Raw genomic sequence first — 57,127 nt, forward strand, 5'->3', positions numbered from 1 at the left:
CTCGTATCCATCATCTTTTTGCCATGATTGATCACGATGATCCGGTTACAGAGTTGCTCAATATCGTCCATATCATGAGTCGTCAATAGAATGGTCTTCTTCTGGAACTGATTCACTTCTTTCAAAAAGGCTCTGATGCGTGTCTTCGCGACCACATCCAACCCAATCGTAGGCTCGTCTAAAAACAGGACAGGCGGATCATGCAACAAAGCCGCCGCTAAATCAGCTCTCATCCTTTGCCCTAATGACAACTTACGTACTGGCGTATCAAGGAATTCATGTAGATCCAGCAGTTCTTGATACGCCTCCATCGATCGCCGATATGCCTTGTCCTCAATCTTATACATTGCTTGCAAAATTTCGAAGGAATCTCTGACTGGCAGATCCCACCACAGCTGTGTTCGCTGCCCAAACACCACACCGATTTGTGAGGCTACTTGAATTCTTTCCCGCTGCGGACTATATCCGCCTATTCGTATTTCCCCATGACTGGGATGAAGAATTCCTGCGAGCATTTTAATTGTCGTCGATTTCCCCGCACCATTCGGCCCGATATATCCGACGAACTCGCCTCTGTCTATGGAAAAGGAGATATCGTGGACGGCTTTGACTTCCTTTCGTTCACGAGAAAAGAGTGTTCGTAGAGAAGCAAAGCGCCCCTCTTTCGCTTTTGTCAGGAAAAATGATTTTTCAATGTGCTTTGCTTCAATCATGTTACCCCTCCTTAGCTCCCTGTACTGTGGTAGTGTCGAATCCCGACATTCCACAGCATACGAGAGAAATAAAAAGCAATCGCTGCGGCCACAGGGGTGAGTAACGGATAAAACCATTCTCCCCCTTTGCCCAATAGCGTCAGCATCGGCAAATAATTCATATACGCAATCGGAATCGCTGAGAAAAACAGCCATTTGAGCCAGTTTGGATATAGCCCGATCGGATAATTGGAAGCATTGGCTGGCGCATAAATGGTAAAGGTCAGCAGGTCTTTCATCTGGTGCGTCCAAAAGGCAACTCCAGCCGTAGCCAGTCCAATCGAAAAATAAATTACTCCGCCAGACAAAATGGCAACCGGTGAAAATAGCGCCAACCCCACGATCGATTTCCCTTCCGCCGCAAGACCCGACAATGAGATGACCAAAACAGATACCCCTTGTACCAACCCTCCCACTCTCGACAAGTCAAGATTGCGTGTCAATAACAGCAGCAATGGTGAAACGGGACGGATGAGCAATTGATCGAGCTCCCCATGTACGATGTACTTCTCGAAGTCGTTGATTTCCGGGGCGAACAGTCGATACAAAGAGACAGATGCAGAGGAAATCCCGTAAAGCAACCCAACCTCGTAAATATTCCACCCAACTACATCGTTAAATCGGTACAAAATCGCAGATAAAATAATAAAATCAAGCACCATAATCATTCCGGTCGTGGCAGCACTCGTGACGAAATTCATCTTGTACTGCATTTGCGAGCGTATGCTGGCCGCGATCAATTTGCGATAGAGGGCAAACATGCGGTTATCCTCCTTGAATTTCTAGCTTTCTTCTTGCCATGTTCGTCACCAACAAAGCAACTGCAGTTAAAACGAGTGCCCAACCGACCTGTACAAGCATGCCATAAGGAGGTGCCAGCTCTAGCAAGGTCATGACTGGATAGAAAATCATCGCGGAAAAAGGCAAATAAGGTGCGACATTTCCAAATAAGCCCTGGCATCAAATCCAGCGGGATCATTTGTCCGCCCAACCCGAAAATCAAAGACAAAAGGATTAGGTGTACCCAGCGAATTTCTGTGGTCCAGAAGGAGGAAATGCCTGCGAGGTAAAAGAGTAGCATCCCTACGTAAGTTCCAAGCAGTAGCGAGAGGATAAACCAACAGTACGTGAGCGGATTGGAGGGAAAAAAGAAGCCTACCGCTAATCCAAGCAGCAAGCCAATCGGAACACTTCGATAAAAAGCGTTGTAAGCAAGTCTTCCAAACTCCTGACTGAGCATGTACCAGAGATAATGAACAGGCTTGATCATATCTAGACTGACAGCCCCGCTTCTTACTCCTATTTGCACATTCAGACCCGGGGACATAAATGTTGTCATCCAGAGAACGCTTTGGCAAATCGCGATGTAATACCCCATCGTCTTGACATCGTATGGACCATAGACTTGTTTTCCAGATAGGACACCTGTCCAAATGGCAATAAAAACAAGCCCAAAAATCGAGCTTGCGACATTGTTGATAACATGCGATAAACGATACTGAATATTTCGACGATAGCTCTTGCGAATAATCCGCCAATAGACCATAGAACCCTCCTCTTGGAAAAGTCAGGATTAATAGAATAGCAGGGACCGTACACGAATGCAAGAAAAAAAGAAAGAGCCCTTTCCATTGGAAGGGCTCTCCCTGATAAATCCATTTGCTGTCACGCTGGTCACCCATTCACGCCAGCCAAATGGAACTTATCCTCTTGTTTATGGATCAATAGCTTCATGTGGAAGCTACAATCACCTCTACATCGTTGGCATGCAAAGCCTCAGCCATTTCCTTTTCAGGCAGCTTATCGGTCACGATAATATCGATCTGGTCAAAACCGGCAACGCGATACAGCATGCTTTTTCCGAACTTGGTATGGTCGGTGAGTATGATCACTTGATCAGCACGCTTAATCATTTCTTTGATCAGAAAGCCGTGATCTTCCTGCGTGGACATGAGCCCTTCCTTGGTAAGACCGCATGCACCAACCAGTACTTTATCCACATGAAAATCAGCGAGGTTTTGAATCACGCGTGTACCAAGTACGCACTGATCCTCTGCATTTACGTCTCCGCCTAAAAGTTTGACAAAAACCCCTTCTTTTCGGGACATACTGGAGGCAGTGGCTAAAGAATTCGTGATGATGACATGATCGCGGGTCTGCAAGGATTCCACCGTGAGTTGAACGGTTGTGGACGCGTCGAGCAGCAAATAATCACCATCTTTGATCAAACGGGCCGCCGCCGCTGCAATGCTGCGTTTACCTGTCAAATCAAGCTGCATTCGTTCCTGATGGGAGTAGTTCTTTTTGTTGAGGCTGGGCAATACTGCTCCACCCCTGGTTCGCAAGATTTCTCCCTGCTCCTCCAGCTTTACGATATCCCGCCTCGCTGTGTCACGGGAAACCCCAAACTGCTCAACTACCTCTTGCACACTGATTCGCTGGTGCTTCTGTAAATACGCAAGAATTGCAGCCAGCCTCTCCTCTTGAAACACGAAGCCTCAACCCCATCCTTATCTTGCCTTCAGTATAAGTGATTTAAGTAAAAATTGCAAGTAATATTAAGCGTTCATAAGTAATCGTAAGTAATTTAAACAAACAAAAAAAGCAAGGCGATTTCTCACCTTGCTTTCTTAGCAGCGAATATTACTTCGCTACTTTCACGCCTTTGTAGTGACCGCAGCTTGGGCAAACACGATGCGCACGCTTGTATTCGCTGCAATTATCGCATTTGATCATGCCTGGAATCTCTAATTTGAAGTGCGTACGACGCATTCTTTTACGGGTTTTGGAAGTTCTCCGTTGAGGTACTGCCATCTTCCTTACACCTCCTTCAACTGACAAATGCTAAGAAGCTCTATTGGGTGGACAGTATAGGCAAAAAGCTTATGCCATCCTTCAAAAATGAGACGCTGCCACGAATGGTCGGCGAATCATCTTGAATACAGTAAGAATACTTATTTGCTGTCTTTGAAAAAGTCAGCCAACCCAGCCAATCGCGGGTCAACACGCTCATTCTTGCAGCTGCATGCCACTTCATTCCGGTTTACACCGCAAGTCGGGCACAGACCTTTGCAATCCTCCTCGCAAAGCGGGAAGGTCGGCATTGCCAGTAAGAAATCCTCTTGCAGCAGCGAGTTCAGCTCGATTTCATCGCCTTCTAAGGGAAGAATATCACTGTCCTCGTCATCTTGCAGGATCGGATCATCCGCAAGCGCAAATGTCTCAGAGAAATCTACTGTTGCCTGATCGACAAAAGGATTCAAGCATCTTGCACAGACAAAATTCACATCTGCCTTCATGCTTCCTTTTACGTAATAGAGATTGCCCAGCTGTACGGCTTCACCACTCGCATTCACAGGAGTAATCCCGCGAACCTCATGATGGCGCTTCTTCAGCTCATCTGCATCCAGGGTTACCTGGAATGGCAACGGCTCTCCTTTTCGGTGCTCTAACTCTGCTAACTTAATGTTCATAGCATTTCACCTCATGCACAACAAAGATGATTATAGACCCTGCCCAAAGCTTTGTCAACCATTTTTGCTTGACAGCTAGTTTGCTCAGGTAGATTTCGGTTTTTGTCCATTCAAGTACGTAATCGCTTCTTCTACCGTCTTGACTGGAACCACTTTCATTGAAGTTCCAATCCGCTTGGCAGTCGCTAACGCCTCCTCGTAATTGGAGTTCGTATCTGGCGTATCCTTCGGAGCAAAGAAGATCTCTGCGCCCGCTTTGTCCGCTGCGATTACCTTTTGATTAATGCCACCGATTCTGCCTACTTTTCCGTCTAACGAAATCGTGCCTGTTCCTGCAATTTTATAGCCTTTTGTCAAATCCGTCGCCGTATTTAACTGGTCATAAATCTCCAGTGTCATCATTAATCCCGCAGAAGGACCACCAATCCCTTGAGAGGCAATGGTTACTTCTTTTGGAATGATGATTTCCTGTTTGTTGTCAGGGCGTACACCAATTCCAACTGACTTGGATTCAGGTAGTGGTTCCAAGGTTAACATCGTTTTAGCCTCTTGTCCATCTCTTGTGTACGTAATTTCGACTTGATCGCCTGCTTTTTTTGTAGAGAGGGCTGTCAGCAAATCTTTTGCCTCAGACGTGCGAACCCCGTCAACATACGTAATGACATCACCAATTTGCAATGCTTTATAGGCAGGGAACCCTTCCAGAGTACCCATCACCCACACACCCTGCTTCTCGATTTTCACTTCGAAACCGGCAAGACGGAATGCGACGGCCTCCGCAATTTTTTGTGAATTATCCATGATCGCTTGTTCTCTACGGATAAAATCTTCGCTGTTCTCGCCCTTGCTGACAACCAGCTCCTTGGGCATCAACTCAACATCCTGCGCCATTTTTGCATACCAATACCACGGCAAATTCGCTTCGCCCATTCGGACCGTCGTGAGCATGAAGGAGCCGGTCTCGTCTTTCTTGCCTCCTTCCACTTTAATCATCGGACCCAGCTCAATCGCTGAACCTGGACGACTTACGTAATAATTCGTCGGTACAAAAAAAGAAATACCCAACAAGACAAAAACCAAGGCAAGTATCCAGCTAAAGCCTCTGGTTCCTGTAGATCTGCGTCTGTTGGCATAAAGCTGATCCTCACTCATTCTTGTGCCTCCCAATTTGCAATTAGTTCCTGAATGCGTTCGATATGTTCAGTACCCGCACGTTCGCCTAGCTCGATAATTTCATCGACACCCGTGTACGCGATACTGCTATAGTGTCCAACATCCGGCCTGATTACGATGTCTGCCGCAATGATTCGATGTCGTAGAATTTCCCTTTCCATCACATCAATTGTCTGGGCGATTACATCAAAAATACTTTTGACCTCCATCCGCGTATCGAATTGGGCGACATCTACCGCAATAACAATATCAGCACCCATTTCACGCAGCACCGTCACGGGCACACGATCAATGACTCCTCCGTCGACTAAAAGCCGCCCCCCTACTTTTTCAGGTACGAAGATGCCTGGAATGGATATGCTTGCCCTCACTGCTTGATCAATCGGACCTTCCCGAAATACGACTCGCTCACCTGATTCGATATCCGTCGCCACAATGGCAAGCGGCTTGTTCAGCTCTTCCAAGCGCTTTCCATGCGTTAACAGGCGAATCAATTGCTTGATCTTTTCCCCCGTAACAAAACCCATGCCGGGTACGGTCAAATCGAGCCAATGCTTGCGTTTTAAATTAAGAGCAAGCTTTCCCATCATGTGCGGTTCAATTCCGTTGGCATAGACTGCTCCAATCAGACTGCCCATACTAGAGCCAGCCAGCATGTCAATCTGAATACCATGTGCTTCTAGCGCATTCAATACACCAATATGCGCAAAGCCGCGAGCGCCCCCAGAACCCAGGGCTACTCCCACGATTGGTTTACGCTTTGTCTGCATGGAAAAACCCCTCCCCATAACCAGCCTATGTGGTAAATCGCTGTTCCTTTCACACTTGGGAGATATTCGTTGACCAAGCTTACGCATAGTTCTCCCGCCTGCCACGTAGACATGTACTACTACTTTTCTTCGATTCAGGAGGAATCCATGTCACGCCACTCACCCGTACTTACTCTGTTGCTTGCTCTCTCGACAGTTTCTATTGTTATTTCGTTGGTTGCTTACTCGCAGATTTCTTTTGAAGCTGCCGTACGCGGTCTGAAAATATGGTGGGAGGTGGTTTTCCCCTCTACCCTTCCCTTTATTGTGCTGTCTGAGGTGTTAATGGGTCTGGGCGTCGTTCATTTCGTCGGCGTGTTACTGGAGCCATTAATGCGCCCACTGTTTAACGTTCCGGGCACTGGTGGATTCGTATTAGCTATGGGCTTCTCGTCCGGCTATCCGGTATCCGCAAAACTGACAACACGCCTGCGTCTGCAAGGCAATGTGACAAAGGCTGAGGGTGAACGTCTCGTCTCTTTTACAACGACGGGAGATCCCTTATTCGTCATGGGAGCGGTAGCAATCGGCTTTTTTCACAGTGAGCAAATGGGTATCATTCTAGCCTTGACTCATTATTTGTCAGCTGTTCTCATGGGTGTGATCTATCGTTTTCATGCGCCATTTGCCATTACTTCCGCTCCATTGGAGAAAAATTCACTGCCTCTTCCTATTCGAGCCTTGCAAGCGATGCATCGGGCACGTATCCGCGATGGACGTCCGTTCGGAAAATTAATGGGAGAAGCCGTGCAATCCGCTCTGAATACATTGCTCATGATCGGTGGCTTCATCATTGTTTTTTCGGTATTAATCCAACTATTCTCCACGATTCATCTGACACAAATCATCAGTACGCTTCTCTCGATTATTCTCGGCCCGTTTGGTTTTCCACCAGCCTTTTCCCAAGCAATCGTGGCTGGTTTGTTCGAAGTAACCCTCGGCGCACAGGCAGCGAGCATTGTGCCGGATGGTGTTTCCTTGGTCTGGAAAGCGGCCATTGCCAGCGCTATATTGTCCTGGGGCGGTTTGAGTGTTCACGCACAGGTCGCGAGTATCTTGAGTGAAACGGATATTCGTGTCGCTCCCTACCTGATTGCCAGATCGCTTCATGCTTTGCTAGCTGCAATTTTGACCTTTGTCTTTTGGGGTCCACTTGCCACAGTCAGCTCCTGGTTCGTGGAGAAAGCAGTCCCTGTAATTACGCATGCGAAATCTGAGATCCCAGAGACAAGTTGGTGGGAGACCCTACTACTATCAGGGGGAATCGCGATTGGCGTCGGTGCGATTCTTTTGTGTACCAGCCTGACTCTTCTGCACATGAACCGTAGTAAGACGAGATAATCTACTCAGCCATTTTTCGCTTTAGTGCCTCTTCTACGATCGGCGGCACCAAATCGGCGACACTCGCCTTGTATTTCGCAACTTCCTTCACAATACTTGAGCTCAAGTACGAATATTGATTGTTCGTCATCATGAAAAACGTTTCGATATTTTCGTCGAGCTTTTTATTAATGGAGGCGACTTGCATCTCATATTCAAAATCAGAAACAGCACGAAGGCCACGAATGATCACCTGTGCGCCCTTTTTGTTCATATAGTCAATCAACAATCCGTCAAAAGAGTCCACTTCTACATTTTGCATGTCAGCCGTTGCCTGACGAAGCAATTCGACGCGCTCGTCTACGCTGAACAATGAGTTTTTCTTTGAATTGATCAAGACAGCAACAATGACCTTATCAAAAACGTTGGCACCCCGCGCAATAATGTCGAGATGCCCATAAGTAACAGGGTCGAAGCTTCCTGAACATACAGCAATTGCCATAGCGAGTTATCCTCCCTTAAGCTTGTGGCTCCAAATCGTAATAATACACAGTAACGGCTGTATCTCCGTACTTAGCCGCTCGATCCTTCACACAATGACCAATCGAATCCGGAAAAGAGTCTGCGATATCATGCTCAGCCACGATCCATGCTCCGTCCGCCAGCATTCCCAGCTCCTGCAACAACTCAATTTCTTCGACAATTTTTTGTTGGGCGTACGGCGGGTCCAAGAAGACGAGATCAAATTTTTGACTACGCGTACTCAGTGTGCGTATGGCGCGATCCGCATCCATCCGATATAGCTCTGCATAATCGTCCAACCTGCAAGTGCTGACGTTTTGTTTTACCACAGCAAACGCTTTGAGATCTCGCTCCACGAAAACAGCTCGATCCGCTCCCCTGCTCAATGCCTCGATCCCAAGACCACCTGTTCCTGCGTATAGGTCCAATGCCCACCCGCCATCGAAATACGGGCCAATCATATTAAAAATCGATTCTTTGACTTTATCGGTTGTCGGTCTTGTTCCTTTGCCTGGAACTGCTGCCAACCGTCTTCCTCTGTGTTCTCCAGAGATGACTCGCATACTCATTTCACCTGTCTGCTTTCCTTATGTATGTTGTAAGAGGTTGTTCAAAAAGTCGTCTTTTGATCACGCAGCATTCCTGAAAGCTTATTCAACATCGAAAGAGGCGTTCAGCTTCTCACCACTTTCTCGGTGCTGAAAAGACGACTTTTTGAACATATATCGTCGGAGCGATTTTTCTACGACCGAGAATGATATCATACTAACACAACTGCATACACCCGTAAAATTAGCAACTGGAAAAATTTATGGATAAAACAGGTATACAACCCATCTCGATTGGAAAAGATGTTGAATAGCGACGCAACGGTGTCGCTGACAACCGCGGAGAAGACTTACGTTTCCCCATAAGCTCTTCCTCCGGTTTCTCCTCTCCCATAATTGAAAGGCTGTTCACTTTGGCGCACGACGTGTCTGATAGGAGCATTTCGTGCCATCGCTCCCTTCATGGGAGGAGTTGAACGGCTGCCCCTCGTCATTTGGCGATGGGGTATTTTTTTGTGTGCAGCGCATACTACATGTACCTGCAACAACCTCTACATGTAGATTGCCTTTAAGGAGTGAGTCGTTCATGGCAGAAAAACAACCGTCTGTACAAAAGCTGAAGGCGTCCAACGCCCAGTCCATTGCGGACCGCACTGGCAAAGACGTGGAGCTGGCGCGAGACATGCAATCGCGTGCAGATCAATCCGATATTGTCAAACATGGACAGTAGTTACACGAGAGGCCAGCCGCATCGAATCGGCTGGCTTTTTACTTTTCCACCTTCAATTTCCTCGGCACTTCTTCTATGCGACTACAGATACTATAGAAAAATAGCTGTGAAGGAGGTATCCGAATGCATACGGTGTGGAAGGGCTCGATCAGCTTCGGCCTCGTCAATATACCTGTTCGCATGTTTACCGCAACAGAAGAGCGCGATATTCGCTTTCGCCAACTGCATAAAGAGTGTCATACCCCGATCAAGTACACGAAAATGTGTCCCCACTGCCAGCGCGAAGTCGATACGAGCGAAATCGTCCGTGGCTTCGAATACGAAAAAGGACATTTTGTCATGGTCGACGATGATGATCTGGAAGCTATTACGCCAGAAACGCGCAGAGCCATTGAAATTATCGACTTCGTAGACTTGTCAGAGATCGACCCGGTTTATTTTCATAAAAGCTATTTCTTATCGCCCCAGGACACGGGAGAAAAAGCATACGCCTTGCTGCGCTCCGCCATGGAACAGACAGGCAAGATTGGCGTTGCACAGGTAACAATGCGCAATCGGCAAAGCTTGGCAGTTATCCGACTTTATGGGCATTGCATCATGCTGGAGACGATCTTCTATCCAGATGAAGTACGTCCGGTTAGTCAAGTTCCTGCCTTACCAGAAGCCACTGTAGCCTTGGCCGAAAACGAACTGAAGATGGCAACTGAGCTCATTAGTAATATGACGATCCCTTTTGACCCGGCAAAATATACGGATGAATATCGATCCGACCTGCAAAAACTGATTGAGAAAAAACTGGAGGGTCAGGAGATCGCAACTGCACCTACCGTGGCAAGAACCAATGTAATTGATCTCATGCAAGCCCTAAAAGAAAGCTTGGAGTCTACAGCAGGTCAAGCCGCAGTGCCCATCAAAATCGAGCCCGAACCCACTCCGTCAAAGCCTGGGCGAAAACGCACCACTGCAGCCTCCGCGCCAGAAAAAGAGAAAAAGCAGCCCGCAACCAGTCCCCAAAAAACTGCGACCACTTCTACAACCAAAACATTGCGCAAAAAGAAGGCTACCACTGTTTAATCTGCACCTAAAAAAACCTGCCCACTTTGGACAGGTTTTTTTGTATTCGCATCAGGACATCTAGCTTGGCGCCATCTTCCTGCATGGTTCAATATGGATATGAACGGCATTGATTCGGTGAATCTTGCGCATCTGTTCTTCAATTTTCTCGGTGATTGTGTGGCTCTCCACCACATTCAGACCTGGATCTACGTGGATCACAACATCAACCAGTACGCTGCTTCCATGGTAGCGGGCTTTAATGTCACTGATATCCTTTACCCCTGAAATCGAGGAAATCGTAGCCCGCAGGTCTTCCAACTCGCTCTCGTCAAAACCATCTGTCAAGCGGTGGGTTGCCTCCCTGAAAATGTCCCATGCAGTCTTCAAGATGATAAGACCAACGACAAAAGCAGCTAAAGGATCAAGCCAATGCAATTGAAATTGTGCGCCTGCTACCCCGATAAACGTCCCGATACTGACGAATGCGTCTGAACGGTTGTCAGCGGCCGCTGCAAGAAGTGCTTGGCTGTTTGTTTTTATGGCGAGCTTTTTATTGTACCGATAGACGAAAAGCATAATGACCGCAGTCGCAAGTGCTGTCCACCCTGCCAACAGGTCAGGAGCCGAATGATGTGGATCAATCAAGGATGGTACGGCATTCGTAACGACTTGAACTCCGACAAATAGCATAATAAATGAAGCGACAAGTGCTGAAATCGTCTCCGCCCGAAAATGGCCATACGGGTGGTCTTTATCAGGTGGTTTCCTTGCAATACGCAACCCGATCAAAACAGCAATCGATGCGACGACATCCGTTGAGTTGTTAAGACCGTCGGCCATTAAAGCTTCCGACGCAGTGACATACGCAACTCCTATTTTTAATATGGAGCAGAAAATGTAGGCGAAAATACTCACCCACGCTCCACGTTCTCCTTGTTTTAGATCCGAATAAACATCCATACCTCATCACCTCTAAATACTTCTCCAACCTGCTTCGACAACTCGGAAGATCAAAGCATTGGAAGCAGTTGCTTTTTTTTCGAACTTCATCGTAACAGATAGGATTCATGTGGGTCTACAGAAACAGTTTTAGTCCGATTCACGAGAATAGAGGAGAGGAAAATGTGTTGCACACCCGCAAATTTTTATTGAAAAATTTTCCTTGAAATTAGATGGACTTCCCGTTATCCTAATCTTGCAATCCAAAATAAAACAGCACGGGAGCTTGGAAATCACCAGGCTGAGAGGATGGTACGTGCCATCGACCGTTGAACCTGAACTGGGTAATGCCAGCGGAGGAATGTCATATACGACACGAAAAGATGCGTGTATCTTTAGGATATCCGTTTCTTCTCTACTCTCGCGTTGGCGTCGCATGTTGAATATGCGGCGCTTTTTCGCGGGCGGTTTCTTTCGCCTCCCTAAACGGTTCTCGCTTTCGTGCAACCAAAACAAGGAGGTTTTTCTTATGTCATTGGTGTCATCGTTTCCAGGCAGTCGCAAAGTATACGAAACAGGTAGCCGTTCGGACATCCGCGTCCCGATGCGCGAGATTTCCCTTCATCCCACCGAAGGATTGTTTGGCTCCACACCCAATCCCCCTCTTCGCGTGTACGATACGAGTGGCGAGTATACCGCAGGGGGTTACGTCCCTGATATTCAAGCAGGACTGCCCTCCATCCGCCACAAGTGGATCGATGAGCGAAATGATGCAGAAACGTATGTCGGTCGCGAACCGCAGCTCGTCGACGACGGCATCAGAAACGAAGAAAAGGCAGTCACTCTCCCCACTTTCCCCCGGGAAGGCTACAAACCAAAGCGGGCAAAAGCAGGGAAAATGGTTACCCAGCTTCATTATGCCCGAAAAAATATCATCACACCGGAAATGGAATACGTCGCCATTCGCGAGGGTGTCTCTCCTGAATTTGTACGGGCAGAAATCGCCGCTGGACGTGCGATCCTCCCTTCTAACGTCAATCACCCTGAAAGCGAGCCGATGATCATTGGCCGCAACTTTCATGTCAAAATCAATGCCAACATCGGAACGTCAGCTGTCAGCTCTTCGATGGAAGAAGAAGTCGAAAAAATGATTTGGTCGGTCCGTTGGGGTGCTGACACCATCATGGACCTCTCGACGGGAAAACATATACACACTACGCGGGAGTGGATTATCCGCAATAGTCCTGTACCAATCGGAACCGTCCCCATCTACCAAGCACTCGAAAAAGTAAATGGGAAAGCAGAGGATTTGACATGGGAAGTTTACCGAGACACCTTGATTGAGCAAGCAGAACAAGGCGTCGATTACTTTACCATTCACGCTGGCGTTCTATTGCGCTACATCCCTATGACAGCAAAACGCGTTACCGGTATCGTCTCTCGCGGCGGATCAATTTTGGCCGCATGGTGCCTGGCCCATCATGAGGAAAACTTTTTGTATACGCATTTCGCTGAAATTTGCGAAATTCTGAAGGCCTATGACATTTGCGTCTCTCTCGGAGATGGGCTACGCCCTGGCTCCATCGCGGATGCGAATGATGAGGCACAGTTCGCCGAGCTTGAAACATTGGGTGAACTCACAAAAATTGCGTGGGAACACGACGTACAAGTCATGATTGAAGGCCCTGGTCACGTCCCCATGCATCTTATTCGCGAAAATATGGATAAACAGTTATCCATTTGTCACGAGGCACCTTTTTACACACTTGGGCCGCTCACGACAGACATCGCCCCCGGCTATGATCACATTACTTCAGCGATTGGTGCCGCTATGATTGGTTGGTTCGGAACAGCCATGCTCTGCTATGTAACGCCCAAGGAGCACCTCGGCCTACCCAATAAAGAGGATGTCCGCAACGGTCTAATCGCATACAAAATCGCAGCGCATGCCGCTGATCTCGCGAAAGGACATCCTCGTGCGAAACAACGAGACGACGCTTTATCCAAAGCTCGTTTTGATTTTCGCTGGATCGACCAGTTCAATTTGTCTTTGGACCCAGAGCGCGCCCGCGAATATCACGACGAAACATTGCCAGCTGAAGCAGCCAAATCCGCTCATTTTTGTTCCATGTGCGGTCCTAAATTTTGCAGCATGAAAATATCTCACGACATTCGTCATATCGCCAATGAACAAGGGACTGCCCAAGATCCCACCATTCTTGCAGGTATGCAGGAAAAATCGCGTGAGTTCCGCGAACAAGGAAGCCGTTTGTACCAGTCGTAATGGAGGAGGATGCATATGGAGGAAGCCAGTCGTTTACGTGAAAAGATCATTCGACTAGAGGCCGAGCTAGAACGATCCAAACAACAATTGCGGCTGATTCAACAGGACTGCAACCACGTCTATATCGAAACACCACTCACGCGAACATGCTCCAAGTGCCTGCAAACCGAAAGCCTCTATTATTAATAGAAAAAGGTCGAAATCCTTTTGGAGGATCTCGACCTTTTTTCTTGCTTATCTCGTCATTCCAACTTGCAACGGAAGTCCTTCTTTATAATAGAGAGTGGGCGATAGCAGAATGAAGAAAATATGGACATGCAAAAAGCCCTGCTGCTTCAAAATGCTGTTTATGGCGCTCGCAATCGCGTCATGTTGCTTTTGTTCACGAGGAAACATCATGATCTCTACAGACAAAGGACTGTTCGTCAGTTGCTCTACCTGAAGCAGCTCCAATTTTACCTTTTCCTGAGCTACCTCAGCAATTTTAGAAAACTCTTCTATAAGAATCTGAGAAATAGGCTCTATGTCTTGCTTCGCAAAGCCTTTAAACCGAAGAAACGGCAAGTCAATTCCTTCTTTCGTAAATGAGTTCGCACAGTCATTATAAACAAGTCATTAGTTATATATCAATGAAAAAAGGGTTAAAGAAAGTGAACTACAGACATTCCCAGCACGAGCGAGACACAAAGAGGGCCATATCAGAGAGCGGCTCCCTTCCCATGAGGTGTGGTGGACGTACCACGGAAGGAGGAAGCAGCTCAACCAGATACAGCCCAATTCGCTAACCCATCAGTACCTTTAGTTACAAGTAGTATAGCTCGAATTCAATACTTAATCAATAAATAAGTTTCGTAAAATTCCAACTGTTACAGATGTATGTACATCCATCAACAAAAACAACCGAGGGCGAAACGGCAGATTACTCTACTACGTATAGCTGATCTGTTACGGATTCAATCAAAGGCCCCATATCTTGAAGCAAGTCACGATATCTTTCACTATTTTTCATGGTATCCAACGTTTCCTTATCTCTCCAAACACTAATCACACCGAAAAAAGGATTGTCCGTTTCTAAGCTAGGCTCCATGAAATAAACTTCAACACATCCTGCATCTTTATTGACAGGAACAAGTAAGTGTCGTCCAATTTGCCGTAATTGTTCCTCCATTCCCACTTTACTACTGAGCGTTACCACTCGAACAAACATGTTATACCTCCTTAATTCCCAATTCATTAACTAGTTAACGAATAACTTCTTTTAACCAAGAATCCAATTTCATCAGATAATCAGTTGAGCATGTTTGGTTTAGTTCTCTGTGTAAAGAAGCGATGGATTGACGTTTTAATACAGTTTGCCAAGCATGCTCAGCTTCCTCCATTACATCGGATAACAAGCAGGCGTTGTTTTCATTCGACAAAAGCATCCCTTCAAAAATACCTGTTGAACGATAAAGAGATTTCACGCCTTCGATTGCGCTGAACACATCATGTATGGTGATGTCATCAGGTGAAGCTTGTAGTCGAAATCCACCTTTTGCACCTGGCACAGAAGAAACGATCCCTGCCTGTACAAGTTTTCTCATTAACTTCTGCAAATAAGTTGGAGAGACCCGGAGCTGTTGACTTAGAGCTTCACCAGATAACATCGCATGTCTAGGTAATCGAGTGAGCACGAGAAGAGCATACACGGCTTGTTCGACGCCACCCTTCATATTCATGCTTCATCATTTGTCTTAACCATCTGATTTTGTTGTGCGATTTTTAACTTTTGAGGTGTGACATCGTTACCAAGTGGGTCCAAAATCGTTAACCCTGAAAATGTGTGCAAAACTTGCCCACGAATGATTTGCAGATATATTGTTTTTTGGCTAAAATGTTAATTCGTTTCAAAATCGGAATCATTACTTTTTCCACCTTTCTATTAGAGAAGTTCCTTTGCAAGCAATCGGTAAGATTCTAGTCTCGCCTCATGGCTATGACTGATTGTTCCAAGTACAGCTTCAGTGATACCGTATTTTTCATCGTGTTCACGCAGCGTATTCGCAACATCTTTTGCACTTCCTACAAGGAATCGTTTGCGGTTGTGTTCGATCGCCATTTTATCCATCTCGGTATAGGAATAATTCAACGCATCTTCTGGGCTGAAAATTTGAAACGGCATTCCTTTATCCAAAAACAGCAAATTTAAATCGAGGCTAGCTGCATGATATTCGGCTTCCTCCGTTGTTTCTGCCGCCATCACAAAATATCCAACATTGATTTTGGGGTCGGACATAAATTCTGAAGGAGTGAAATTTTCGCGATATGCCTCAAGCATCGACGTATCCAACTGTCCGCTAATAAATTGGGCGAAGGAATAACCAATCCCGAATCTTCCTGCTTGTGCAGCACTGCTTCCACTGGAACCTAACAGCCAAACCTCAGGTAGTGGTGCATCCAAAGGAGCAGCCAACGTCCGACTATACACGTGGTCTTCAGGCATCGCGTCAGTCATAAACATCATGGTTTCCACAAGCTTATCGTACTGGTTTAGCACATTCGGTTGCCTACCTTCGTGCAAGGCAAGTGTAGAGAAGCGATCCCCACCAGGAGCACGACCTACTCCAAAATCAATTCGATTTGGATAGAGGGTAGTAAGGGTCTTAAAAACTTCCGCCATTTTTAGCGGAGAATAATGCATCAGCATAATTCCACCCGATCCTACACGAATGTTCTTGGTTGCAGAAGCTATATGCGCAATCATGATTTCAGGTGAGGCACTTACCAAGTTTGTCGCCCCATGATGCTCGGAGTACCATATCCTGTTGTAACCCAATTCATCTACCCGTTTCGCTAATTCAATGGTATTTTGAAAAGTTTGAGCTGAAGTTTGTCCATTAGAAGTAGGCGTTTGATCCAAAACACTCAATTTCATTGAAATACCTTCTTTTGTAGTTAATGAGGATATCTAATATCCGTAATTTTGTTTTATAGAAAGGCGACAGAATTAAAATCTATCGAATTGCAGGGAAGCCGCCACATGACTGTAGCGGTACCCCTCCTCTCGTGAATACTACATTCACAATGAGTTTTTATAACTTCCCATTCCAATAAGTTACTTCGTCAACAGCCAACCTAACAGTCGGGAACCCTAGTTGCGCTGCTTTTCCTACTGGAATCATGAGTACATTCACCCAGTTGTCTGGAACATGAAAAGCTTTTCGGAATTCTTCGGTATTGTAGCCAAGCATAGGAACTGTGTCATAACCTCTTGCCTTAGCCGCGAGCATCAATTGCATCGCTATTAGACCTCCATCAAGGTGTTGCCACTCTCTCCATACTTGCTCACTGACAGTCCCGTAGTACCCCTTTACACTTTCGTTAATTCTATTCTTTACTTCCTCAGGCATAAAACCAGCATCTACAGCTCTTTGATTGATTTTGTCAGCGTTCTCCACTGTATAGGCGTCCATATCACCTAACACAACAATGACTGCGGATGCATCAACCACTTGTTGTTGTCCCAATGCCATCGGAAGCAGCTTTTCCTTGAGCTCCTTCTCTGTAAACACCATAAAACGCCAAGGATTCAGATTCGTACCACTCGGAGCGAACATAGCCTCTCCAATGAGCTCTTTGATTTCTTGCTCTGAGATTTTATAAGAAGGATCAAAGGTCCGAACAGACCGGCGCTCACGAATCACGTCATAAAAATTTGCCGTACGAATTGCTGTTTTCATAGTAAGAGTACCTCCTAAATATTTTATGCAGCATACTTATATGGGTATAATGGTAAAGGTCACTATACTGCATGACTTGGTAACGAATCCTATTATGCAAGAGAAAGTAACTAAAAAAAAGTACGCACTTTTGCGTGCCATAGGAACGTCAACGTACTATAGGAACGTCTGCGTACCTGTACATTTTTAAAGGAGTTAAAAGAAAATGAAACAGTACAACAATAGAATCGAAATCGTCTTGGAAGTAATTGGGGGAAAATGGAAGGCGCATATTTTGTATTACTTGACAAAGGGACCAATACGTACGGGTGAATTAAAACGATTAGTGACGGGTATATCACAAAAGATGCTCACGGTACAATTAAAGGAGCTTGAACGAGATGGCTTGATCACCAGAAAAACGTACGATCAAGTACCACCCAGAGTGGAATATGCGCTTACAGAATATGGGGAATCATTAAAAGAAGTTTTAAAAGTGCTATGTGATTGGGGCGGCGACTATCTTAAGCATCGGTACCCGAATGGCGAAGTGACCGTTAGAAATAGTGATGACGAAATAGGAATACAGTAACCAGCAGGAATAAACCTAACATTTTTTATATTGCGCACAAAAAAGACACCTCCCGCATGAGAGGTTTATGTTCTGGGATAACGGATGCTTTTTGGGGCGACTCGGTAAAGTAGAGCTCGCCCTTACGCATGTTATTCATTTTGGGAAAACATACAAGCCGATACAGGCATGTTCACGATTGCTTGAACACTAGGATGTCTCATTGTCTTTCCCGTGGTCCACTCCATAAATTTCACTTTTACAACAATCTCAGGTTCTACCCAAATTGCGTCTTTCCTTCTCTCCGGTTCATTCTCAAATGGTTTCGTTGGTCGGATAGTGGGCTGTATCCGCTGTGTTAGATCTTGCCACGTTTTCTTACTGAACTTCGCAGTGCCTGCATGCCCAATATAATAGAACTTCCCCTCATCGTTATACAAGCCGAGCAACAACGCATTCACAACCCCATCACGGAATGTCACCCCTCCTATAACAGCAAAGAGGTCATGAAATATTTTCATTTTCTGCCACCGTTTGTCCTTCCCGTTGATGGCGTAGGTGCTTGTACACTCCTTGCAAACAATACCTTCCATCTCATGTTGAACCATCACGTCGTATAATGCTTTTGCATTACGGAAATTTTGTACGACCTGAACATTGGGTTGAGGGATAATCATTTGTTCCAGCAACTGCTGTCTTCGAATGAGTTCTTGTTCCAGGACCCAATCGCCATTGTAATATAAAACGTCAAAGATCATGTATGTGACGGGTGTTTGGTTGATGGCAAGGTCAATACTCTGTTTTTTCCGCAGGCTATCTCTTTTCATGATTTCTTGAAAGGATGGACGGTTACTGTCAAAAGCAATCATCTCGCCATCAAGGATAAAGGATGAACCAGAACAATACCTTTTTGCATTTCCGAATTCGGGATACTGCAATGTTCGATCATTTAACTTCCGATTAACCAGACGCACTTCATGTCCATCGTAGTACGTGAGCATTCTGACTCCGTCCCATTTGATTTGTGCGATCCAGTTATCTTCACTCGGAAAAACATCTGCAATAACTGGTTCAAACGGAATAATAGGTGTAAACGACATGGTTCCTCCAATCATCGATTGAAATTGCTTTATTGGCGAAACGAACCAGACTGTTTAGCCCTCCCTAGCTTTTGCTTGCCATGATTGAGAGCCTGCATTTCCCCGTAGCTCGTCAACAGTGCTATCATTAAGAGGGCAATATATACAACAGCTGTCGCAACCCCTCCTACCGCTGATTTTTCTTTTAAAAAGTCCCCAATAAAAATCACTATCACGCAACCAATCAAACAGACCGTTGTGATCCACACCATCGACCGGTAAAATCGATAAAGCTTCGTTCCTTCAGGAATGAGACTTTGTTCTCTTCCTTTGTTCTTTCGCCTTACATGAATGAGCAAAAAGAGCGCCAACGGCAATTGGAAAACGAGCACGATCATCGGCAAGCTATAACTAATAAACTGATCGATGTGGGCTACATTTGGAAACCCGAATATAGACGTTACAACCATAAACCATCCGCACGGAGCATTGAATGTATTATAATGCCGCTGTCCACCAAACGACCCAACCCCCACTAAAAATGCCAAGTAAGCGACAATGACTTTGATTGTGAAAGCGGGGAACCACACGCTAACGAGGATCATTTCGACCCTGTCTAGGAAATCTGTCACGTGGATTTGCTGGACGAGAATATAGATAGGGAAATTCAGTCGACTGGCGATAATGAAGCCCATCACCCCAAGTAAGACGAGCAATATAATCGTCGTCCCAAAGCCAGCAATGATGACCCCGTGCTTCATCGCAGCATAAAATAGTCGCGGCTCTACAATCGCATGTAAGAATGCCCCAATGAGAAAAATATCACCATATACACCCACTGGTAAAAAGTTGCTGACCACGATCCGATCCAAGCTACTGGTCAAGATTGGTTCCAATCGCTCTACGTTGTATTCATTAACCAGCAGGAAATATAGCGAAATGCACATGATGAAATAAAGGGGAAAATAAAACTCATTTACCCGTGCCGCCACCTCAAGACTCGTTTTGCCATAGTACATCATCAGTAAGACGAAGACGAGTAAGATGACCTCCAATGGCGTGGTTGGCAATAACGAGATATGTAAAAAATCAGCAGCCCCTTTAATATCGATCGCCAGGATGATCCAAATGTAAAATAAAATGAGTAGATTGATAGCTCCACCAATCCACTTCCCGCCAATGATAAACAAGATTTCAAAGATATTTTTCCCGGGGTATGCTTCAACCAGCCCACTCAAAACGTAGGCGATAAAAAGCGCATAAAAGATGGATAAAATTTGAGAGAACCAAGCATCCATCCTTGCTACCTGAACGACAGACCGCAAGAAACTGATCATCATTCCTGTCATCAAGACACTGCCGACCAGCCAGGCAATTTGTCGATGATTGACAACTTGCTTGTGAATCATACTTGGGCCCCCTTATACGAACTGATCCACCCACCACTTCACATGAGGAGATAGAAAGTTCATCAAATTACTCGTGGGTAACACTTGATAATACTGGAATTGCAAAACAATCAGACAAAGAATGGTTAAAACGTAGAAAATAGCAATGACTCGCTGCTGTCTCCCGTCCATTCCTTTTCGCTTCATGATGAATTCTCCAAACGAAAGTAACAACATAGAGATAAAAAAGATCAAAAATATTCTATTCATGATCATCTTCACCCTGGGTAATATTTTTCGTTGTCTGTCCGAAATTGGCCATATTCACTTTGGATCGGATTTCATATGTGATTTTCGGAAGCTCCTCATTCCACCTGTTCCGATACCGGTCTCGCCACTCTCGCGGATAATTCCTTGACAATGCGATTCCTAGCCCAATGAAGTCTGATCGATAATGTTGAATCCCTTGTATCATTTGTTTCACACCGCTATTGATTTGCTCACCGAGCTTCCCTTGCAGCATTCTAATATTTTTCTCTTCCTCGAGATCGAGGTTTGACATATTCTCCATCACAACGGCAGAAGCGTAGAGGTCAATTTTGAAATGGATGTGACCTTTCTTGATCACGGGCTTAATATTCGCCCTTCCTTTCGAAAGACTTATTGTAAGCCGTTCATGCTTGTTAAGGGACACCACAACAGAAAACGGTGTAAAATCGCGTTGGAACAATCGCAGTCCGAGCAGTTCTTTGGGCTTCGCGATGGCTACGAGCTTGTCCTGTCTAAATATGCCTACCCCCGTCGCCTCTATTTCTTTTGACTTTCCTTTCGGATGGGAATCCACTGCTGCCAGAACGGGTAAAATGGCATCAACCCCTGGTGTACTGAGCATCTGGGCCACATCCTTCAGGGATACCGTAATGCCCCCCATCTTGACCAACTCACGCATCGCTTCACCTGAAAAACGTTCAAATTGCGGCTGTGCGGTTAACAATTCGATTCCTTTGCCTTTCGTCATGACAATGTAAGCTGTCAATCTGTTTTCGGGAAAACGTGAGACGATATCCAGCACTTCTGACATTCCGTCCTTCGCTAGCTCTTCGCCTATGACGATCATCCGGTGATGGGAGTAGTAAATTTCTCGTGACATTCTTGCTTGGATAAATTCATTCGCTTCCCGAATTGTCCTGCCTACTGCGGAATCTACGTAATAACTCTTGTCACCACTCGTCCCTCCACCACCTCCTGACTGTGCACCAAGGCTGCTGACCAGCGGAACCTGAATAGATAACCGATACCTGCCATCAGCTTCCTTATCCATCGCCATCGCAACGACAATGGCCATATCATTTACTTCACGGCGATCCCAACATCCCGATACCAGGAACATACAGAGCGACACCACCAACATGCGGGTCACAGCCTTCACGATTGTCCCTCCTCATTTGGATGACGGTTGCCTGCCACTCCTGATTGCCCTCCTCTTTGCTGAATAGAATTAGCAAAACTATCGTTCATACGCCTTGCATTTTGAACTCCCAAAAAGCTTGGGCGTTTTTCCATCATCGACCACGGAGCCCTTATCAGTACGTCTTTGAGATCGCCGATCGACATCGGTCCTAGCGGCGATAAATAAGGGACACCAAAAGAGCGCAGGTTGGCCATATGACCGAGGATGAGTAATAACGCTACCAGCATGCCATAGATGCCGAGGATCGAAGCCGCAATCATGATCGGAAAACGCAGCATTCGCAATGAAATCGATGCATTATAATGCGGGATGGTAAACGAGGCAATCCCTGTGAGCGATACGACGATAACCATGGGGGCAGAAACAATCCCTGCCTGCACAGCTGCCTGACCAACGACCAGCGCGCCTAAAATACTGACAGCTTGCCCAACCGTTTTCGGGAGACGAATTCCCGCTTCTCGCAAGGCCTCAAAGGAAATTTCCATGATAAAGGCCTCCACAATAGCAGGAAAAGGAATGGACTCGCGAGCAGCCGCAATACTTAAAAGGAGCGTGGTTGGCAGCATCTGTTGGTGATAGGTTGTAATGGCCACATATAAAGCAGGGGTAATAAGCGAAATGACGAGGAACATATAACGCAGCAGTCGAACAAGCGTAGCCATTTGAAATCGCTCGTAATAATCCTCACTAGCCTGCATCATCATCCAAAACGTAACAGGCACTATCAAAACCATCGGTGTCCCATCCACAAATATCGCGACACGCCCCTCCAGCAATGCCGCTGCAACCGTGTCTGGGCGCTCTGAATACATGACCTGTGGAAAAGGCGAGTACGTGTTATCCTGGATCATCTCTTCGATATATCCACTTTCCAGCACAGCATCCATATTGATTTTGCTGATTCGACCAGTGACCTCCTCTACGATCTCTGGATCAGCAATCCCATCAAGAAAGGCAACCACCAGATTGGTGTTCGTCTCACGTCCAACAACCAAGGACTTCATTTTCAAGCGAGGCGTTCGCAATTTGCGCCGTAGCATCGACGTGTTGGTGCGAATATTTTCGATAAAGCCTTCACGTGGCCCCCGTACGACCGCTTCTCCTTCTGGTTCGTTGACTGAGCGTTTTTCTGCTCCACGAATGCCGAGTGTGAGCGCTTCTGTATTTCCCTCTACGAGAATGCCCGTATCACCTGAAAGCACAGCCTGTAGCAGTTTTTTATAATCGTCTACTCTCGCCATCTGGGAGACGGGCAAAAGTGCCTCTTCTATCACTTTTATATCTTCATCGCCGTCTTCCAATACCATTAACGATTTCAGTGCAGAATTGACCTCTTTGGTATCAATTAGCCCATCTACGAAGACAGCAATCGCGCGGACACTGTTTTTTTGCCGGAATTCTCGTATGACAAAATCGGAGCAATCAGAGAACATTTTTTTCAACAAATCAACGTTCTCATCTAATTGAGGCGAAATCGGTATACCCTCCAGCTCAATCAAGCTGCAGGAATTCATCGTATCAATCAGTTCTTTCATTTTATCTTTCTTCTTGAACTTCATTTCATCACCAACCACTGGAAAGCTACCCGTATTATGGTTGATTAGCAGGGAATATATGCAAAGAGGCATTCCCTTTACATAGCGAAACACAGATGGGAGATAGTAGGAACACCTATACCGTTCAAAAAGAAGGTGAATATGTCATTGCGTCCTGCAACAAAAGAGTATGAGCTGACGATTGACAATCACACATTGTCTATTACAAATCCTGACAAACCTCTGTGGCCAGAAGCCAAGGTAACCAAGCTAGATTACTTGCGCTACTTGCTGATTGTCGCAGCCCCACTCCTACGGTATAGCAAGGATCGGCTCTTAACCGTCATTCGCTACCCTCACGGAATTGGCGACAAGCACTTCTATCAAAAAAACGCACCTGACTATGCGCCTGACTGGTTACAAACGCATACGTGGGAAAATGTTCGTTACGTGCTATGCAACGACCGGGCGACACTTGTGTGGATGGCGAATCAAGCAGCATTGGAGTGGCACGTCTCCTTTCACCTCGCCAAGGATGAGACTCCGACAGAGCTCGTATTTGACCTCGACCCTTCCACAGATGATTTTGACGTTGTGATTGAGTCTGCCCTCGTATTGAAACAGCTGCTCGATGAGTTGCAGCTGCCTTCTTGGGTCAAAACTTCTGGTTCCAGCGGCTTGCAAGTATATGTCCCGATTGAACTCTGCTACACGTTTGAACAGACGCGGCAGGTCGGACATTTCATCGCATCCTATTTAGTCAGCAAGCATCCCTCATTATTAACCATTGAGCGCTTGGTGAAGAATCGGGGAGATAAGCTGTACATTGACTATTTGCAACACTGGCGGGGAAAAACGTTGCCAGCCCCTTATTCCACCCGCGCAAAAGAGCAGGCAACCGTATCAACGCCCATTCTGTGGGAGGAGGTTCCCCATTCTCATCCCACAGACTTCACCGTTTATACGGTTCCCAAACGGCTGGAAACATTCGGCGATTTATTCTTATCCGTATCTGCTCCGACGAAACGAGCCTCCCTTGATGCCATCCTCGGCTTTTTGCAGTCCCAGTAAGCCATTAGTTGGAATCCATCAGCCCATTTGTGCTATACTTGGCAAAGATGTTTTGAGGCAAGGAGGCACATTCATGATTGATCCGATCGCAATTGCAATCGGCCCCTTAAAGATTCACTGGTATGGCATTATTATGGGGCTGGCTTTTTTCTTGGGTACTTATCTCGCGCGCTACAATTCCAAACGTTCTGGCATTGATCCTGATCACGTCTTGAACATGGTGGTTCTGATCATTCCTGCAGCCATCGTTTGTGCAAGATTGTATTATGTTACGTTTGAATGGGAGCAGTACAAAGACAATCCACTGGACATCTTCGCGGTTTGGCAAGGCGGCTTGGCCATTCACGGTGGTTTAATCGGTGGTGTTCTGGCAGGAAGCTGGTATATTCGAAAACATAATCTGCCGTTTCTTCGTTTGGCTGACATTTTTATGCCTAGTGTCATTTTGGGCCAAGCCATCGGACGTTGGGGAAACTTTATCAACCAGGAAGCACATGGTGGTCCCGTCACTGCTGAGTTTATGGAAAAGTTCCCTGCATTTATCCGCGAACAAATGTTTATCGGCGGACAGTATTACCACCCTACGTTCTTGTATGAATCGATCTGGAACCTTTTCGTATTCGCCGTTCTCATGTTCATGCTGTACCGATTCAAAAAATTCGATGGACAGGTCTTGTTCAGCTACATGATCCTGTATTCACTCGGTCGCTTCTACATTGAGGGAATGCGTACAGACAGTTTGTTAATAGCCGATACCCTGCGTGTCGCTCAACTAGTCAGTCTGTGCTTAATTGCTGCCGGTGTCATCTTGATGCTCGTGTTTGCACGCAAAAGCAAGCAGACAGGACATTCCCAAAACTCGATCGAATAACGTCACCATGATAAATCCATTACCACTCAGGTCAGTCCGACTGGGTGGTTTTTTCTTTTGCCTTGTCTGAATTGTCGCAATGCAGGAAATAACTAGGAGATAGAATGAAAAAAGGAGGGGAATAAGATGGATGATGGAATTTTGGAAGAGTATCTCGATCGCCACGTACGTATTCATTTTGCTCCTGATATGATCGGTCAAGGATTATCCGCCTATGCAGAAGGCAAATTGTATGATTACAGTCCAAACGGCATTTTAATTGAAGAGCGGGATGGCTCGCTGGACTATATCCCATTCTCTGCCGTACGGCTCGTGCAAATTAGACCCAAGCCCGGCTTATGGGAGCGTTTAACTGGATCAAGTTAATGAAAAAGACACCTTCCCGCATACTCTACACGGAAAGGTGTCTGTTGTCTGTTGTATAAAGGTGTAGCTCTACAGGAATACGTCAAACACGACGTAGCATGCAGCAGCCAAAAGTCCTGTAATCGGAAGGGTAATGACCCAAGTGACCAAGATTCGGCCAGCCAAGCCCCATTTTACTGCGTTCAGCTTTTGCGATGCCCCAACCCCCAAGATGGCGGATGTGATCACGTGCGTTGTGCTCACCGGCAGTTTCAAAGCTGTAAAGATTGTGATAATCAAGGCAGAAGACAGGTCTGCTGAGAAACCGGAAATTGGCTTGATTTTCATAATCTTACCACCCAAGGTCTTGATGATACGCCATCCACCAAAGGCTGTACCTAAAGCCATTGCAATAGCAGCTGATAGTTTTACCCACAGTGGAATGACGAATTCGCCCGGTTCTTGAATCAAGAATCCACCAGAAATCAGAGCAAGGGTGATTACGCCCATTGTTTTTTGCGCATCGTTGGCTCCATGGCTGAAGGCCTGCCAAGATGCTGACACTACTTGCAGTGAACGGAAGCCTCGATTGGTTTTGTGGTACGCTGAGTTACGGACAAGCCAAGACACAAGCTTGATCACGACAAAACCAATAGCAAACGCAACAAGCGGGGATATGATCAACGCTTGGATAATGCTAATGAAGCCTGACCAGTTAATGGCACCACTTCCTGCGGCACCAAATGCAGCACCTGCAACGCCGCCGATAATCGCGTGCGAGGACGAGCTAGGAATTCCGAACCACCAGGTGATTAGGTTCCACAAAATCGCAGATGTCAACGCGGCCAAAACGACGACCAATCCATTTTCCAGCTTGAATGGATCGGTAATGCCTCCCCCGATTGTCTTCGCTACACCCGTATACGAGAGTGCACCAATCAAGTTACACACGGATGCAATAATAATCGCGGTTTTCGGACTTAATGCACGCGTCGAAACAGAAGTCGCAATCGCGTTCGCCGTATCATGAAAACCATTGATAAAGTCAAAAGCTAGCGCCATGATGACGACGAGTACGAGAATAATCACCTCTGGCGAAAGATCAGGCATTCTTTAACACGATCCCTTCTACCAGGTTGGAGACGTCCTCAGCGAAGTCAGCACAGTCTTCGAGCTTATCGTAAATCTCTTTGAGTTTGATCGCTTCCATTGGGTTGGTATCAGGAGAATTCAACAAATCAGATACCATTTTGCGGTAGTTGGAGTCAGATTCATGCTCCAAATCTTTGATTTCCCCAGCGATTTTTGTAACAACTTTGTGATCCAGTTTGCGCAGTGTGCGAATCAGCTCGATCAGCTTAGCCGAGCATTTCACCAAAATGTTGGCTTGTGCCAGTACACGTGGATCTGGTTGAGTCACTTGGTACAAATACATACGATCAGCGACACCGTCAATGTAGTCGATCATCGAGTCCATCGTATGAGCGAGCTGGTGAATGTCTTCACGCTCAAGCGGAGTGATAAAAGTAGAGTTTAACTCGTTCATAATGCGACGAACGATCTCGTCTCCTTCTTTCTCGACAGCCTTGATTGCCTTAACCTTTGTTTCTAGATCTTGATAGTTTCCTATCATTTCATAGAAAAGATGAGTTCCTTTGTGCACAGTGGCAATCTGCTGCTCGAACAGATCAAAGAAGATATACTTGTTTGATTTCAACATACGGGACTTGTTCACTCCTTTGAATAAATCACACCTAACAGATTATATCGAAAGTTATTGTTTACGTAAATTTAAAATCAAGGTCAAGTGTGTATATTTTTCTTTAAGGAATTGTTAAGTTTTTGTAAATGCTCTTTACAATGAAAAAAAACACCCGTGTCAAGAGAGATAACGAGTGTTAGTTTTACCAATATTTATCTTTTCATTCGAAGCGACCATCATGCAATCTTTCCTTTTTTTCGCTTCATACATAAGCATATCTGCTTTTTTCGCTAACTCTTCCGCTGTTGAAGCATGGTGTGGATACGAGGCCACTCCGATACTGACCGTGACACCTGAAAGAGCTTGTCGTACTTGATTTTGAATTCGTTCTCCGATTGCCAGTCCTCTTATTGTGTCTGTGTGCGATAACAAAACGACGAATTCTTCCCCTCCCCATCTTCCAACCGTATCTTGCTTACGTACACTTGCTTGTAAAATGCTTGCAAATTGGCAAAGGAGTCGGTCACCTTCCATATGACCATATGAATCATTGAATATTTTGAAATTATCTAAATCAATAAACAATAAAGTAACAGATTGATGATTGCTTTTTGCCAACTCCACTTCTTCAACCAGCTTGTCTAAAAATCTGCGATTGACCAGAACGCCAGTAAGTGAATCGTGATAGGCCATCTGCCGCAACTGATCGACATACTTCCCTATTTGATAGGCAGCAAGCGACTGAATGACGGCCACAAGTAAAAGAAAGATAATCATGCTCTCATCCGGCGGCAATCCGTATCCGATCAACCAAACCGAGATGATCACACAGGACACACCCAAGCTAATCCAGCGTGAGCCCAACGTACACTACCCCCGATCTCTCCGATGTAACCCTCTTTTATCATACATTAGACCTATCAAAACGAATATAGTAATAGGTCTTTTTTCATATAATAAGGAATATTTTACCTATCTTTTTTTGTAAGTTCAAGCAAAACCACGAAACTGCCACTTATTTCATTCATGCGAATGTTATAAAAATGCTGACAACCATACTGTTGTCTCAGCACATGGTGCAGCATGAATTGGAACCAATTGGAAGGGAAAAGCTAATGGCTAATAAAAGAGACGGGAGTGAATGAATGTATGCCCCGTATTGAAGCAGTGGCTACTGCAGTACCTTCCCACGAGATTACACAAGAGGATTCCATGAAGCTCGCACGCCTATTTTTTCAAGACGCTTTTCCTGATATCGACCGCTTGTTACATGTGTTTGCGCACAGTCACATTCAAAAGAGACATTTTTGTATGCCACTGGATTGGTTTTTGGAGGACCGGCCGTTCGCAGAGAAAAATCAATTGTATATCGAACATGCGGAAGCCTTGGCAGTAGAGGCTGCCCAAAAGTGCTTGACGAAAGCACGTGTTGAGCCGTCATCCATCGATTGTCTGATGTTTGTATCAAGCACTGGCATTGCGACACCAAGTCTTGATTCCCGCCTACTCCACCGTCTAGGACTCCGTTCGCAAGCAACCCGTGTACCTTTGTGGGGCCTTGGCTGTGCTGGTGGAGCGATGGGATTGTCGCGTGCATGTGAGTACACCCAGGCTTATCCCTCGCGGCGAGTATTGCTTGTAAGCGTAGAACTGTGCGGCTTGACCTTCATCCGACAAGATTTGTCCAAAAGCAATTTGGTCGCAACATGCCTATTTGGAGATGGAGCTGCAGCCGTCTTAATAGACGGAGACCAAGTCTTATCCTCTTCTGATGTACCCAAGGTTCAATTTTGTGATGCGCGTACAACAACATGGCCGGACACCGTAGATGTCATGGGATGGGAATTGACCGATCCGGGGTTAAAAGTCATTTTCTCCCGCGACATCCCTACTCTCATTCGTTCTTCGATGCGAGAAAACGTCGAGAGCTTTTTGTCGCCACACGGGATGTCTATTGATCATCTGCGTCATTTTATTTTCCATCCAGGTGGAGCCAAGGTATTAACAGCCTACCAGCGGTCTTTGGGCATTGGCACTGAAGCCACTCGTTTTTCCGAAGATGTGTTAACCAATTTTGGAAACATGTCTTCTCCTACAGTTCTGTTCGTCTTGGAGAAAAGCATGGAGAAGGCGTGGGAGCCAGGAGATCGCGGTTTGGTCGCTGCGCTTGGACCGGGATTTAGCTCCGAGCTCTTACTACTGGAGGCGAGATAGTCATGATGCTCTTCTTTGGATTCGTCATGGCTGCAGTCGTATTGCAGCGGCTGGTCGAGCTTCTCGTTGCTGTGAGGAATGCCCGCTATATCCGATCAAAAGGGGGCTACGAGGTTGGAGCGAGTCATTACAAATACATCGTCCTTCTTCATCTTCTCTTTTTTCTCTCGCTTATTTTCGAAGTGGTGGGAAAAGGCAGCACCATGGTTCTGCCCTCTTGGTGGGCGGTTCCTTTCAGCCTGTTTTTGATCGCGCAAGGACTTCGGTACTGGTGTATTCGCAGCTTGGGTAAACGGTGGAATACCCGCATCTTCATACTTCCAGGAGAGGCTCCGATCAAGCAGGGGCCTTATCGCTTCATTCGTAACCCCAACTACTTGGTCGTTTCGCTTGAGCTGCTCCTACTCCCCCTGACATTTTCCGCTGTAGCAACTGCTCTGACGTTTTCTCTCCTGAATGCCTGGCTGCTCTTGCGCATTCGGATTCCACTGGAAGAAGCAAGCGTCTACGATGGTCATCGCGAGTCATAAAAACGAAAAGTCTTTGGCACATGTACATGCCAAAGACTTTTTATCGAACAAAAGGTTTATCACCTATCATTCAGCGGGAAAAGAAAAGAAGCTGTTACTCTTTCCCGTGAGGTGGATCTAGTGAATCGTACAACTACCGTGGAGCCTCAGGAGACGAAGCGTATCATCGTCCGAGACTTTTTCACTTTGATTGAAACGGTACCGAACAAGGATGATCAGGCTAATATTCAAGCATTTCTCCGTTATTTGCAAAGTCTGCTAAGAATCAAGCAAGTCGTTCCTCCTGTTGTGGAAATCATGACCGTCATCAAACAAAACAAGCCACTTCTCTACCACGCGGCACGCAGAATTACTCTACCTTCAAGCAACCTGCACATGCTTTTTCAGCTAGAAATGGATATTATGCTTGCCCACGAAAGGCTCCGTCAGTACGACAAATGATTCGGATAGGCTTCTGCCTTACCCTTTCAAGTTATCTGGATTCAGACATTCAAGCTCTGAAATGACAAAACGACCATCTTTGCGAATCAGGATGTCATCAAACCAGATTTCCCCTCCACCCCAATCCGGACGCTGGATGGAAACCATGTCCCAGTGTACGGACGACTTGTTGCCATTGTATGCTTCGTCATAGCATTGACCAGGGGTGAAGTGGAAGCTTCCGTCAATTTTTTCGTCAAACAAGATATCTTTCATCGGGTTGCGTATGTAAGGGTTCACACCGATGGCGAACTCTCCAATGAAGCGCGCTCCCTCGTCCGTATCCAAAATTTGATTCAGACGCTCGGAATCGTTCGCTGTTGCTTCCACGATTTTACCGTCTTTGAAGGTCAGGCGAACATTTTCAAAAGTGAAGCCGTGGTATGGTGTTGGAGCATTATGAGTGATCACACCATTTACGGAATCCTTCACAGGTGCTGTATACACTTCACCATCTGGAATATTGCGCAGGCCAGCACATTTCACAGCAGGAATGTCCTTTATTGAGAAGATGAGATCCGTTTCAGGTCCTACCAAGCGTACCTTATCTGTACGATTCATTAAGTCAACCAGACTGTCCATTGCTTTGTCCATCTTCGCGTAATCCAGGTTACATACTTGGAAGTAAAAATCTTCAAACGCTGCTGTAGACATGTTCGCAAGCTGTGCCATAGAAGGATTCGGGTAACGAAGCACAACCCACTTCGTCTTAGGAACGCGTACGTTCATCACTGGCAGCTCATATATACGAGAATAGATGCTCAGCTTGTCACTTGGAACATCGGCCATCTCATTGATGTTGTTCGCTGCACGAATCCCGATATAACCTTGCATTTTCTCCATGAGCTCGACTTCATGCTGAGCCATGATCGTCAACTGCTCTTCATTGCAATTCATTGCGATTTCTCGGCTTACGGCGGGATCAATCAATTGAACATAAGGACTGCCGCCTGCTTTGTAAATCTCACGCACGAGGGCTTGCACCAAATCCGGTGTATCCCCTTTCGCGTTGATCAAAATGTTTTCCCCTGGCTGTACTCGTACAGAATAGTTAACCAGATTGTACGCTAATTGATCTAATCGTGAGTCTCTCATTCGTGGCACACCCTTTTTAAATTTTCTGATTCCTCTTGTATTTTTACCGATACAATCTACTAAGTCAATAAAAAATTTTTTATCAACGGAACAAAAACGACCAGCCTCCATGCATCCAGGCTGGCCTTGCTCTTTTCATGTGTTTTTACATCATCTGTTCCTTGTCCTCAATCGTTCCCATCTTGTACATGTCACTGACCAACTCCTGCGTCGTAGCCAGACCAGCTGTATATTCGTCTGCTTCTTGATAATAGACGGCCCCGCCTGTATCCTCCGTGCCCAACTCTCTCGCCCTGGATCGAGCCTGACCCTTATCCTGACCTGCCATTTTCGTCCCTCCTTCCTTTTGGTTTCTATCCGCTTTAGTTTGTACGGGAATCTCCAGATTTAGCCAAAAAAAAGACGCCTTGCCCAATCAAGGGACAAAGCGTCTTTATCATCTATGCTTATTTTTCGTTATCGGATTCTGGAGCGATCGATGCCCAACCAGCTGCTGGTGCACTCACAGCAGTTACGCCACCAGTTGTAACAAATTGATCTACTCCTGGCATCGTTGCCCAACCAGATACAGTAGAGATCACTGGAACATATTGTCCACTCACCAGTACAAACTCATCTTTACCTGGCATGATGAGCCAGCCACCTTGTTGAGTCAAGCCTTGAATTGGGCTAACTGTTTCTGGAGTTGCAGGCTTTGTTTCAGGTGTAGTTGTAGGTGCAGTAGTTGTTGTTTCAGTTGCCGGCTTTTCTTCAGTAGCTGGCTTCTCTTCTGTTGCAGGTTTTTCTTCTGTTGTCGTTGTTGTTGCTTCTGTTGCCTTTGTCGTTTCAGTAGCTTTTACTGCCTCTTCAGCAAATGCAGCTTGTGTAAACAGCGCTGCTCCTAAGATACAAGAACTCATGATCAGTGTGCTTTTCTTTTTCATATGTGTACACTCCCATTCCCGCGGTACACACTTATGTCTTACAACGAATGTCCCCAAACCCGAACTTGAAGGTATGCTAAATGCACTGCTGCATTTTCCGGAGAAAATACGTAAACTGCTCTAATTCGTCGTCAGTCAGATTCTCCAGCAGCTTTCCTACTAGTGCTCTCCTGTGGCACAAAAGTCCTTCCAAAGTCGGAATGGCTTGTTGTGACAAAGTGACCCACACGACACGTCGATCCTGTTCATCTCGAACCCGGTCAATAAAACCGGCCTTCACCAACCGATTGAGTGCGATTGTGGTGGCACTATTGGATAACTTCAAAATAGCCGCCAGCTCAGAAACTGTGCTTCGTCCTTTTTGATGCAGCACACGCAGCAAGATAAACTGCTTCGGACTGATTGACTCTTCCTCTAGCCAATTGTTAATAAAGAAACGAGCAATCTCGACAAATACTCGATCCAGTTCCTCAAGTTTACTGGCACGGGACATATTGCTCACAACATCACCTATTTTCGGAAAATTAATAATATAAGTACTTTTACTATAAAACTATATAGCCTAAGTACCGGAAGATCAAGAGAACTCCCGAAATTATTTCTTTTCACGAAAGATATGTATGAGCCAGACAAAGTGTTTACCACTTAATATTTTTAGTGTAAAACTTATTTCAAGAACATCTTAACTCAAACAGGAAAAACTGACAATAGGTAGCTTGCAAAATAATGTTACGACTTTTTCCATCTTCACCCATGAAGCCAATTATTTCCTTGAATCATCTTTCGTATCTATTCGTAAAGCATGTATAATGGGAAGACAGCCTTATACACAGGAGGCATTTGACTCAGGCAAATTTGCCACAGAAACTACATACATAGGAGAATTTCAATGGAACAAACCAACCCTACACCAAAATGGAAAGCGGAATTGCTCGATTGGTTAAAATCGTTTGTCTTGATTGGCGGATTGACTGCCTTTATCTACGTATTTGTCATGGCTCCCTACGTCGTTCAAGGGCGCTCCATGGAAAGTACGTTGCATGACCGTGAACGTGTCATCGTAAACAAAGCCATTTACTATCTCAAAGAACCACAACCTGGTGATATCGTCATCGTTCATCCGGATGCAACTGGTGACAACTGGATCAAGCGCGTGGTCGCAGTAGCCGGTGACACCGTTGAAGCCAAAAATGATCAAGTATATGTCAATGGCCAACCGCTCAGCGAAGAGTATTTGGTCGAAAACAAGCTAAAAACTTCTACAGCAGGTGTGACATTAACCGAAGATTTTGATCCTGTGAAAATTCCTGAGGGCAGTGTGTTTGTCATGGGGGATAATCGCAACAACAGTATGGACAGCCGCGTCATTGGCCCTGTTCAACTAGATCATGTAGTAGGACGAGCAGAGGTGGTATACTGGCCGCTGTCCCAGGTTCGCCTCCCTCGTTAACATTTTTTCCATGCAGCAAAAAGCCGCTCCTTATCAGGGCGGCTTTTTGCGTTTTCGATTGCGTTATTTGTGGGCGATTGCCGCTTGAGAAAAATAATCCTCCAAAGTAAGGCCATCTGCCATAATTTCTTTCGCCATTTCCTTCCCTACATAACGCAAATGCCAAGGCTCATACGCATATCCAGTCGTATCTTCCTTGCCCTTCAAATAACGAATGACGAACCCAAAGTCTGCACAATTGGCTGCCAGCCATATTCCTTCAGGCGTCTCACTAAACGACTCTTCCAAGCGTGTACTTGCATCATATCCGGACACATCCATAGCCAAGCCAGTCTGATGCTCGCTCTTTCCAGGTACGGCACTGTAGGCAGCAGCATGCTCAGCACCTTGCGTCCTTACATACGTTTCGTACAGCGATCTTTGGGTCTTATACGAGCGGTAGCCAGAAACGGCATACAGTTCAATTCCTTCTGTCTTTGCTTTGGCAAACAGTTCTTCTAATGCTTGCGCGGCTTCTGCTCTCAGCAAACGCTTCTCAACTTTTTCATCAAAAGGAAACGGCACATTCGGCTCAACCAAATCCGGTGGAATATAATCTGCAGGCAACGCTCGCTGTTTATTTACGACAACCGAGAGATCTGTTTCATTCGTAACGGTTGGCACTCCATCCACATCTTTTATCGTCTCTGCAAGAGATGCCCGTTTGGGACGTGCTGTCTCCTTATTATTTGGCTCAACTGTCGTCGGCTGCGTTCCCTCTCCCGCTGACTGTCCATTCTCAGCAGTTCCATTCGACTCGCTGGATAACAATCCATTTAATGAGGGAGGTTCACATCCACTGAGTAGTGCTACTGATAGTGCTGCGACGATCGCAAGACTGCTGGTGCGATTTTTGTTCATAATCGGTCCTCCTGGTTCCTTACAGACACATATGTTCTGCTCTACCTTACCATGGAGTTATACGAAAGAAAAGGTAGATAGGTCACGCTTTTTGAGAGGTTTATTCCGCATGAACGGTTTTGATAAGCGCTGGCAACCATTCATCCAGCCCCCAGAATCGGAAGCCCGCGGCCTTAGCCTTGCCGTTATCCATGTAAAAGGATGATGCAAATCCAAAGGGAGACGCATCAGAAGCATCTGTTGTTTGCTCAATCCGGGCGGGTTTTCCGACTGTTTGCGCAATCGTCTCCATCAGCTCAGCAAGTGAAACAGTCCCATCCGAGCACGCATTCACAGGCCCTGTGATGGACGCTGTCGCCACCCATGCCAAAAATTGAGCTGCTTCCTGTGCATGAATAAAGCACATCTGGGCAGCTAGATTCGCGATACCAATCGGCCGCTCCTCTTGTACATGCTCAATATGAAACCGTAGCCGATGTGTGTAATCGTCTTTCGCCAACACGATTGGAAAGCGAACCGCTACAACAGGGAAAGCCTCTTCCTGAAAAAAGACGGCTTCTGCTTGACGTTTTCCCTCTTGATAGGTCATCTCTTCTCTGGTTTTCGCCTGGATATGATACGTATACGGATCAAATGCTTCTTCCTTTAAGCTTTCCTCTGCATAATCGTAGACGGACAAGGTAGAGGTCAAAATGTACGTACCCACTTTCCCCCGAAAAACCTTACACGCATCCATTGCATTTTGGGAGGAATAACAGATGTTATCGTAGACCACGTCCCACTGTTCTTCCCCTGCAACCGCTAGTGAATTGACGTCATCGCGATCTAGCGTAAGCCTTTTGACTGAGGCAGGTAAATCTACTTGGGTAAGCCCCCTCGTTGCCACCGTCACATCTGCTCCAGCTTCAACGAGGAGATTCACTAATCGCTTTCCAAAAAATCGCGTTCCGCCAAGTACAAGTACTTTCTTCATCTTTTGCCACATCCTTTTCTTGATCGACCTACTTCTTGTTCGTCAACTCGATAGACCGCTCCGCTTCCTTCCACATGACCGTATAGCCCAGCTTCTCGCCAACTTTTTTGACAGGCAAGTAAGGAATTCCCTTCACCATGACCACATCAGACTGGAAGGACGTCACTTTTTGCCCCAGCCCCAACAGCAACTTTTCGGCGTGAACATAGGCTGCTCCATCTATCATCACTTTTTGTTCTGCTGTATATGGGTATACATTTCCATTTACTCGCAAATCAAAGGGGCCCTCCTGTTCTTTTGACGACTGGATTGGCTGAGCAGCCGTATACGCAATGGCATCGACCCCAAGTACAGTACCCTCGCGCGTGTTATCCGCTCCGCCGTACATTTTTCCCGTTTCAAAATCGTACACAATCGCTTGGACGTTGCCAATGTTTGACGGTTCCTCGACAAAAACGTGGCCTTTTGCCATCAATTGCAGGATGACGTCTTGGTCAATGCCCGCTTCCCATGTCACATTCGGATAGCTACTAGAAAAAATGCGAGGTGCTCGGATGGCATCCTGAATCTCCATTTCATGATCGATCACATTGAGAATCGTCTGCGATACAGAAGCGATAATCGTGGAACCACCTGGTGATCCAATTGCCAAAAAAGGCTTTCCGTCTTTTAGTACCATGGTTGGCGTCATGCTCGAACGTGGGCGCTTGCCGGGCTCGACCTGATTGACACCGCCAGGAATCGCATCAAAATCCGTAAGCTCATTATTGAGCATGAAACCGTAACCCGGAACCATCACACCACTACCAAATATATCTTCGATCGTGGTCGTATACGAAACGATATTCCCCCATTTGTCCATCACAGAGAAGTGCGTGGTCTGCTTGACTGGGCTTTGATCACTCAGCTTCATGGACACCTCGGGCTTTTTGCCAGGATCGTACTTCCAAGGATCTCCTGCCCCTACATTGGCATTCGCGGTTTCTTCACGGATGAGCTGACGCCGTTCCTTGATGTATTCGTCTGCAATCAGCCCCTTTTTCGGTACTGGATACACATCCTCGTCCGCCATAAACGCCGCCCGATCTGCGTAGGCGAGGTGGTTGGCTTCGATCAGATGATGCAAATAGGCTACCGACCCGATTCCGTCCTTTTTGTTATCGTAGCCTTCCATCAGCTTCAAAATCTGAATGAGTGTCAAGCCGCCAGAACTGGGTGGTGCCATCGAAATCACTTCATATCCGCGATACATGCCGCGAACCGGTTCTCGCTCTTTTACTTGATACGCCTGCAAATCATCGAGTGTCATGGAGCCACCCGTTCTTTGCACTTCCTCGACGAGGGCCTTGCCAATTTCCCCTTCATACAAGGCATCTGAGCCTTTGTCGCGGATAACCTTTAACGTTTTCGCCAATTGGGGCTGAACCAGCATCTCGCTTTCTCTGAGTGGAACTCCGTTTGGGGCAAACACCTGTGCAGCAGTCCCGTGCTTTTTCAGCTTTTCCATAGAATTGGCAATAAATTGAGCGGACACCCAGTTGACGCGAACGCCTTTTTCCGCCAATTCAATTGACGGTTCTATCACTTTTCCCAAGTCCCATGTCCCATACGATTCCAACGCTTGCTCTACGCCCAGCAATGTACCTGGGACACCTACGGCCTGACCACTGGTATGTCTCTCTTCAAACGGGATCGGCTTTCCATCTGCCTGCAAAAACATATCAGGAGTAACCTTGGCAGGCGCCATTTCCCGACTATCTATCACCGTCACCTTGTTTTGATCCTTTACATAAATCATCATGAAGCCACCGCCGCCGATACCGGACATATACGGTTCTGCCACATTCAGAGCAAATTGGATCCCAGCCGCAGCGTCAATCGCATTGCCGCCCTTTGCCAAGATATCTCTGCCGACTTGGGCCGCTGCTGGATGAGATACCGCGACAATCCCCTTTGTAGCTCCTTGCACACCTGCTGGCATACCTGGGACTTTCCCCAGAGCAAAATGAGGAAACGAAAGCACGGAAACAATCGAGAGGGTAACCAACATCCCTTTTTTCATGCGATCCCTCCTGTTCTATTTCATTACTCTGCTATTATTATAATTTTCAGCATTTTTTAAGGTCAACCCACATTCACAGTTAACTAAGCAAACTTTTCTCTACAGAAAAAAACACTCTTCTGCAGCAAGACTTGTCGTCTCCACAGAAGAGTGTATCGATTTTTGCTTATGGCATGATAACCAAATTGCTCACCACACGGCGTTCTTTTCCGCCTGAAGGCTTGTTCATCAGCTTGCCATTGTAATAAAACGCACTGGATCCGCCACCGTCGAGGTTATACGCATCCACGACATGCCACTCCTGTAGCTTTTTTTGCGCTTCCTCCAGCGTAACACCATTGCTCCAGCCATCTCGTCTTCCATCAATGACAATCAGCAGCAAATCACCGTTGTCGAAATGACCGATCAACGTTCGCGGTTGACGCGCATTCGCCCATTCACGAGGAATAGGGAGTCGCTTTCCGTCTTGCAAGAGACGCGGCAAGAAGCTCGCCCCCTGCAATATCCCTTGTTGCGTAATTTGCGCCTGCGTCTTGATGTTTGTTCCCACCAGATGACCTTTGTTGTTAAAACCGACAAAGCTCAGCTTCGCATTATTGGAAAACGTTCGAATCTTGCCGTCAACAACAGTAATGCCAAGCGGAGTCAAATTGCCCTGCTTGTCCGCCATAAAGCCGCCTGCGTTAATCGCAAGAATGGCTCCTGTACGCTTACCGGCTTGACTCGTCGTTTCTCCTTTACTTTTAACAGAGTTGTTCGCCAGCACCATTTTCAACGCGTTCGGATCATTGAGGCGAACTTTGGCCATATAACCGCGGTATCCGCCTTCTTGCAGGGAATAGACTTTCACTGTAGAGTTTTTCCCGAAGTGTTGACCGATCGGCTTGCCAAGCATGTTGGACAAGACTGTGTCCAATACATCCGCAGATTTTTGCGTCTGGGATTTGCTCGCTTCAAGTGCACTGCTGATGTTCTTGTTTTGCTGCTCGTATTCTTTCTGTTCCTTTTTCGAGCGATCCTGGATGTCTTCGATGACGATTTCTACGTTTCGAAGCTGCACCTTGGTGTCGTTGAGCCGTTTCCCCAGCTCATCTGCTTGGCTCTTTGCTACGGCAGAAGGAAGCTTCAGGCCTTCTGTCTGGAGCTTGTCCACTGGATTTGCCAGCGAAAAAGCGACCAAAAAACCGAGTGCAGGTGCCATCAGAAAGAGAAAGAAACGGTTAATCTTACCAAGCACGGGCAGCATCCTCCAATTTTTTCAGAGATGCTTTCAAATCAACCAACTGTTTGTTTAGCTGGTCAACCCGATCCTGCAGGGCTTCTTTGGTCTTGTTTGTTCCACCAATAGTTTCGCCCGTCAATGCCAGATCTTCTTCCAGATTTCCCAGACCCTTCTGGACATTTTGCATTTCTTCCTGCACCAGAGCCAATTGATCTCCCAATGCCTTCATTTGCTTTTGATTATCTTCTTGAACCTGATCAATTCGTTGGTTCACAAATTGTTGCTGCTTGTCCAACGTATAAACAGCAAAGGCATAGCCAGCATAGGCAAGTCCTACCCAGACCAGAACGGCCAAAACGATAGGTAGTAAAGGGCGCTTACCTTCTGTCTGGGAGGGAATCAATGCCTGGAACAGGCTGCCTCTTCTGCGTCTTCCTTTCTGCTTCCCGTTTGCCGGGAGTGGCAGTGTGGGTGACGAAGTCGATGACGCTCCCATGTATTTGTCGTCCATCGGCTCCCTCCTCCTTTCTGTGACATAGAATGAGGTTTCATTATAACATAGAAAGTTTTTGACGCAGCATTTTGCGGAATAATGGAAAAACAAGTCAAAAAAAGAAAATACCGCCATTTTTTTGGCGGTACCTCTCTTCATTTTCGGAGTTGAAATTCGTTTTGCAGCTGATTGTACAGTCTTTGCAAAAACAGGATCGGGTCTTCCTTGTTGGTCTGTTCGTCAAAAAGCTCTAATTTTTTGCGCATGATGCTGGCGATTTGATTCGCGAGTTCATATTTTTTCGCTTGGGATAAAGAAGATAATCTGCTGACGAAGGAGGACAGCAACTGCCAGTCCTCTCGGGTAATCGCCTGTTTTTGACGCTCATCAAGCACGAGTAGCGCATGATTCAAATCAAAGCCGTTTAGCTGATTGTCTTTCTTTTTCTGAAAAAGAGTTGATCGCTGTCCTGACTCCACCACAACAATCGTACCCGCTACCAAATCGCCAATTCGCTTATCGCGTGGGTGAAAAAAGCAGACAAGCGCCCCGAGAAAATAACCAGATGGCATCGCGTCAATAATGCGGAACAGATTCCGAATCGTCGAGGAAACAAACGTCGCAGGCTGTCCGTTATCACGGATGACCCGGATTCCCATCAGCCTTTTGCCAACGGTCTGTCCGCCCCAGAATGCTTCCAATAACCAAAAGTAGCCAAAGTTCACTACGAAGATAACTAGGAGAACGATGGCCAACGCGTAATTTCCAGAATCCTGGAAAAATCCTTCTTCATTTCCAAATAAAACTATACCAAACAAAATAAATACAGTAAGATTAACCAGGAGCAAGATTACGCAGTCAATCAGCATGGCAGTGGCACGGCTGCCAAGACCTGCCGTCTGAAATCGCAGCATAACATGCTCGGGTGTCACGACAGACGCTTCTCGATGTGACCCACTGACGTATGTTGGTTCATTCATGATGTTTTTCTCCCCCCTCCTCGAAACTTTGAGGTTTTTTCGAGTTTTTGAACACGCGCTAATGAAGGAGGCATTATACATGGATATTACCTCGTTTTGGCACAAGCATAAAGCCTCTTGGGCCGAACTGGAACAATTAGTGGAGCGTTTTACCCGACAACCTCGGCACATCAGTGCTACCGATATTGATCGCCTGACACAACTGTACAAGAAAACGTCTGCTCATTTGGCCTATGTGCGCTCCTACCATCCGACAGACGAGATCACCCTCTACTTAAACCAACTCGTTTTACGTGCACATAATTTGGCTTACAAGCAACGAATAGGTAGCTGGCAGCAGCTCAAGCATTTCTTTGGTAGCTACTTGATGGGTCTCGTACATATGCGAATGAGCTTCATTGCTGTGGCAGCGCTTCTCTTCATCATCGGTGGTATTTCTGGCTTTGCCGCCGTCATGGTCGATCCACTCAACCTGTATTATGTCTTGCCACAAGGGATGGCTGAGCAGATTGATCCATCCAGGCTGGGTGAAGGGCACGAATCTCTCAACAGTCCGGTCATCTCCACGATGATTATGACCAACAACATCAAAGTGGCGATGCTGGCCTTTGTCAGTGGAATTACGTTTGGAATCGTCCCCATCTACCTTCTCTTATTCAATGGCCTTCTGGTTGGAGCTTTGGCAGCCGTCTATTATCAGGCGGATAGCAGCTATGCGTTTTGGGCCTACATTTTGCCACACGGCGTGATCGAGCTGACTGCCATCTTCATTGCAGGCGGAGCAGGTCTTCATATGGGGTACCGCCTGCTTGTGCCCGGCCGCTACGCTCGAAAACATCAATTTTTGGAGGCGGCAAAAGAGTCTGCGCATCTGCTGTTGGCTACCATCCCTCTCTTGTTCATCGCGGGAATTATCGAGGGCTATATTACGCCATCGAGTCTCTCGCTCGAAGCCAAGTACATCGTAGCTGTCGGCACGTTGCTTTTGCTGATTGCCTGGTACCTCCTCGGATACAGATCCGATTCTCACAAAGCTTCTCTTGATTTGATATCCAAATAAGTGTTGATAACCGCAAGCGTCAATTGATCGGCCGGAACGTCCAGTACCTGGATACCCGCGCCGATCATTTTTTGTTGAAAAGCCCTGCGATCAAGCTGGAACCGTTGAGCTACCGCCTTCGTAAACGCCAAGCTGCTGTTGCTCGTGTCAATATGACTCCATTCATGCAGAAGCGGATCTGCCAAAGAAAGCAGCAAGAGCAAATGCGAACGGCGCATCCGCCACAAATAATTGCTCAACTGATCTTCGACGAGGTAGTTTTCCATATCTGAAAAAAGAACAACCAAGCTCCTTCTCTTCTGCTGGCGATTCAAAAATTCTAGCGCCTTCGCCGGATCAGCCTCTACAAAATCACTTGTCAGGTTGTAGGTCGCTTCCAAAAGTGTGTGCAAATGGCGCAGACCTCTGCCTGGAGGTATGTACGTCTTGATCTCATGCGAATAAGCTAAGAGCGCTACCTGATCTCCTTGACGTAATGCGACTGCCGCTAGCGTGAGCGCAGACTCCAGCGATCTATCCAGTCTCGTTTGGTTATCCAGCTCGACGCCCATCAACCTGCCGCAATCGATCAGAATGGTAATCACCTTGCCATGCTCCGGGCGATATTGGTTCGTCATCAGACGTCGGGAGCGTGCGGAAGCAGACCAGTTAATCATCCGAGGATCATCATCTGGCACGTAATCTCGGATAGCATGAAATTCTGTGCCCGCTTTCGCCCTGCGCATGATTTTTTTCCCGTCGACGATCAAGCTCTCCTGCAACGAAGTCAAATAGCCACGAACGGCTGAAAGGTCGGGGTATACCTTGATGGTTTGCTCACATGAAAAGCGACTTTGGCGGTACCACAAGCCGAGCTTGCCATGCCAACGCATGTAAAGCCAGCGGAACACGTACTCTCCGCGCTCTTTTCCTCTTGTTTCAAAACGTATGTTGGTGAAGGGTTGCTCCATCACACCCGTAACTGGTCCGGCTTCTTCAAATGACAGTGGAAGATCATCCACGATGGCGTACGAAACAGATTGCCCGCTTCGGTTCTCCAGCACAAGCTCGATCTCAAACGATTGTCCGATATCCGTTTGTTCAGGCAAGATTCGCCGGATCGACAAGTCTCGGCGTTTGGGGATGGTCACCCAATCTAAGATGCTAGCGATCAGGAGTAAACCGTTGTACAAAAAGAATGTCGAATAGCCAATCTCCAGTAAAAATCCGACGATCGCGATGGGTGTGCCTAGCAAAACCGCCACAAGCAGTCGCTTGGATGGCAGGACAAATCGGTCTGCCAAAAAATCAGCGAGGAACTGGAATAGCCGCCAGCGTCTCTTCGATGATGTGGTCACTGGTACCCCCCTCCAATTCTACCTGCGGTGACAGTATGAGTCGGTGTCGCAATGCAGGGCGGGCCACCATCTTCACGTCATCAGGCGTCACAAACTTGCGATTGTCCAAAAGTGCCCATGCTTTGCTCGCCATCAACACGGCGATACCGGCACGAGAGCTGGCACCCAGGAGCAATCGTTTCGTTTCACGTGTATTTCGAATCAATGTTGTAATGTACTCCAAAATGGAATCATCCACAACAACTTCTTCTAATTGGCGTCGCTTCTCCAAAATCGCATCCCATGTAAAGAGCGGCTCTTGATTCCGCTCGTGACTGCGCTTGTTGGGAACATGCTTGGCGAGGATTTGCTTTTCATTTTCATGGGAAGGATACGACATCGTTAGCTTGAACAAAAAGCGATCGAGCTGTGCCTCCGGCAATACATACGTTCCTTCATATTCCACCGGATTTTGCGTAGCGACCACAAAAAACGGATCTGGCAAAGGATAGGTGACACCATGAATCGTCACTTGCCCTTCCTCCATTGCCTCCAATAAGGCCGCTTGGGTTTTCGGGGGAGTCCGGTTAATCTCGTCTGCCAGCATTAGGTTTGCAAAAACAGGACCTTTGATTGTCTCAAACTGATTCTGCTGCATATTGAACACCACATGACCAATAATGTCCGATGGCATCATGTCAGGCGTAAACTGGACGCGCTTGCTCACGCCCCCCATCAATTCCGATAAGGTTCTCACCATTTTCGTCTTCCCGATACCGGGTACACCTTCTAGCAAGACATGTCCTCCGGCAACCAAAGCTGTTAGCAGTAACCGAACATTTTGCCGCTGACCAACCAGCTCTTTTTCCATTTGTTGCAACAATTGCTCCACGGTAGTTGTCACTCCTTCTCCAGACGCTTCGTAATCTCATCCAACAAGAGGCTGTCTGCAAGCAAGCTCTTTGGCGAGTATCGCCCTTCGTTCTTTGCCTGTTCCAGTCGTTCCAGCAGATAAGCGAATTTCTCTACCTCTTGATTTGTCCATCTTGTTTTGGCATATCTCACTATTTCCACACGATCAGCCCGTTGGTGCACTCCCCACCGATCGTACAACAACTGTCGCATGTACGCTTCTCGATGTCGCAACGCATCCTGTGCCAGCCCTCTTCGCTCATACCAGCTAGACACGGCGAGCAACGTCTCATCACCACGACGTACCGTCCATTCCCTCAGCGTATAGACCGGTCCGAAACGTTTGCCTCTCCACCACACGTACAGCAAAAGGAGGATGGCGAGTTGAATGCAGGCAGCTATGAGCCAGCCTGGGTAGATCGCCAGAAATCCTGGTTTTTCTTGCAAGCCGTGATGGTATTCGTCTACCCAAAGGACGGACCAATCTCCTTGTACATACGGCCAGATCGCTTCAAAGTGGGACAATTGATCAAATTTTTTGTTGGTCAACCATTCCGGCACAAGAAAAAACGTGACACTGCCATCTCCCACTTCTGTTCTTCCCCCAAGTATCCCCTGATCGTCGTAGAGAAGTGGCTCCATGTCCTCATCTTCCAAAAATCTCAATGCGGTCCCGGCTTTGCCCATGAACCTGCCTTGAACGAGAGGTCCCTGAATGTTTCGTTCCTGATTTTCTTTATCCCGGATGAACTCCGTATAAAAGGGGAGATCTTCCCACTCCGGTCTCGAGTCAAAGAGAATCAGGTCATTGCCTTCGCTGACCCAATCCAGCATGTCTATCTGTTCCTCTGGCATCAATCTTTCCGGCTCTACGACGAGCATGGCCTGCCCTGTTGCTGTTGGTAAAAAACGCATAGGCTGCCGCCATTCCTTTACCTGCTTGCCTTTTTCCTCCAACAGTACGAGCACAGCCTTGATTCCGCTCGGCTGTGCGGACGAGGCCAAATACGGTGGGAGCGGCTCAGCTGTAGGCTTCACGATCAGCCAGCCCACGATGACGAGCAGCAAAGTAGCCACTATAATTCCGACACGATAGGTGCGCAAACTATCCATGCTGTCCCTCCTCGCGCCAGATGCCTTCCAGTTCGTTTACACGCTGCCAGAACGACACTTCATCCACAAGTGCCTGCCCGTACCAAACAGCGTCGAATTCTCGTGCAAAGCGGCCGAACACCTCACGTAAGCTCGGCTGATTTGTCTCAATTTCCTCAGCGTATTCCCAATTCGTTTTCCATTTCTCCACACGAACCCATGACTTCATTTGCAAATAAACCAACAACGCCAAAAACAGTGAGCGTTCTCCTTCGCGCCATTCTCCTTGCGCTGCTTTTTCTTTCGCATCACGCAGATAATCTGCATGAGAACGTATTTTTTCACCGTCCATAAACAGCGGTCGATGCTTCTTCTGTTCCCAAATCATTCTGCGGAACAACCAGTAAATGATGCCGACCAGTGCCAGTACTGCTATTATGAGCACCAGTGTTGATACGGTATGAGCAGCACCAGACGGAATATTGGTCCACTGAAAAAGATCGGCGATCATCTCGATCACAAACTCCATCGCTCTTTGAATCCAGTTCCCTCCACTGCCTTGGGGTACATTGAACTCGTCTCTGGCTAGAATCTCTTGCAAATGCTCCTTGTCATCCACCCAAGGACTCGTGCTAATCATGTGTAACTCCCGGCTCTTGTGCAGGAGTAAGAGTTGCTGGTTGTACGGATTCAGTTGTAGCAAGCTGACGGCTTACTAGCTCTTGTAGATCTGTCCCGTCTTTTCTCACGCGCAGATCAAAGTAAGCCAAAGCGTAAACAATGGACATCCATGGAGTCACGAGGCAGGTAAGTGCAACCAGAATGATTTGCGCGAGGATAGACGTACCTAAGACTCCAGTGAGTACTAATTGAATGCCGCTTGTGAACATCGAGTAGATCACACTGAGAACAACAAAAATACCGAATAAACGCCAAAAGTTTCCTTTTGTCAAATTCCAGCTCTGGCCGATTCCGACACCATCGCGTTCGAACAGAACGAGCGGCATATAAAAACCCCAACGAATTAAGAAAAAGCCTGGTACGAGCATCATCCCAGCAATTAAGAATAAATAGCCAAATAAAACTAAAACGATCATGAGCACAATGCTGCCTTCATCTGACGGATCAAATATGGTTTCTAATGTCATACCACCGGCGAAAGCGATCATAACGAAAAATAATCCATATACGATGACAAATGCTGTCGACACTGCAAACGCGATTACTCCATAGAGGAAAGTACTACCCGCGAGCGGCCAAAATCGACGAAGTGCCCCCTTCAACGCATCCTTTAAGCTCAAGGTCTCTCCCTCGAGAGCAGCCTTTGTCAGTAAAATCGAACCGGAAATCATTTGCGGATAGGCGATGATCAAAAGGATTGGTGCGACAAGGAATAAGAATATGAGCAACATAGGCAGGCTTTGTGTCATAAATTCTTCTTGTCCGGCAAATCTTGCGCCTAACGATTCTGCAAAGTCCATACCTTCTGTATCTTGTGCGAGCAAAGGGACCCTCGTAAGATCAACCATGAGCAATTGCTGCAGGAGTAATAATGGACCGAACCAAATTAGAGCCATCAAAAAGAATGCTCCAAAATACTGACGATACACAGAAAAGCTCTTGTCCAACAGCTTCCCCACTCCCATGGGGGCAATCGGCGTACGATTCATGAGAAACCTCCATCTTTCTTTTTGAGATTACCTGATAAGTATACACGATTTTCCTGTTTTTTAAAAAAATCATCTAATTTTGCTAATGTTTTCCTGCCTGATTTTGTCAAATCAGGTGTTAGTCCAATGCGATCACCTCCCTGCTGAATATGATATTGCATGGATAGTAAGGAGGGTGTTGCCTTTGAAAGCATTGAGAAAGAAGAAGTTAAAAGCAAAGCAAGCCCGCTGCCGCTGCAAGAAGCGATCTACCAGACGCAAATCCAATAGTCTGCTCAAGCAATTGCGCCGTTTTGTGCGAATCCACGTACGTGCACCTCAAGTAAATGTGACCACCCCCATTCCACAACTAGAAGCACCTGTCGTACAAGTAGAAGCTCCTGTTGTACAAGTAGAAGCACCTGTTGTACAAGTAGAAGCGCCTGTTGTACAAGTAGAGGCACCTTATGTACAAGTAGAAGCTCCCAAACCAATCGTCATCCCGGCACCAATCGTGAAGGTAGATGTCGGAACGGAAGAATCAGCAGATCAAGCATGTATAGACGGGCTTCGTCAAGAACTCAGCAAATGCTTGAGGGACGATCAGCTTGTGGAGGTTTTACTGACGACGGATTGGGGATCTGAGGGTCGTTCCAACCGAATCGGCAAGCTTCTTAGAGTGGACGAAGGAATCATTGAATTACAAACCATAACCTCCTCACGTACAAGCGGGACGTCTGTCCTTATTCCTATCACCCACATCGTCGCCATTATTCCAAATGCAGAATCTAATTGAACAAGCTGATATTCTGCGTGCCTTTATGAATGCCTGAAGCTGCGGGGGAATCTATGCATAGTAGATTCCCCCGCAGCTTTCCCCATTTTCGTGCAAAACGAATGTGGGACGAGCCCTTTTTCATACCATGGTTCAGTTGGGCTTGTCCACTCTAGCCGGACATCATAGCCTAACTCTTTCGACACAAAAGTATAAATAATCGCCCACTTCTCCGAACTCTCTTTGGGAAGTGGGCTGCTAGCATTCGCTTTTTGGTGTTACCTACCCCTGTTATTCCATACGTCTAGCACATCTCTTGCGACTCGATCCCATGTAAATCTTTGTTCGGCAAGCTGGCGTCCGCTTCTCCCCATTTGACGTTGGAGATCACGGCTGGACAATAGTTGTTTCAGCTGTACAGCAAACGCTTGAGGGTCCTCCGGCTGCTCGACCAACAGTCCATTGCCTCCGATGATCACCTCAGCATTTCCACCCCGCTTTGTCGTGACAAAGGGGAGACCGGCAGCCATCGCTTCATAATGGACACGTGCCAACGGCTCCTCCCATTGCGATGGGCAGACAAAAACGTCACCCGCCCAGAACCAGTGGTGAATCTGGTCTGCCGGAACAAATCCCGTTGTAATAACCGGAACAGGCGAACGATTCGCTAATGAACGTACATATGCTGCATAATCACTGATTTTATTTTCTCCGTACCAGGACCCTCCAACTAAGACGAGCGCGATGTTGGAATGGTAGGAGCGGAGTTCATTCATCGCACGAACCAGGATGTCGGCCCCTTTTTTCGGCGTCAGTCTTCCTACAAACAAGATCACTTGTTTGTTGCCAAGATTGTGCGTCGCCCGCAGTTCCTGACGAATCTTCTGCGCCGTTTTGGATCCCTCCACCGGAACGAATGTATCTAAGTTCACACCTGAATAAATCGTACGAAGCTTATTTGCGGCTTCGGGATGCAAGGAGGCAATGACCCTGCCGACATAATCACTGATGGTAATGATGCGTTCGGTTTCAGCAGCGGCTATAGCAGCTTCTGCCTGCCCTATTTTTACCGGATCAAACATATCATTGTGCATACTTAAGATGATACGTGCGTTCGGGCATACCTCACGAATGATGGGAACCATCCGCGGTCGGTTAAAAACATGGATGACATCATAAGTGTTCGCACTCAAAAATGCGGCTACTTCACGTGCATAGATCTCGAAAACACCTTGACCATCTACCCGCACATAACGCGCATTGCGAACTTTTTCATCCTTCGGTAGCGTCGGATCCGACGTTCCCAGGATCGTCAGCTCATGATGCCTCCCTAGAATATCTGCAATCCCTGCAATATAAGTCTGAATCGCTCCACCTCGTATAGGAGGGACTGGCAATTTTTCTGTACAGACCATGATAACTTTCATACGATTTCTCCTTTCCCGTTCCGACTTCTTACATCAGTTGCCTCTCGACTTCTTTGATTTTTGACGCTGCTTCTTCATCTGATTATTGATAAATTTACGGCTTGGTTTCGCCGACTTGGCAACCTTATTGCTCTTGTTGGAAGTGACGGTTCGGGACTGCTGTTTAGAAGTCCACACAGTTCTTTTTTTGTTCTTCCCTGCTGGACTCACGGGTTTTGCTTGTGGTGATTTTGCCTTTACATTGATAGAGATCCGTACTCTACTTTGAGGTTTGCTTGGCTTTTTGCTGCTGCTTTTTGAGACAGCAGAGCTCATGCCCCTGCTTTTGTTTCGACGAACGAGTTTTCGTGCTTCACTTGTATCGAATGGCGCTGCTGGCCTAAAAGGGATATCTCTGGAAAATGTGATCGGAGCTCTGCTGGTAGTGCTGCTTTGTTCTACCTCTGCCCCTCCCTGCTGGCTTTCTTCCGGATTAACTGGTGTTTTCTCGGAAGTCGGAAGTGAGCTGGCTCCCTGGTCGCCTGCAGGTTCCTTGATTTTGGACTCTTTGTCTTTGGATCCCTTCACCTTCGACACCTTGATCTTGGACACTTTGTCTTTCGGCTCCTCGACCAAAGCCTCCGTTGTTGGCGTGGATACCGCAACAGGAATGAAGTCCTTGATACCTGATGCCACCCTTTGCGGTTCAACCACTTCCGTTATTTGGTCATAGTTGCCCGGGTTGTATTTGCTGATGTCTTTTGCGAGCTCTGCCAATGCCGCATCTTTCGTTTTATCCCCCGTCAAAACTCGCTGTAGAATGCCTTCTGCTTCCGTCGACAGAAAGATTGCTGGATCATAAAACATCTCTTTGAGGTGCTTATAAAATTCGTTTGGTACTGCCATGTCATTTAAGAGCACTTCAAACGATTCGCGATCCAGTGGATTTGCCTTATGATAGGCTTCGATCATGCCGCGCATCCAGGTAACATCCCAGACACCCATATCATCCATCGTACTGGTGATGAGCTTGCGCAAATCCCGAAACGGCAAATCGTACGACACGCCATCCAGGTCGATGACCCATAGCCCTCCGGGACCATTTTGACCATTTGACCAGCCGTAATCTTGGTGCACCAATCCCCAGTGTGCCTCTCCCATTTTGATCATTTTCGGATAGGAAGATGCCTTTAATTTCTCTAAGGCTGCCCATGCTTGCTGTTCATAGTGATCGACTACGGCCAGAATGGATTTACTTGTTGGGGCATCACTGTACGCTTTTGCTACTTCCCGCATCCATCCAATTTTTTTGGCAATCTTTTGATAATGATTGGGCCAGCGATATAAGCGAGAAGAGTTTTTGGCTCCAGCGGGCGGAGCATAGCCTTTCGAATGACGATGGAATTCACCAAGACCGTAGCAAAGCTCTTGCGCGCCTACCAAATCTACTTTTGTTGCCGGTTGCAAGGCAATCCAATCGGTAACAATCCAGAGTTTCCCGCCTTTTTCCACATAAAGATTGCCATCTCGGGCAGGAATCAGCGCTGGTACCCTAGCTCCTTGTTTGACCACGTATTCTTGGAAAGCCACACTATAGAGACTGCGTTCGGGCGTACGGTGCAGTACCTTTAGGCTACGCGGACCTTTATCTGTTTCGATGCGCCAAATAGCCCCGCCTTTGTCTGGCTTGGAGGTAATGAGCGTACGACCCTTCACCGACATGTCATACTCTTTGATCACTTGTTCTGCGATCGCATCTACTTCCGGTGGCACTGTCATATCCCAGTTAGCTGGCGTTTCCACATTCCCTTCTCGGGTATCCCATGGCTTAATCACATATTGTTCCATTCCATTCCCCCCACACTTCTGTGGTGATGCCTTCGCCCTTCTCCATAAGCTATTCGCTCTGTTCTTATCTCGAACCGGACAAATATCACTGGGAGTCTGCCAATTCGTTATTCGCACAGGGATAAAGTCTCGCAAAAAAACAGCTTGACCCCTCGCATGGTAGCGACAGTCAAGCTGTTCATGTCAAATCATCAGCAATTCGCGTAATTCTTGCTCGGTTAAAGAAGAGATTGCCTCTTGCCCCGGTGTAATGATTTCCTCGATCAAATTTTTCTTTTTTTGTTGCAGCTCGTACATTTTCTCTTCGACAGTCCCCTCTGCAACAAGCCTGATCACTTGGACGACGTTCTTTTGTCCGATACGATGGGCACGATCAGCCGCCTGTTGTTCCACGGCGGGATTCCACCACAGATCATACAAGATTACGGTATCCGCACCTGTCACATTCAATCCTGTTCCCCCAGCTTTCAATGACATGAGAAACAAATCCCGCTCTCCCTCGTTAAATCGGTTGCACAAATCTAGTCTCTCTGCTATTGGTGTCTGTCCATCCAGATAGAAAAACGGGACACCGTGATACCCCAGCTCGCGTCCGATCATCCCTAGCATCTCCGTAAATTGTGAAAAGAGCAAAACGCGCTTCCCGGCGTTTTTGCATTCCCCGATGATCTCTAATAGCTGTTCGAGCTTGGCTGACCCACCATCATACTCTTTGACGAACAGCGCTGGGTGACAACATATCTGGCGCAGTCTCGTCAAGCCTGCGAGAATTTTGATCCGATTTTTTTGAAAGCCTTTATTGTACAGGTGCTTCACTGTTTCCTGTTGGAGCTGCGCCAAATAGGCGACATACAGCTTTTTCTGCTCTGGCAACAACCTTGCGCTTTGCAGTGTTTCAATTTTAGACGGCAATTCCTTCAGTACCTCAGTCTTGAGCCTGCGCAATAAAAATGGACGCGTCCGCTTCGCAATCGTATCTCGCTGCATGTCGAGGAATTCCTTTCGCGCAGGAAAAAGCTCTGGAAAAACAACATCGTAGATGGACCACAGCTCCTCTACCCTGTTTTCCACAGGTGTTCCTGTAAGAGCAAAGCGATGCTTGGCTTTTATTCGTTTTACTGTCTGAGCTGTTTGAGTGACATAGTTTTTAAAAGTCTGTGCTTCATCCAAGATCAAGGTGTGGAAGGAATGCTCCTCGAACTGGGCATGATCACGACGCAAGAGCGGATACGAAGTAATGAGCACATCGATTTGTGACAGCTCGTTTACGATTTGGTTCCGCTCTTCCTTCGTGCCATCCACAATTACACTACGGATATTTGGCGCAAACTTTTTGATTTCATTTTGCCAATTGTATAAAAGAGAGGCAGGCGCCACGATAATTGCTGGCAGCTTTTGTTCTCGGATTTCGGGCAGAACAGAGAGGAGAAAGGTAATACTTTGCAATGTTTTCCCCAATCCCATATCGTCTGCGAGAATTCCCCCAAAGCCGTAGTATGCCAGTGTTTTCATCCATTGATAGCCAAACTTCTGGTAATCTCGAAGTGTCCCCTGCAATGATTCGGGTACTGGAAAGTCCAGATTATCAGGGTTCCGCATATTCTCCAAAAACTGGCGTAACGATTTACCTAGCTGAACAGACTGTCCCTGCATGGGAATATCAAGCAAGCGCAGCCCGCGAAAAGCAGGTAATTGAAAACCATTCCCCATTTGATCCGCATATTGCATGCCCATCTCGTCTAGGAAACGATTGATTTGCTCAAATTCTTTTGTCTCAAGCGGCAAAAGTGCTCCATTCGACAGCCGATGATATCTGCGCTTTTCTTCGACTGATTGGATAACACTTCGGATCTCGGACTCGGGTATCCCATCCATATCAAAGCGAAAATCCAGCCAATTTGTTCGCTCATCAACATCCACTTTTACTTTTGGTGGCAGGTGGAGAGGCTGTATTCTGATTTTTACGGAAGTCGTCGCGTATACTTTCACCAGCTTTTCCAGCTTAGGGACGACGTGATAAAGGAAGTCATACTCCGCTTCCTCATCATCTAGAAAATACCCTCCTTCCGTTCGGGTAAAGGCACTTTCCTCCATCAGTTCTAAAATCTGCTGCTCCTTTTCCCCGTCACGCATCAAAATCAGCTCACTGCCACGCAGCCCTCCTCCTTCATAGCCTTCCAGCGGATTGATGACGATATCGCCATATTGAAACTCAAGTCCCGCCAGAAGCCGGTCTCTTACCCTATCCAAATACAGCTTGGCTTTTAACTGGAATTGCACGACTCGTTCTGAGACAGCCTTTGCAATTTGCACCTTCCCCAGTTTCATCAAGGCGGGGACAACCTGCACCATGAATGGCTCAATTTTTTCAGCGGGAATGTGAATCCGTTCACTGCTATGCGATTCTAACAAGTGCTTGAGCTCTGCCAAACTTTGGCATAGCTCCTTCGGCAGTCTGTGCCATTTGCCATCTACGAGCAACAGTCCGTAAGCTTCCAAGACAGTGATGTGCTTGAATCCTTGCACTTCCAGCTGATATTGATCTGTTTTTGACTGGTCAAATTCGAAATGGAGCGGCGGCGGCTCATCGATACAGACAAACGTTGGATACATTTGGTCATGATGCTGAATGTGAACAGACGATGCGGTAAGTAGCAAAGCAAATAATCGTTCCCAGGTAAATGGTGGAACAAGAAGGATCCGTTCCCCACCCACATGCTTCTGTTCCTGATAATGGTAACTTGCTGTTTCTCGATATATTTTTTCCGTACGGTATATTTGCAGAAGTTCACGGAGGATGGTTTCATGCTCTGGCAAAAAGCGATGTAAATTCGGATCATAGGTAAATTGGCTGGAGAAACAATAAACTTGCTTCTTATCTAGTCGGTCTAAAAATGCGCGAATGTCCTTTACGATGTACAACCTCTTCGGCCCTAGCTTCAGCTCTATTCCGATCATGCTCTTGCGAAAGCTGTACGGTACGATTTTACAAATGATTTCCAAGGCAAGCGTTGTTCGTGAATCCAGCAACACGCGATTATGGCTTGTCCGAATCGGCCGGTCCACGAACAAGCCGAACAGTCCCTCTGTTAATTGGGAATCAGCCTGTCTTGTCATACCTGCTTGTCTCGTTGTAAGGGAAGGGGAATAGCTGCCAGGATGGTCGTCTACTTGCAAATCACGCATGGTTAGCAACGAGGCCGCGATATGCTGGCAGTAGTGATCATACGATGCTAAAGTAGGACAACTGCACACTGCTGCCATACCAGACTCGTCCAGTTCAATTGTGACTTGATAATTATTTTTTCCTGCGTTCACTGTCGTTTTGATCCAAGCAGGCTCCTGTTGAAAATGCTCCACAAGCACGTTCCCAGAACGGTAAAAAGTCTTTCCTCTTTCATAGGAGAGGCGGCCGCACCATTCTTTTATCGTTTGATGACTCACTTGAAAGCTCATTTTCTGTTCCATCCTCATTATGAAATATGTTTAATATTACAGAATGCAACAGAAAAAAGATACGCATGTACGCGTATCTTTTTTCAACAAATACAAATGATTAGTCGTCATCATCTTCGTCTTCATCTTCATCTTCATCTTCATCTTCGTCTTCATCTTCATCTTCGTCATCGGATTCTTCGTCATCGGATTCCTCGTCATCGGATTCTTCGTCATCGGATTCTTCGTCATCAGATTCTTCGTCATCAGATTCTTCGTCATCGGATTCCTCGTCATCGGATTCCTCGTCATCGGATTCTTCGTCATCAGATTCTTCATCTTCTTCATCTTCTTCATTATTGCCGAAGTACAATTGTTTCGTGGTACCATCTTCGTATTCGATTTTTACTTCCAATTCTTCTGCACCTTCACCGATGGCCTCACGTAATTGCTCCAACCATTCTTCCATGTTAACCACACCTCCTGCTAAAGATGATTACTTGGTAGCATTTGCCAACAGCTTTCTGTCGACTTTGATACTATATGTCGCGTTTCTTTTTCATGTATGGACAATTGTCTCCTCACTCAGGGAAGATTTTTACACAACTTGGAATACTGCTTTACTTGCGCCGCTGTTGCAGATGTACGTTTACATATTTGGAAGTAGACTGGACAAACTTTTGATGGAATCGCCTTGCATACATCATGACTTCGCTACAGAAGGGAGAGCTCATTATTGAAAAGACGATTTTTCAAAAGCCTGTTGATCGGGATTAGTTTGTTGCTGACAAGTGCCTTGCCAGTTGACTCGATTATGGCCTCACCAGACCACCCATACCATTTTGGATTTAAAAAGAGCAAGAATGGACAATTACCCTCTATCAACGAGGAAGGCTTTAAAGGCATTGTGGATCGACACGGGGCAGTTTTTTTAGGGGATACCACGAAAAAAGAGCTTTATTTGACGTTTGATAACGGTTATGAAAATGGCTTTACGCCAAAGATTTTAGATACACTTCTCGCCAAAAAAGTCCCTGCCATTTTCTTTGTGACAGGGCACTTTGTGAAGGAACAGCCTGAGTTGCTAAAACGAATGGCACAAGAGGGGCATCTGATCGGCAATCATTCCTGGAGCCATCCCGATATGACAACCGTACCGAATCAGAAAATCAAACACGAATTGACGAAAGTGAGTGATGCCGTTCAGCAAGTGACCGGACAAGCGAACATGCGTTATTTGCGACCTCCTAGAGGAATTTTCAGCGATCGCACACTTGCTGTCACGAAAGAACTGGGCTATACCAATGTCTTTTGGTCGGTTGCCTATAAGGATTGGGATACCAAAGTCCAGCGTGGGGCAAAATATGCCTATGATAACGTAATGGCCCAATTGCATCCCGGTGCTGTTATTCTGCTCCATTCTGTCTCCAAAGACAATACAGAGGCTCTCGGGATGATGATCGATGAAGCGCGCAAGCAAGGGTATGAATTCAAGAGCTTGGATCAGCTTCCGAAAAAGTAGTGCAAGCCTTTCTTTTTTGCAAGCAAAAACTCCCGCTGCTTCGCATGTACAAAGCGCGGGAGTTTTTTGGTTTAGTCGCGATCCAGCAAGGATGCTCCAGCAATACCTGGATGAGTCATTTCAAATGGATCGAGGATCAAATCTAGTTCTTCTTCTGTCAGTACATTGTGTTGCAAGCACAGCTCACGTACAGACTTACCAGTCAAAATGGCTTCGCGGGCAATGCGTGCAGCAGTCTCATACCCGAGATGAGGATTCACCGCAGTGATGACGCCTACGCTCTTTTCCACGTATTCTTTCATGCGCTCGCGGTTTGCTTCGATTCCTTCCAAGCAGTGGCGCGTAAAGACAGCGAATGCATTGTCCATGATGCTGATCGATTGCAGCAAATTGAAGACAAGCACAGGCTCCATGACGTTCAGCTCTAGCTGACCTGCCTCGGATGCCAAACAAATCGTATGGTCATTTCCAATGACTTGAAACGCTACCTGGTTAATGAGCTCTGCCATGACAGGATTGACTTTTCCTGGCATAATCGAGGAGCCTGGCTGACGTGCTGGCAAGGAGATTTCTCCCAGTCCAGCTCGAGGTCCTGATGCCATCAAACGCAAGTCATTAGCGATTTTAGACATATTCATCATGCAAACTTTCAGTGCTGCTGATACTTCTGTGTACGCATCTGTGTTTTGTGTAGCATCCACGAGATGCTCCGCACCTGTCAGCGGGAAGCCTGTGATATCGGCAAGATGCTTGACAACTGTCGTAATGTAACGAGGGTCAGCATTCAAACCTGTTCCTACCGCAGTCGCTCCCATATTGACTTCGTACAAATGCTGACGAGATTGCTTGATACGCTTGATGTCGCGCTCAAGCACCCGACGGTATGCTTCGAATTCTTGGCCCAAGCGAATCGGAACCGCATCCTGTAAATGCGTTCTACCCATTTTAATGACATCATCGAATTCTTTTGCTTTTTGGCCAAATGCGTCATGCATCGTATCCATCGTCACGAGCAGCTTTTCCAACAGGGTGAGTGTTGAAATATGAATCGCTGTCGGGAAAGCATCATTTGTAGACTGAGACATGTTAACATGTGTATTTGGGCTTAAGTGGAAATAATCCCCTTTTTTCTCACCAAGCATCTCAAGACCGCGGTTAGCGATCACTTCATTGGCATTCATATTGATCGAGGTACCTGCTCCGCCCTGGATCGGATCGACGATAAACTGATCATGCCATTTTCCTTGCATGATTTCTTCCGCCGCAGCGACAATCGCATTTCCTAACCGCGGATTCAATCTGGAAACTTCCATATTTGCCATCGCAGCTGCTTTTTTTACCATTGCCATTGCATTGATGAGAGAAAAATGAAGACGATACCCGGTGATTGGGAAGTTTTCCGTTGCTCGCATCGTTTGCACGCCATAATAGGCATCTACTGGAATTTGCTTCT

General features: G+C 46.7%; 60 protein-coding genes, 1 pseudogene and 1 riboswitch (2 of these 62 only partly in view). Of the genes and pseudogenes, 16 read left to right on the plus strand and 45 right to left on the minus strand.

Annotated features, from left to right (window positions below; genetic code table 11):
• From ACFYU8_RS06930 to ACFYU8_RS06965, 8 genes are all read right to left on the minus strand, one after another.
• Positions 1-713 carry the 5' portion of an ABC transporter ATP-binding protein gene (locus ACFYU8_RS06930; RefSeq protein ID WP_390294573.1) on the minus strand. The gene continues 256 nt to the left of window position 1, outside the view, so 713 of the gene's 969 nt are visible here — the first part of the coding sequence; its start codon is at positions 711-713; its stop codon lies off the left edge, out of view.
• Positions 714-724: 11 nt separating this feature from the next.
• A complete protein-coding gene (locus ACFYU8_RS06935; RefSeq protein WP_390294571.1) occupies positions 725-1,513 on the minus strand; it encodes an ABC transporter permease in 789 nt (262 codons plus the stop codon).
• Positions 1,489-2,298, minus strand: a complete 810-nt coding sequence (locus tag ACFYU8_RS06940; protein ID WP_390294569.1) for an ABC transporter permease — start codon at positions 2,296-2,298, stop codon at positions 1,489-1,491. Before ACFYU8_RS06940 ends, ACFYU8_RS06935 begins: the two co-directional genes overlap by 25 nt.
• A gap of 184 nt (positions 2,299-2,482) precedes the next feature.
• On the minus strand, positions 2,483-3,244 hold the full coding sequence (locus ACFYU8_RS06945; RefSeq protein WP_390294567.1) for a DeoR/GlpR family DNA-binding transcription regulator: 762 nt from the start codon (positions 3,242-3,244) through the stop codon (positions 2,483-2,485).
• A 151-nt stretch (positions 3,245-3,395) separates the two neighbouring features.
• Complete coding sequence (gene rpmF / locus ACFYU8_RS06950; RefSeq protein WP_106838847.1) at positions 3,396-3,566, minus strand: 50S ribosomal protein L32; 171 nt, start codon at positions 3,564-3,566, stop codon at positions 3,396-3,398.
• Positions 3,567-3,706: 140 nt separating this feature from the next.
• The gene (locus ACFYU8_RS06955; RefSeq protein WP_376892674.1) at positions 3,707-4,225 is read right to left on the minus strand and encodes a YceD family protein; all 519 of its coding nucleotides are present in this window, start codon (positions 4,223-4,225) and stop codon (positions 3,707-3,709) included.
• 84 nt (positions 4,226-4,309) lie between these two features.
• Positions 4,310-5,377, minus strand: coding sequence for a SepM family pheromone-processing serine protease (locus ACFYU8_RS06960; RefSeq protein ID WP_390294563.1), 1,068 nt, complete (start codon positions 5,375-5,377; stop codon positions 4,310-4,312).
• Positions 5,374-6,168 carry a patatin-like phospholipase family protein gene (locus ACFYU8_RS06965; RefSeq protein ID WP_390294561.1) on the minus strand — a complete coding sequence of 265 codons (795 nt, stop codon included), beginning with the start codon at positions 6,166-6,168 and terminating at the stop codon, positions 5,374-5,376. Before ACFYU8_RS06965 ends, ACFYU8_RS06960 begins: the two co-directional genes overlap by 4 nt.
• Positions 6,169-6,315: 147 nt before the next feature.
• Between ACFYU8_RS06965 and ylbJ the strand changes: the two genes are divergently transcribed.
• Entirely contained in the window at positions 6,316-7,548 is a 1,233-nt protein-coding gene (ylbJ, locus tag ACFYU8_RS06970) for a sporulation integral membrane protein YlbJ (RefSeq protein WP_390297202.1), read from the plus strand.
• A gap of 1 nt (position 7,549) precedes the next feature.
• Here the strand turns inward: ylbJ and coaD are convergent, their stop codons facing one another.
• Both coaD and rsmD read right to left on the minus strand, forming a co-directional pair.
• Positions 7,550-8,029: a pantetheine-phosphate adenylyltransferase gene (gene coaD / locus ACFYU8_RS06975; RefSeq protein WP_390294559.1), complete on the minus strand. Its 480-nt coding sequence runs from the start codon at positions 8,027-8,029 to the stop codon at positions 7,550-7,552.
• Positions 8,030-8,045: 16 nt separating this feature from the next.
• Entirely contained in the window at positions 8,046-8,612 is a 567-nt protein-coding gene (rsmD, locus tag ACFYU8_RS06980; RefSeq protein WP_390294557.1) for a 16S rRNA (guanine(966)-N(2))-methyltransferase RsmD, read from the minus strand.
• 571 nt (positions 8,613-9,183) lie between these two features.
• Between rsmD and ACFYU8_RS06985 the strand changes: the two genes are divergently transcribed.
• Positions 9,184-9,327 (plus strand): hypothetical protein, encoded by a 144-nt coding sequence (locus ACFYU8_RS06985; RefSeq protein ID WP_390294555.1) that lies wholly within the window; start codon positions 9,184-9,186, stop codon positions 9,325-9,327.
• 123 nt (positions 9,328-9,450) lie between these two features.
• Positions 9,451-10,401, plus strand: a complete 951-nt coding sequence (gene ku, locus ACFYU8_RS06990) for a non-homologous end joining protein Ku (protein WP_390294553.1) — start codon at positions 9,451-9,453, stop codon at positions 10,399-10,401.
• Between the two features lie 60 nt (positions 10,402-10,461).
• Here the strand turns inward: ku and ACFYU8_RS06995 are convergent, their stop codons facing one another.
• Positions 10,462-11,343 carry a cation diffusion facilitator family transporter gene (locus ACFYU8_RS06995; RefSeq protein ID WP_390294550.1) on the minus strand — a complete coding sequence of 294 codons (882 nt, stop codon included), beginning with the start codon at positions 11,341-11,343 and terminating at the stop codon, positions 10,462-10,464.
• Between the two features lie 247 nt (positions 11,344-11,590).
• Positions 11,591-11,702, plus strand: a riboswitch (TPP riboswitch).
• Positions 11,703-11,851: 149 nt separating this feature from the next.
• Here ACFYU8_RS06995 and thiC point away from each other — a divergent pair.
• Entirely contained in the window at positions 11,852-13,606 is a 1,755-nt protein-coding gene (thiC, locus tag ACFYU8_RS07000) for a phosphomethylpyrimidine synthase ThiC (RefSeq protein WP_390294548.1), read from the plus strand.
• A 15-nt stretch (positions 13,607-13,621) separates the two neighbouring features.
• The gene (locus tag ACFYU8_RS07005) at positions 13,622-13,792 is read left to right on the plus strand and encodes a hypothetical protein (RefSeq protein ID WP_390294546.1); all 171 of its coding nucleotides are present in this window, start codon (positions 13,622-13,624) and stop codon (positions 13,790-13,792) included.
• Positions 13,793-13,840: 48 nt separating this feature from the next.
• Here ACFYU8_RS07005 and ACFYU8_RS07010 read toward each other — a convergent pair whose 3' ends face one another.
• The 6 genes and pseudogenes from ACFYU8_RS07010 to ACFYU8_RS07035 all read right to left on the minus strand — a co-directional run bounded on the left by ACFYU8_RS07010 (position 13,841) and on the right by ACFYU8_RS07035 (position 17,325).
• Positions 13,841-14,170: a DUF1904 family protein gene (locus tag ACFYU8_RS07010; RefSeq protein WP_390294544.1), complete on the minus strand. Its 330-nt coding sequence runs from the start codon at positions 14,168-14,170 to the stop codon at positions 13,841-13,843.
• A gap of 355 nt (positions 14,171-14,525) precedes the next feature.
• Positions 14,526-14,813, minus strand: coding sequence for a putative quinol monooxygenase (locus ACFYU8_RS07015; RefSeq protein WP_390294542.1), 288 nt, complete (start codon positions 14,811-14,813; stop codon positions 14,526-14,528).
• A 34-nt stretch (positions 14,814-14,847) separates the two neighbouring features.
• Positions 14,848-15,324: an Rrf2 family transcriptional regulator gene (locus ACFYU8_RS07020; protein WP_390294540.1), complete on the minus strand. Its 477-nt coding sequence runs from the start codon at positions 15,322-15,324 to the stop codon at positions 14,848-14,850.
• Positions 15,321-15,508, minus strand: a pseudogene (locus ACFYU8_RS07025) (DUF896 domain-containing protein). Before ACFYU8_RS07025 ends, ACFYU8_RS07020 begins: the two are co-directional and overlap by 4 nt.
• Before the next feature lie 19 nt (positions 15,509-15,527).
• Positions 15,528-16,520 carry an LLM class flavin-dependent oxidoreductase gene (locus ACFYU8_RS07030; RefSeq protein ID WP_390294538.1) on the minus strand — a complete coding sequence of 331 codons (993 nt, stop codon included), beginning with the start codon at positions 16,518-16,520 and terminating at the stop codon, positions 15,528-15,530.
• A 157-nt stretch (positions 16,521-16,677) separates the two neighbouring features.
• On the minus strand, positions 16,678-17,325 hold the full coding sequence (locus tag ACFYU8_RS07035; protein ID WP_390294535.1) for a nitroreductase family protein: 648 nt from the start codon (positions 17,323-17,325) through the stop codon (positions 16,678-16,680).
• Between the two features lie 205 nt (positions 17,326-17,530).
• On the opposite strand from ACFYU8_RS07035, the gene ACFYU8_RS07040 reads away from it, so the two are divergent.
• On the plus strand, positions 17,531-17,896 hold the full coding sequence (locus ACFYU8_RS07040) for a winged helix-turn-helix transcriptional regulator (RefSeq protein ID WP_390294533.1): 366 nt from the start codon (positions 17,531-17,533) through the stop codon (positions 17,894-17,896).
• Between the two features lie 131 nt (positions 17,897-18,027).
• Here ACFYU8_RS07040 and ACFYU8_RS07045 read toward each other — a convergent pair whose 3' ends face one another.
• The 5 genes from ACFYU8_RS07045 to ACFYU8_RS07065 are packed head-to-tail and all read right to left on the minus strand — an operon-like array spanning position 18,028 to position 23,348.
• A complete protein-coding gene (locus tag ACFYU8_RS07045; protein ID WP_390294531.1) occupies positions 18,028-18,975 on the minus strand; it encodes an ATP-dependent DNA ligase in 948 nt (315 codons plus the stop codon).
• A 29-nt stretch (positions 18,976-19,004) separates the two neighbouring features.
• A complete protein-coding gene (locus ACFYU8_RS07050) occupies positions 19,005-20,363 on the minus strand; it encodes a GerAB/ArcD/ProY family transporter (RefSeq protein ID WP_390294529.1) in 1,359 nt (452 codons plus the stop codon).
• A 12-nt stretch (positions 20,364-20,375) separates the two neighbouring features.
• Positions 20,376-20,549: a hypothetical protein gene (locus tag ACFYU8_RS07055; RefSeq protein ID WP_390294527.1), complete on the minus strand. Its 174-nt coding sequence runs from the start codon at positions 20,547-20,549 to the stop codon at positions 20,376-20,378.
• A 55-nt stretch (positions 20,550-20,604) separates the two neighbouring features.
• The gene (locus tag ACFYU8_RS07060) at positions 20,605-21,771 is read right to left on the minus strand and encodes a Ger(x)C family spore germination protein (protein WP_390294525.1); all 1,167 of its coding nucleotides are present in this window, start codon (positions 21,769-21,771) and stop codon (positions 20,605-20,607) included.
• Positions 21,768-23,348 (minus strand): spore germination protein, encoded by a 1,581-nt coding sequence (locus ACFYU8_RS07065; protein ID WP_390294522.1) that lies wholly within the window; start codon positions 23,346-23,348, stop codon positions 21,768-21,770. The genes ACFYU8_RS07060 and ACFYU8_RS07065 overlap by 4 nt, the downstream gene beginning before the upstream one ends.
• 168 nt (positions 23,349-23,516) lie before the next feature.
• Between ACFYU8_RS07065 and ligD the strand changes: the two genes are divergently transcribed.
• The 3 genes from ligD to ACFYU8_RS07080 all read left to right on the plus strand — a co-directional run bounded on the left by ligD (position 23,517) and on the right by ACFYU8_RS07080 (position 25,656).
• Positions 23,517-24,419: a non-homologous end-joining DNA ligase gene (gene ligD / locus ACFYU8_RS07070; RefSeq protein WP_390297199.1), complete on the plus strand. Its 903-nt coding sequence runs from the start codon at positions 23,517-23,519 to the stop codon at positions 24,417-24,419.
• A gap of 73 nt (positions 24,420-24,492) precedes the next feature.
• Positions 24,493-25,290, plus strand: a complete 798-nt coding sequence (gene lgt, locus ACFYU8_RS07075; protein ID WP_390294520.1) for a prolipoprotein diacylglyceryl transferase — start codon at positions 24,493-24,495, stop codon at positions 25,288-25,290.
• Between the two features lie 126 nt (positions 25,291-25,416).
• Positions 25,417-25,656, plus strand: coding sequence for a hypothetical protein (locus tag ACFYU8_RS07080; RefSeq protein ID WP_390294518.1), 240 nt, complete (start codon positions 25,417-25,419; stop codon positions 25,654-25,656).
• 69 nt (positions 25,657-25,725) lie between these two features.
• On the opposite strand, the gene ACFYU8_RS07085 is transcribed toward ACFYU8_RS07080, so the two are convergent.
• From ACFYU8_RS07085 to ACFYU8_RS07095, 3 genes are all read right to left on the minus strand, one after another.
• A complete protein-coding gene (locus ACFYU8_RS07085) occupies positions 25,726-26,745 on the minus strand; it encodes an inorganic phosphate transporter (RefSeq protein WP_390294516.1) in 1,020 nt (339 codons plus the stop codon).
• A complete protein-coding gene (locus tag ACFYU8_RS07090; protein WP_144614368.1) occupies positions 26,738-27,355 on the minus strand; it encodes a DUF47 domain-containing protein in 618 nt (205 codons plus the stop codon). The genes ACFYU8_RS07085 and ACFYU8_RS07090 overlap by 8 nt, the downstream gene beginning before the upstream one ends.
• A gap of 159 nt (positions 27,356-27,514) precedes the next feature.
• On the minus strand, positions 27,515-28,201 hold the full coding sequence (locus ACFYU8_RS07095; protein ID WP_390294513.1) for a GGDEF domain-containing protein: 687 nt from the start codon (positions 28,199-28,201) through the stop codon (positions 27,515-27,517).
• A 285-nt stretch (positions 28,202-28,486) separates the two neighbouring features.
• Here ACFYU8_RS07095 and ACFYU8_RS07100 point away from each other — a divergent pair, with 285 nt between their 5' ends.
• The 3 genes from ACFYU8_RS07100 to ACFYU8_RS07110 all read left to right on the plus strand — a co-directional run bounded on the left by ACFYU8_RS07100 (position 28,487) and on the right by ACFYU8_RS07110 (position 30,522).
• Positions 28,487-29,551: a type III polyketide synthase gene (locus tag ACFYU8_RS07100; RefSeq protein WP_390294511.1), complete on the plus strand. Its 1,065-nt coding sequence runs from the start codon at positions 28,487-28,489 to the stop codon at positions 29,549-29,551.
• Positions 29,552-29,553: 2 nt separating this feature from the next.
• Entirely contained in the window at positions 29,554-30,081 is a 528-nt protein-coding gene (locus ACFYU8_RS07105; protein ID WP_390294509.1) for an isoprenylcysteine carboxyl methyltransferase family protein, read from the plus strand.
• Positions 30,082-30,201: 120 nt separating this feature from the next.
• The gene (locus tag ACFYU8_RS07110; RefSeq protein ID WP_390294507.1) at positions 30,202-30,522 is read left to right on the plus strand and encodes a hypothetical protein; all 321 of its coding nucleotides are present in this window, start codon (positions 30,202-30,204) and stop codon (positions 30,520-30,522) included.
• A gap of 18 nt (positions 30,523-30,540) precedes the next feature.
• Here the strand turns inward: ACFYU8_RS07110 and ACFYU8_RS07115 are convergent, their stop codons facing one another.
• From ACFYU8_RS07115 to ACFYU8_RS07130, 4 genes are all read right to left on the minus strand, one after another.
• Positions 30,541-31,656 (minus strand): aminopeptidase, encoded by a 1,116-nt coding sequence (locus tag ACFYU8_RS07115; protein ID WP_390294505.1) that lies wholly within the window; start codon positions 31,654-31,656, stop codon positions 30,541-30,543.
• Positions 31,657-31,801: 145 nt separating this feature from the next.
• On the minus strand, positions 31,802-31,984 hold the full coding sequence (locus ACFYU8_RS07120; RefSeq protein ID WP_390294503.1) for a DUF4025 domain-containing protein: 183 nt from the start codon (positions 31,982-31,984) through the stop codon (positions 31,802-31,804).
• A gap of 118 nt (positions 31,985-32,102) precedes the next feature.
• Positions 32,103-32,579, minus strand: coding sequence for a hypothetical protein (locus ACFYU8_RS07125; protein ID WP_390294501.1), 477 nt, complete (start codon positions 32,577-32,579; stop codon positions 32,103-32,105).
• Positions 32,580-32,655: 76 nt separating this feature from the next.
• A complete protein-coding gene (locus tag ACFYU8_RS07130) occupies positions 32,656-33,081 on the minus strand; it encodes a MarR family winged helix-turn-helix transcriptional regulator (protein WP_390294499.1) in 426 nt (141 codons plus the stop codon).
• A 387-nt stretch (positions 33,082-33,468) separates the two neighbouring features.
• Here ACFYU8_RS07130 and lepB point away from each other — a divergent pair, with 387 nt between their 5' ends.
• Entirely contained in the window at positions 33,469-34,029 is a 561-nt protein-coding gene (lepB, locus tag ACFYU8_RS07135; protein ID WP_106838816.1) for a signal peptidase I, read from the plus strand.
• A gap of 63 nt (positions 34,030-34,092) precedes the next feature.
• Here lepB and ACFYU8_RS07140 read toward each other — a convergent pair whose 3' ends face one another.
• The 6 genes from ACFYU8_RS07140 to ACFYU8_RS07165 all read right to left on the minus strand — a co-directional run bounded on the left by ACFYU8_RS07140 (position 34,093) and on the right by ACFYU8_RS07165 (position 40,659).
• Positions 34,093-34,929: a M15 family metallopeptidase gene (locus ACFYU8_RS07140; RefSeq protein ID WP_390294497.1), complete on the minus strand. Its 837-nt coding sequence runs from the start codon at positions 34,927-34,929 to the stop codon at positions 34,093-34,095.
• A 100-nt stretch (positions 34,930-35,029) separates the two neighbouring features.
• Positions 35,030-35,902: an NAD-dependent epimerase/dehydratase family protein gene (locus tag ACFYU8_RS07145; RefSeq protein WP_390294495.1), complete on the minus strand. Its 873-nt coding sequence runs from the start codon at positions 35,900-35,902 to the stop codon at positions 35,030-35,032.
• A gap of 28 nt (positions 35,903-35,930) precedes the next feature.
• Positions 35,931-37,964 carry a gamma-glutamyltransferase gene (gene ggt, locus ACFYU8_RS07150; protein ID WP_390294493.1) on the minus strand — a complete coding sequence of 678 codons (2,034 nt, stop codon included), beginning with the start codon at positions 37,962-37,964 and terminating at the stop codon, positions 35,931-35,933.
• A gap of 166 nt (positions 37,965-38,130) precedes the next feature.
• Positions 38,131-39,210, minus strand: a complete 1,080-nt coding sequence (locus ACFYU8_RS07155) for a phosphodiester glycosidase family protein (protein ID WP_390294491.1) — start codon at positions 39,208-39,210, stop codon at positions 38,131-38,133.
• A complete protein-coding gene (locus ACFYU8_RS07160; protein ID WP_390294489.1) occupies positions 39,191-39,697 on the minus strand; it encodes a hypothetical protein in 507 nt (168 codons plus the stop codon). Before ACFYU8_RS07160 ends, ACFYU8_RS07155 begins: the two co-directional genes overlap by 20 nt.
• 137 nt (positions 39,698-39,834) lie before the next feature.
• Positions 39,835-40,659 carry an RDD family protein gene (locus ACFYU8_RS07165; protein ID WP_390294487.1) on the minus strand — a complete coding sequence of 275 codons (825 nt, stop codon included), beginning with the start codon at positions 40,657-40,659 and terminating at the stop codon, positions 39,835-39,837.
• 79 nt (positions 40,660-40,738) lie between these two features.
• Here ACFYU8_RS07165 and ACFYU8_RS07170 point away from each other — a divergent pair, with 79 nt between their 5' ends.
• Positions 40,739-41,719: a stage II sporulation protein M gene (locus ACFYU8_RS07170; protein WP_390294485.1), complete on the plus strand. Its 981-nt coding sequence runs from the start codon at positions 40,739-40,741 to the stop codon at positions 41,717-41,719.
• On the opposite strand, the gene ACFYU8_RS07175 is transcribed toward ACFYU8_RS07170, so the two are convergent.
• The 5 genes from ACFYU8_RS07175 to ACFYU8_RS07195 are packed head-to-tail and all read right to left on the minus strand — an operon-like array spanning position 41,686 to position 46,709.
• Positions 41,686-43,056, minus strand: coding sequence for a DUF58 domain-containing protein (locus ACFYU8_RS07175; RefSeq protein ID WP_390294483.1), 1,371 nt, complete (start codon positions 43,054-43,056; stop codon positions 41,686-41,688). The genes ACFYU8_RS07170 and ACFYU8_RS07175 overlap by 34 nt on opposite strands.
• Entirely contained in the window at positions 43,007-43,927 is a 921-nt protein-coding gene (locus tag ACFYU8_RS07180) for an AAA family ATPase (protein WP_390294481.1), read from the minus strand. Before ACFYU8_RS07180 ends, ACFYU8_RS07175 begins: the two co-directional genes overlap by 50 nt.
• Positions 43,928-43,935: 8 nt before the next feature.
• Complete coding sequence (locus ACFYU8_RS07185) at positions 43,936-45,060, minus strand: DUF4350 domain-containing protein (protein ID WP_390294479.1); 1,125 nt, start codon at positions 45,058-45,060, stop codon at positions 43,936-43,938.
• Entirely contained in the window at positions 45,053-45,679 is a 627-nt protein-coding gene (locus ACFYU8_RS07190) for a DUF4129 domain-containing protein (RefSeq protein ID WP_390294477.1), read from the minus strand. The genes ACFYU8_RS07185 and ACFYU8_RS07190 overlap by 8 nt, the downstream gene beginning before the upstream one ends.
• Complete coding sequence (locus ACFYU8_RS07195; protein ID WP_390294475.1) at positions 45,672-46,709, minus strand: DUF7847 domain-containing protein; 1,038 nt, start codon at positions 46,707-46,709, stop codon at positions 45,672-45,674. Before ACFYU8_RS07195 ends, ACFYU8_RS07190 begins: the two co-directional genes overlap by 8 nt.
• 175 nt (positions 46,710-46,884) lie before the next feature.
• On the opposite strand from ACFYU8_RS07195, the gene ACFYU8_RS07200 reads away from it, so the two are divergent.
• The gene (locus ACFYU8_RS07200) at positions 46,885-47,484 is read left to right on the plus strand and encodes a hypothetical protein (RefSeq protein ID WP_390294473.1); all 600 of its coding nucleotides are present in this window, start codon (positions 46,885-46,887) and stop codon (positions 47,482-47,484) included.
• 257 nt (positions 47,485-47,741) lie between these two features.
• Here ACFYU8_RS07200 and ACFYU8_RS07205 read toward each other — a convergent pair whose 3' ends face one another.
• The 4 genes from ACFYU8_RS07205 to ACFYU8_RS07220 all read right to left on the minus strand — a co-directional run bounded on the left by ACFYU8_RS07205 (position 47,742) and on the right by ACFYU8_RS07220 (position 54,621).
• A complete protein-coding gene (locus ACFYU8_RS07205; protein WP_390294471.1) occupies positions 47,742-48,890 on the minus strand; it encodes a glycosyltransferase family 4 protein in 1,149 nt (382 codons plus the stop codon).
• A gap of 33 nt (positions 48,891-48,923) precedes the next feature.
• Positions 48,924-50,717: a CotS family spore coat protein gene (locus tag ACFYU8_RS07210; protein ID WP_390294469.1), complete on the minus strand. Its 1,794-nt coding sequence runs from the start codon at positions 50,715-50,717 to the stop codon at positions 48,924-48,926.
• Positions 50,718-50,900: 183 nt separating this feature from the next.
• Complete coding sequence (locus ACFYU8_RS07215; RefSeq protein WP_390294467.1) at positions 50,901-54,173, minus strand: DEAD/DEAH box helicase; 3,273 nt, start codon at positions 54,171-54,173, stop codon at positions 50,901-50,903.
• A 100-nt stretch (positions 54,174-54,273) separates the two neighbouring features.
• The gene (locus tag ACFYU8_RS07220; RefSeq protein WP_390294465.1) at positions 54,274-54,621 is read right to left on the minus strand and encodes a DNA primase; all 348 of its coding nucleotides are present in this window, start codon (positions 54,619-54,621) and stop codon (positions 54,274-54,276) included.
• Positions 54,622-54,888: 267 nt separating this feature from the next.
• Here ACFYU8_RS07220 and pdaA point away from each other — a divergent pair, with 267 nt between their 5' ends.
• A complete protein-coding gene (gene pdaA / locus ACFYU8_RS07225; RefSeq protein ID WP_390294463.1) occupies positions 54,889-55,674 on the plus strand; it encodes a delta-lactam-biosynthetic de-N-acetylase in 786 nt (261 codons plus the stop codon).
• Positions 55,675-55,745: 71 nt separating this feature from the next.
• Here pdaA and aspA read toward each other — a convergent pair whose 3' ends face one another.
• Positions 55,746-57,127: the 3' portion of an aspartate ammonia-lyase gene (aspA, locus tag ACFYU8_RS07230; protein ID WP_390294461.1), read on the minus strand. 43 nt of this gene lie beyond the right edge of the window; 1,382 of the gene's 1,425 nt are visible here — the last part of the coding sequence; its start codon lies off the right edge, out of view — the gene reads right to left on this strand; its stop codon occupies positions 55,746-55,748.

Origin of the sequence: Brevibacillus sp. NPDC003359 (assembly GCF_042878995.1) — a bacterium.
Lineage (GTDB): Bacteria > Bacillota > Bacilli > Brevibacillales > Brevibacillaceae > Brevibacillus.

Coding starts and splice junctions, on each gene's coding strand:
- ACFYU8_RS07050 (WP_390294529.1), bottom strand. CDS start 20,363: ATGATTCACAAGCAAGTTGTCAATCATCGACAAATTGCCTGGCTGGTC.
- ACFYU8_RS06985 (WP_390294555.1), top strand. CDS start 9,184: ATGGCAGAAAAACAACCGTCTGTACAAAAGCTGAAGGCGTCCAACGCC.
- ACFYU8_RS07165 (WP_390294487.1), bottom strand. CDS start 40,659: ATGAATGAACCAACATACGTCAGTGGGTCACATCGAGAAGCGTCTGTC.
- ACFYU8_RS07065 (WP_390294522.1), bottom strand. CDS start 23,348: ATGAAAGAACTGATTGATACGATGAATTCCTGCAGCTTGATTGAGCTG.
- ACFYU8_RS07020 (WP_390294540.1), bottom strand. CDS start 15,324: ATGAATATGAAGGGTGGCGTCGAACAAGCCGTGTATGCTCTTCTCGTG.
- ACFYU8_RS07170 (WP_390294485.1), top strand. CDS start 40,739: ATGGATATTACCTCGTTTTGGCACAAGCATAAAGCCTCTTGGGCCGAA.
- ACFYU8_RS07120 (WP_390294503.1), bottom strand. CDS start 31,984: ATGGCAGGTCAGGATAAGGGTCAGGCTCGATCCAGGGCGAGAGAGTTG.
- ACFYU8_RS07030 (WP_390294538.1), bottom strand. CDS start 16,520: ATGAAATTGAGTGTTTTGGATCAAACGCCTACTTCTAATGGACAAACT.
- ACFYU8_RS06965 (WP_390294561.1), bottom strand. CDS start 6,168: ATGCAGACAAAGCGTAAACCAATCGTGGGAGTAGCCCTGGGTTCTGGG.
- ACFYU8_RS07210 (WP_390294469.1), bottom strand. CDS start 50,717: ATGGAACAATATGTGATTAAGCCATGGGATACCCGAGAAGGGAATGTG.
- ACFYU8_RS07015 (WP_390294542.1), bottom strand. CDS start 14,813: ATGTTTGTTCGAGTGGTAACGCTCAGTAGTAAAGTGGGAATGGAGGAA.
- lgt (WP_390294520.1), top strand. CDS start 24,493: ATGATTGATCCGATCGCAATTGCAATCGGCCCCTTAAAGATTCACTGG.
- ACFYU8_RS07155 (WP_390294491.1), bottom strand. CDS start 39,210: ATGCTGCCCGTGCTTGGTAAGATTAACCGTTTCTTTCTCTTTCTGATG.
- ACFYU8_RS07115 (WP_390294505.1), bottom strand. CDS start 31,656: ATGAGAGACTCACGATTAGATCAATTAGCGTACAATCTGGTTAACTAT.
- ACFYU8_RS07035 (WP_390294535.1), bottom strand. CDS start 17,325: ATGAAAACAGCAATTCGTACGGCAAATTTTTATGACGTGATTCGTGAG.
- ku (WP_390294553.1), top strand. CDS start 9,451: ATGCATACGGTGTGGAAGGGCTCGATCAGCTTCGGCCTCGTCAATATA.
- ACFYU8_RS07220 (WP_390294465.1), bottom strand. CDS start 54,621: ATGGAAGAATGGTTGGAGCAATTACGTGAGGCCATCGGTGAAGGTGCA.
- ACFYU8_RS07190 (WP_390294477.1), bottom strand. CDS start 45,679: ATGATTAGCACGAGTCCTTGGGTGGATGACAAGGAGCATTTGCAAGAG.
- lepB (WP_106838816.1), top strand. CDS start 33,469: ATGGAACAAACCAACCCTACACCAAAATGGAAAGCGGAATTGCTCGAT.
- ACFYU8_RS07090 (WP_144614368.1), bottom strand. CDS start 27,355: ATGTTGAAATCAAACAAGTATATCTTCTTTGATCTGTTCGAGCAGCAG.
- ACFYU8_RS07105 (WP_390294509.1), top strand. CDS start 29,554: ATGATGCTCTTCTTTGGATTCGTCATGGCTGCAGTCGTATTGCAGCGG.
- ACFYU8_RS07045 (WP_390294531.1), bottom strand. CDS start 18,975: ATGTCGTTTACACCTATTATTCCGTTTGAACCAGTTATTGCAGATGTT.
- ACFYU8_RS06940 (WP_390294569.1), bottom strand. CDS start 2,298: ATGGTCTATTGGCGGATTATTCGCAAGAGCTATCGTCGAAATATTCAG.
- ACFYU8_RS07185 (WP_390294479.1), bottom strand. CDS start 45,060: ATGGATAGTTTGCGCACCTATCGTGTCGGAATTATAGTGGCTACTTTG.
- ACFYU8_RS07160 (WP_390294489.1), bottom strand. CDS start 39,697: ATGGACGACAAATACATGGGAGCGTCATCGACTTCGTCACCCACACTG.
- ylbJ (WP_390297202.1), top strand. CDS start 6,316: ATGTCACGCCACTCACCCGTACTTACTCTGTTGCTTGCTCTCTCGACA.
- ACFYU8_RS07100 (WP_390294511.1), top strand. CDS start 28,487: ATGCCCCGTATTGAAGCAGTGGCTACTGCAGTACCTTCCCACGAGATT.
- ACFYU8_RS06960 (WP_390294563.1), bottom strand. CDS start 5,377: ATGAGTGAGGATCAGCTTTATGCCAACAGACGCAGATCTACAGGAACC.
- thiC (WP_390294548.1), top strand. CDS start 11,852: ATGTCATTGGTGTCATCGTTTCCAGGCAGTCGCAAAGTATACGAAACA.
- ACFYU8_RS07145 (WP_390294495.1), bottom strand. CDS start 35,902: ATGAAGAAAGTACTTGTACTTGGCGGAACGCGATTTTTTGGAAAGCGA.
- ACFYU8_RS07040 (WP_390294533.1), top strand. CDS start 17,531: ATGAAACAGTACAACAATAGAATCGAAATCGTCTTGGAAGTAATTGGG.
- ACFYU8_RS07085 (WP_390294516.1), bottom strand. CDS start 26,745: ATGCCTGATCTTTCGCCAGAGGTGATTATTCTCGTACTCGTCGTCATC.
- ACFYU8_RS07125 (WP_390294501.1), bottom strand. CDS start 32,579: ATGAAAAAGAAAAGCACACTGATCATGAGTTCTTGTATCTTAGGAGCA.
- coaD (WP_390294559.1), bottom strand. CDS start 8,029: ATGGCAATTGCTGTATGTTCAGGAAGCTTCGACCCTGTTACTTATGGG.
- ACFYU8_RS07205 (WP_390294471.1), bottom strand. CDS start 48,890: ATGAAAGTTATCATGGTCTGTACAGAAAAATTGCCAGTCCCTCCTATA.
- ACFYU8_RS06995 (WP_390294550.1), bottom strand. CDS start 11,343: ATGGATGTTTATTCGGATCTAAAACAAGGAGAACGTGGAGCGTGGGTG.
- ACFYU8_RS07140 (WP_390294497.1), bottom strand. CDS start 34,929: ATGAACAAAAATCGCACCAGCAGTCTTGCGATCGTCGCAGCACTATCA.
- ACFYU8_RS07215 (WP_390294467.1), bottom strand. CDS start 54,173: ATGAGCTTTCAAGTGAGTCATCAAACGATAAAAGAATGGTGCGGCCGC.
- rpmF (WP_106838847.1), bottom strand. CDS start 3,566: ATGGCAGTACCTCAACGGAGAACTTCCAAAACCCGTAAAAGAATGCGT.
- ACFYU8_RS07195 (WP_390294475.1), bottom strand. CDS start 46,709: ATGAATCGTACGCCGATTGCCCCCATGGGAGTGGGGAAGCTGTTGGAC.
- ACFYU8_RS06955 (WP_376892674.1), bottom strand. CDS start 4,225: ATGAACATTAAGTTAGCAGAGTTAGAGCACCGAAAAGGAGAGCCGTTG.
- ACFYU8_RS07055 (WP_390294527.1), bottom strand. CDS start 20,549: ATGAAGCGAAAAGGAATGGACGGGAGACAGCAGCGAGTCATTGCTATT.
- ACFYU8_RS07005 (WP_390294546.1), top strand. CDS start 13,622: ATGGAGGAAGCCAGTCGTTTACGTGAAAAGATCATTCGACTAGAGGCC.
- rsmD (WP_390294557.1), bottom strand. CDS start 8,612: ATGCGAGTCATCTCTGGAGAACACAGAGGAAGACGGTTGGCAGCAGTT.
- ACFYU8_RS06935 (WP_390294571.1), bottom strand. CDS start 1,513: ATGTTTGCCCTCTATCGCAAATTGATCGCGGCCAGCATACGCTCGCAA.
- ggt (WP_390294493.1), bottom strand. CDS start 37,964: ATGAAAAAAGGGATGTTGGTTACCCTCTCGATTGTTTCCGTGCTTTCG.
- ACFYU8_RS07080 (WP_390294518.1), top strand. CDS start 25,417: ATGGATGATGGAATTTTGGAAGAGTATCTCGATCGCCACGTACGTATT.